The 44,893-nt window shown below is 64.5% G+C and carries 35 protein-coding genes and 23 pseudogenes (1 of these 58 cut by a window edge); 29 read left to right on the top strand and 29 right to left on the bottom strand.

The features are described 5' to 3' along the window. Positions 1-267, bottom strand: a 267-nt coding sequence (locus tag FQ389_RS21995; RefSeq protein ID WP_407662742.1) for a hypothetical protein, incomplete at its 3' end; no start/stop codon positions are given. Between FQ389_RS21995 and FQ389_RS18945 the strand changes: the two are divergent. The 4 pseudogenes from FQ389_RS18945 to FQ389_RS03700 form a co-directional block, all read left to right on the top strand. Continuing rightward, positions 173-548: pseudogene (locus FQ389_RS18945) on the top strand (LLM class flavin-dependent oxidoreductase); the annotation flags it as partial. The gene FQ389_RS21995 and the pseudogene FQ389_RS18945 overlap by 95 nt on opposite strands. A 2-nt stretch (positions 549-550) precedes the next feature. Then, a pseudogene (locus tag FQ389_RS21990) lies at positions 551-758 on the top strand (HNH endonuclease signature motif containing protein); the annotation flags it as partial. Between the two features lie 63 nt (positions 759-821). Then, a pseudogene (locus tag FQ389_RS03705) lies at positions 822-2,376 on the top strand (flavin-containing monooxygenase). A 25-nt stretch (positions 2,377-2,401) separates the two neighbouring features. Further along, positions 2,402-2,657, top strand: a pseudogene (locus FQ389_RS03700) (alcohol dehydrogenase catalytic domain-containing protein); the annotation flags it as partial. 263 nt (positions 2,658-2,920) lie between these two features. Here FQ389_RS03700 and FQ389_RS03690 read toward each other — a convergent pair. Continuing rightward, positions 2,921-3,830, bottom strand: a pseudogene (locus FQ389_RS03690) (SAM-dependent methyltransferase). A 53-nt stretch (positions 3,831-3,883) separates the two neighbouring features. Then, a complete protein-coding gene (dtd, locus tag FQ389_RS03685; RefSeq protein WP_144206087.1) occupies positions 3,884-4,315 on the bottom strand; it encodes a D-aminoacyl-tRNA deacylase in 432 nt (143 codons plus the stop codon). Between the two features lie 38 nt (positions 4,316-4,353). On the opposite strand from dtd, the gene FQ389_RS03680 reads away from it, so the two are divergent. Further along, positions 4,354-4,659 carry an MTH1187 family thiamine-binding protein gene (locus FQ389_RS03680; protein ID WP_144206086.1) on the top strand — a complete coding sequence of 102 codons (306 nt, stop codon included), beginning with the start codon at positions 4,354-4,356 and terminating at the stop codon, positions 4,657-4,659. A 35-nt stretch (positions 4,660-4,694) separates the two neighbouring features. Next, a pseudogene (locus tag FQ389_RS03675) lies at positions 4,695-4,953 on the top strand (molybdopterin-binding protein); the annotation flags it as partial. Positions 4,954-5,048: 95 nt separating this feature from the next. Here FQ389_RS03675 and FQ389_RS03670 read toward each other — a convergent pair. Then, a pseudogene (locus FQ389_RS03670) lies at positions 5,049-5,313 on the bottom strand (MFS transporter); the annotation flags it as partial. Between the two features lie 41 nt (positions 5,314-5,354). Between FQ389_RS03670 and FQ389_RS03665 the strand changes: the two are divergent. Together FQ389_RS03665 and FQ389_RS03660 are read left to right on the top strand one after the other, a co-directional pair. Beyond that, complete coding sequence (locus FQ389_RS03665) at positions 5,355-5,600, top strand: hypothetical protein (protein WP_144206085.1); 246 nt, start codon at positions 5,355-5,357, stop codon at positions 5,598-5,600. An 11-nt stretch (positions 5,601-5,611) separates the two neighbouring features. Further along, positions 5,612-5,749: pseudogene (locus tag FQ389_RS03660) on the top strand (phage holin family protein); the annotation flags it as partial. 3 nt (positions 5,750-5,752) lie between these two features. Here the strand turns inward: FQ389_RS03660 and FQ389_RS18930 are convergent. Beyond that, positions 5,753-5,974, bottom strand: coding sequence for an enoyl-CoA hydratase-related protein (locus FQ389_RS18930; RefSeq protein ID WP_260860461.1), 222 nt, complete (start codon positions 5,972-5,974; stop codon positions 5,753-5,755). Beyond that, positions 5,955-6,473, bottom strand: a complete 519-nt coding sequence (locus FQ389_RS03655; RefSeq protein ID WP_260860458.1) for an enoyl-CoA hydratase/isomerase family protein — start codon at positions 6,471-6,473, stop codon at positions 5,955-5,957. The genes FQ389_RS18930 and FQ389_RS03655 overlap by 20 nt, the downstream gene beginning before the upstream one ends. A gap of 253 nt (positions 6,474-6,726) precedes the next feature. Here FQ389_RS03655 and FQ389_RS03650 point away from each other — a divergent pair, with 253 nt between their 5' ends. Beyond that, positions 6,727-7,137 (top strand): anti-sigma factor antagonist, encoded by a 411-nt coding sequence (locus FQ389_RS03650; protein ID WP_144206084.1) that lies wholly within the window; start codon positions 6,727-6,729, stop codon positions 7,135-7,137. On the opposite strand, the gene FQ389_RS03645 is transcribed toward FQ389_RS03650, so the two are convergent. The 4 genes and pseudogenes from FQ389_RS03645 to FQ389_RS03630 all read right to left on the bottom strand — a co-directional run. Next, positions 7,121-8,092: an FAD-dependent oxidoreductase gene (locus FQ389_RS03645; RefSeq protein WP_407662738.1), complete on the bottom strand. Its 972-nt coding sequence runs from the start codon at positions 8,090-8,092 to the stop codon at positions 7,121-7,123. The genes FQ389_RS03650 and FQ389_RS03645 overlap by 17 nt on opposite strands. A gap of 2 nt (positions 8,093-8,094) precedes the next feature. Then, positions 8,095-8,643, bottom strand: a complete 549-nt coding sequence (locus FQ389_RS03640) for a hypothetical protein (RefSeq protein WP_144206083.1) — start codon at positions 8,641-8,643, stop codon at positions 8,095-8,097. Positions 8,644-8,706: 63 nt separating this feature from the next. Beyond that, positions 8,707-8,864: pseudogene (locus tag FQ389_RS21110) on the bottom strand (SRPBCC family protein); the annotation flags it as partial. Positions 8,865-9,353: 489 nt separating this feature from the next. After that, a pseudogene (locus tag FQ389_RS03630) lies at positions 9,354-9,921 on the bottom strand (alcohol dehydrogenase catalytic domain-containing protein); the annotation flags it as partial. A 127-nt stretch (positions 9,922-10,048) separates the two neighbouring features. Between FQ389_RS03630 and FQ389_RS03625 the strand changes: the two are divergent. Both FQ389_RS03625 and aceA read left to right on the top strand, forming a co-directional pair. Further along, positions 10,049-10,724: pseudogene (locus FQ389_RS03625) on the top strand (MBL fold metallo-hydrolase). Positions 10,725-11,018: 294 nt separating this feature from the next. After that, positions 11,019-13,316 carry an isocitrate lyase ICL2 gene (aceA, locus tag FQ389_RS03620; protein ID WP_144206082.1) on the top strand — a complete coding sequence of 766 codons (2,298 nt, stop codon included), beginning with the start codon at positions 11,019-11,021 and terminating at the stop codon, positions 13,314-13,316. A 239-nt stretch (positions 13,317-13,555) separates the two neighbouring features. On the opposite strand, the pseudogene FQ389_RS03615 reads toward aceA, so the two are convergent. From FQ389_RS03615 to FQ389_RS03565, 9 genes and pseudogenes are all read right to left on the bottom strand, one after another. Continuing rightward, positions 13,556-14,264 (bottom strand): annotated as a pseudogene (locus tag FQ389_RS03615) (acyl-CoA dehydrogenase family protein); the annotation flags it as partial. A gap of 365 nt (positions 14,265-14,629) precedes the next feature. Beyond that, entirely contained in the window at positions 14,630-16,078 is a 1,449-nt protein-coding gene (locus FQ389_RS03605) for an amino acid permease (RefSeq protein ID WP_144206081.1), read from the bottom strand. Positions 16,079-16,290: 212 nt separating this feature from the next. Further along, the gene (locus FQ389_RS18925) at positions 16,291-16,476 is read right to left on the bottom strand and encodes a hypothetical protein (RefSeq protein ID WP_260860456.1); all 186 of its coding nucleotides are present in this window, start codon (positions 16,474-16,476) and stop codon (positions 16,291-16,293) included. A 108-nt stretch (positions 16,477-16,584) separates the two neighbouring features. After that, on the bottom strand, positions 16,585-16,986 hold the full coding sequence (locus tag FQ389_RS18920) for a zinc-binding dehydrogenase (RefSeq protein ID WP_260860454.1): 402 nt from the start codon (positions 16,984-16,986) through the stop codon (positions 16,585-16,587). Then, positions 16,946-17,101, bottom strand: a complete 156-nt coding sequence (locus FQ389_RS21545; RefSeq protein WP_327021908.1) for a hypothetical protein — start codon at positions 17,099-17,101, stop codon at positions 16,946-16,948. Before FQ389_RS21545 ends, FQ389_RS18920 begins: the two co-directional genes overlap by 41 nt. Positions 17,102-17,566: 465 nt before the next feature. Further along, positions 17,567-18,394, bottom strand: a complete 828-nt coding sequence (locus FQ389_RS03585) for a glycoside hydrolase family 16 protein (protein WP_144206079.1) — start codon at positions 18,392-18,394, stop codon at positions 17,567-17,569. A gap of 684 nt (positions 18,395-19,078) precedes the next feature. Next, positions 19,079-20,039: pseudogene (locus FQ389_RS03575) on the bottom strand (peroxidase family protein); the annotation flags it as partial. Positions 20,040-20,093: 54 nt separating this feature from the next. Next, a pseudogene (locus FQ389_RS03570) lies at positions 20,094-20,519 on the bottom strand (Fur family transcriptional regulator); the annotation flags it as partial. Positions 20,520-20,592: 73 nt separating this feature from the next. Next, positions 20,593-21,748: pseudogene (locus FQ389_RS03565) on the bottom strand (Ig-like domain-containing protein). A 237-nt stretch (positions 21,749-21,985) separates the two neighbouring features. Here FQ389_RS03565 and dosR point away from each other — a divergent pair. From dosR to FQ389_RS03525, 9 genes and pseudogenes are all read left to right on the top strand, one after another. After that, complete coding sequence (dosR, locus tag FQ389_RS03560; protein WP_144206077.1) at positions 21,986-22,636, top strand: hypoxia response regulator transcription factor DosR/DevR; 651 nt, start codon at positions 21,986-21,988, stop codon at positions 22,634-22,636. Between the two features lie 165 nt (positions 22,637-22,801). Beyond that, positions 22,802-24,448: a GAF domain-containing sensor histidine kinase gene (locus FQ389_RS03555; protein ID WP_260860475.1), complete on the top strand. Its 1,647-nt coding sequence runs from the start codon at positions 22,802-22,804 to the stop codon at positions 24,446-24,448. Positions 24,449-24,604: 156 nt separating this feature from the next. After that, a complete protein-coding gene (locus FQ389_RS03550; protein WP_144206075.1) occupies positions 24,605-24,862 on the top strand; it encodes a hypothetical protein in 258 nt (85 codons plus the stop codon). Between the two features lie 213 nt (positions 24,863-25,075). Then, positions 25,076-25,730, top strand: a pseudogene (locus FQ389_RS03545) (universal stress protein); the annotation flags it as partial. Positions 25,731-25,758: 28 nt separating this feature from the next. Continuing rightward, positions 25,759-26,650, top strand: a pseudogene (locus tag FQ389_RS03540) (universal stress protein); the annotation flags it as partial. Between the two features lie 33 nt (positions 26,651-26,683). After that, positions 26,684-27,599, top strand: a pseudogene (locus tag FQ389_RS03535) (hypothetical protein); the annotation flags it as partial. 102 nt (positions 27,600-27,701) lie between these two features. Further along, positions 27,702-27,851 (top strand): hypothetical protein, encoded by a 150-nt coding sequence (locus tag FQ389_RS21985; RefSeq protein ID WP_260860452.1) that lies wholly within the window; start codon positions 27,702-27,704, stop codon positions 27,849-27,851. 46 nt (positions 27,852-27,897) lie between these two features. Then, positions 27,898-28,146: a PEP/pyruvate-binding domain-containing protein gene (locus FQ389_RS21100; protein WP_313901948.1), complete on the top strand. Its 249-nt coding sequence runs from the start codon at positions 27,898-27,900 to the stop codon at positions 28,144-28,146. 531 nt (positions 28,147-28,677) lie between these two features. After that, the gene (locus FQ389_RS03525) at positions 28,678-29,502 is read left to right on the top strand and encodes a DUF1906 domain-containing protein (protein WP_144206074.1); all 825 of its coding nucleotides are present in this window, start codon (positions 28,678-28,680) and stop codon (positions 29,500-29,502) included. 28 nt (positions 29,503-29,530) lie between these two features. On the opposite strand, the gene FQ389_RS21095 is transcribed toward FQ389_RS03525, so the two are convergent. The 3 genes and pseudogenes from FQ389_RS21095 to FQ389_RS21090 form a co-directional block, all read right to left on the bottom strand. Beyond that, entirely contained in the window at positions 29,531-29,665 is a 135-nt protein-coding gene (locus FQ389_RS21095) for a helix-turn-helix domain-containing protein (RefSeq protein ID WP_313901947.1), read from the bottom strand. A 21-nt stretch (positions 29,666-29,686) separates the two neighbouring features. Further along, positions 29,687-29,899 carry an AAA-type ATPase lid domain-containing protein gene (locus FQ389_RS23040; RefSeq protein WP_456085313.1) on the bottom strand — a complete coding sequence of 71 codons (213 nt, stop codon included), beginning with the start codon at positions 29,897-29,899 and terminating at the stop codon, positions 29,687-29,689. Position 29,900: 1 nt separating this feature from the next. Continuing rightward, positions 29,901-30,233: pseudogene (locus tag FQ389_RS21090) on the bottom strand (rhomboid-like protein); the annotation flags it as partial. Between the two features lie 287 nt (positions 30,234-30,520). Here FQ389_RS21090 and FQ389_RS03515 point away from each other — a divergent pair. Then, positions 30,521-30,910 (top strand): hypothetical protein, encoded by a 390-nt coding sequence (locus tag FQ389_RS03515; RefSeq protein WP_144206073.1) that lies wholly within the window; start codon positions 30,521-30,523, stop codon positions 30,908-30,910. A gap of 526 nt (positions 30,911-31,436) precedes the next feature. Here the strand turns inward: FQ389_RS03515 and FQ389_RS03510 are convergent. Then, positions 31,437-31,700 (bottom strand): annotated as a pseudogene (locus FQ389_RS03510) (class I SAM-dependent methyltransferase); the annotation flags it as partial. Positions 31,701-31,923: 223 nt separating this feature from the next. On the opposite strand from FQ389_RS03510, the gene FQ389_RS18910 reads away from it, so the two are divergent. Further along, positions 31,924-32,577, top strand: a complete 654-nt coding sequence (locus tag FQ389_RS18910; protein WP_260860472.1) for a DUF899 domain-containing protein — start codon at positions 31,924-31,926, stop codon at positions 32,575-32,577. Positions 32,578-32,582: 5 nt separating this feature from the next. Here FQ389_RS18910 and FQ389_RS18905 read toward each other — a convergent pair whose 3' ends face one another. From FQ389_RS18905 to FQ389_RS03485, 4 genes and pseudogenes are all read right to left on the bottom strand, one after another. After that, positions 32,583-32,717: a hypothetical protein gene (locus FQ389_RS18905; protein WP_260860450.1), complete on the bottom strand. Its 135-nt coding sequence runs from the start codon at positions 32,715-32,717 to the stop codon at positions 32,583-32,585. After that, positions 32,714-34,206, bottom strand: a pseudogene (locus FQ389_RS03495) (hypothetical protein). The gene FQ389_RS18905 and the pseudogene FQ389_RS03495 overlap by 4 nt, the downstream one beginning before the upstream one ends. 111 nt (positions 34,207-34,317) lie before the next feature. Then, positions 34,318-35,781: an MFS transporter gene (locus FQ389_RS03490; RefSeq protein WP_144206071.1), complete on the bottom strand. Its 1,464-nt coding sequence runs from the start codon at positions 35,779-35,781 to the stop codon at positions 34,318-34,320. 134 nt (positions 35,782-35,915) lie between these two features. Then, a pseudogene (locus FQ389_RS03485) lies at positions 35,916-36,669 on the bottom strand (SDR family NAD(P)-dependent oxidoreductase). Positions 36,670-37,787: 1,118 nt separating this feature from the next. On the opposite strand from FQ389_RS03485, the gene FQ389_RS17685 reads away from it, so the two are divergent. Further along, positions 37,788-37,925, top strand: a complete 138-nt coding sequence (locus FQ389_RS17685) for a hypothetical protein (RefSeq protein WP_186296252.1) — start codon at positions 37,788-37,790, stop codon at positions 37,923-37,925. A 117-nt stretch (positions 37,926-38,042) separates the two neighbouring features. Here FQ389_RS17685 and FQ389_RS03480 read toward each other — a convergent pair whose 3' ends face one another. Next, positions 38,043-39,119 carry a cytochrome P450 gene (locus FQ389_RS03480; RefSeq protein ID WP_144206070.1) on the bottom strand — a complete coding sequence of 359 codons (1,077 nt, stop codon included), beginning with the start codon at positions 39,117-39,119 and terminating at the stop codon, positions 38,043-38,045. Positions 39,120-39,743: 624 nt separating this feature from the next. Between FQ389_RS03480 and FQ389_RS03475 the strand changes: the two genes are divergently transcribed. Both FQ389_RS03475 and FQ389_RS03470 read left to right on the top strand, forming a co-directional pair. Then, positions 39,744-39,950: a hypothetical protein gene (locus FQ389_RS03475; protein WP_144206069.1), complete on the top strand. Its 207-nt coding sequence runs from the start codon at positions 39,744-39,746 to the stop codon at positions 39,948-39,950. Between the two features lie 285 nt (positions 39,951-40,235). Further along, positions 40,236-41,471, top strand: a complete 1,236-nt coding sequence (locus FQ389_RS03470; RefSeq protein ID WP_144206068.1) for a sodium-dependent bicarbonate transport family permease — start codon at positions 40,236-40,238, stop codon at positions 41,469-41,471. Positions 41,472-41,505: 34 nt separating this feature from the next. Here FQ389_RS03470 and FQ389_RS03465 read toward each other — a convergent pair. Then, positions 41,506-41,940 (bottom strand): annotated as a pseudogene (locus FQ389_RS03465) (radical SAM family heme chaperone HemW); the annotation flags it as partial. Between the two features lie 217 nt (positions 41,941-42,157). Between FQ389_RS03465 and FQ389_RS21980 the strand changes: the two are divergent. The 4 genes from FQ389_RS21980 to FQ389_RS03445 all read left to right on the top strand — a co-directional run. Then, positions 42,158-42,250, top strand: a complete 93-nt coding sequence (locus FQ389_RS21980) for an Ms4527A family Cys-rich leader peptide (protein WP_407662737.1) — start codon at positions 42,158-42,160, stop codon at positions 42,248-42,250. A gap of 111 nt (positions 42,251-42,361) precedes the next feature. Further along, positions 42,362-44,041, top strand: coding sequence for a nitrite/sulfite reductase (locus FQ389_RS03455; protein ID WP_186296250.1), 1,680 nt, complete (start codon positions 42,362-42,364; stop codon positions 44,039-44,041). After that, positions 44,038-44,784 carry a phosphoadenylyl-sulfate reductase gene (locus FQ389_RS03450; protein ID WP_144206065.1) on the top strand — a complete coding sequence of 249 codons (747 nt, stop codon included), beginning with the start codon at positions 44,038-44,040 and terminating at the stop codon, positions 44,782-44,784. Before FQ389_RS03455 ends, FQ389_RS03450 begins: the two co-directional genes overlap by 4 nt. Next, on the top strand, positions 44,763-44,893 hold the 5' portion of the coding sequence (locus FQ389_RS03445) for a sirohydrochlorin chelatase (RefSeq protein WP_144206064.1). The gene runs 610 nt beyond the window's last position; 131 of the gene's 741 nt are visible here — the first part of the coding sequence; it begins with the start codon at positions 44,763-44,765; its stop codon lies beyond the right edge, outside the window. Before FQ389_RS03450 ends, FQ389_RS03445 begins: the two co-directional genes overlap by 22 nt.

Here is a 44,893-nt window from a genome sequence, read left to right as displayed (position 1 = left end):
GGCCGGGGTCGATCGGTTAACCTGCCGAATGGCCTCGATACAGCTGTCGATGAGCATCCCGTCGTATTCGGCCGACCCGAGGACCGACTGGGGTACCTCACCCAGTGGGCGCAGCTGCTGGAGCGCTGCGGAGTTCGACCGCCTGCTGGTCTCCGACCACGTCGCGTTCGGCATGAACATGGACGTATACGCCGACCCGCGCATCGGAGGCATCGCCGGCGGCCACCAGCCGACCGACCCGGACGGGCCCTGGCTGGAGCCACTCATGGTGCTGACCTACCTCGCGGCACGCACCGAACGCATCCTGCTTGCCACCAACATCTTGCTCGCGGCGTTACGCCCGGCCGCGGTTCTTGCGAAAACCATTGCCACACTCCGGCGGGCGGGTCGATCTCGGCGTGGGTGCGGGATGGCAGCGCGAAGAATACGACGCGACCGGAGTGGACTTCGACCGGCGCGGTGCCATTCTGGATCAGACGCTGCAGGTGTGCACCCGGCTGTGGCTCGAGAACGAGGTCAGCTACTCCTCGCCGTCGTTGACCTTGACGACTACGCCGTCTGCCGGACCACCGGCATGGACAACCTCATGTTCGCGTACGGGTCGCACCATCGACTGGTCAAACCCGGCCGGCTGGACGACCCGCAAGCGCGCCAACGGCGACACCGAATGGATCCCTCCGCCGCGCCGAGATCGAGGTCAACCGCGCATCAACACCTTTCATCACCCCGAGACTGTGCTCTGCGACGACGACCCTTGATCGGCTCCGTCGGCGACGGATAGCGTAATGCTGCCAATTACGAAGCCGTTGGTAGCGTAATCGGTGGTCACCCGTCGAAAGGATCGGCTCGATGCGCAGCCCTACTCCGGCCGTCCTTTCACCACGCCGACCCCGGAGATAGCCAAAGCGTTGGAGGACGTCAGCATCCCCACGCTGCTGCTGTCGCTCGTGCACATCACCGGCGACTCCCGCTTTATCCGCGAGTTCAAGCAGATGGGCATCTTCCTCAACGAGGTGCAGGGGTTCATGTCCGAAGAGGACAAAGCCCGCGCCGAGGCGCTGGCGGTGCTCACCGACTATCGGGACCGCGGCTGTCCGGAGCTGGCGCCGCTGAGCCCGGCGCTGGTCCGGGAGATGCTGGACTGGGTGGCCTGCGAACATGTTCCCGACGACTACCGGCGCTGGTCTCGGAGGAACTCGACCTGGACGGGGTCGATCCGCGCCGGCCGGCGGCGCTACCGGCCGAGCGGACGGCCGGACTGCCGGTGCTCGTCGTCGGATGCGGCGAATCCGGCCTGCTGGCCGGCATTCGGCTCAAACAGGCCAACATCCCGTTCATCATCGTCGAAAAGAACGCCGGCCCCGGCGGGACCTGGTGGGAGAACACATATCCCGGCGACCGCGTCGATGTGGCGAACCACTTCTATTGCTACAGCTTCGAACCCAACAACGACTGGACTCATATCTTCGCCGAGCAGGACGAACTGCAACACTACTTCACCGAGGTGATGAAAAAGCACGAGTTGGCCGACCACATCAAATGGAACACCGAGGTTTTGGCCGCCGTCTGGGACGACGACGGCACCTGGGCCGTGTCGCTGTGCGGCGCCGACGGAAAGACCAGCGAGCTGCGGGCTCGCACCGTGATCACCGCGGTCGGCTAGCTCAATCGACCGCAGATTCCCGAGTTCGACGGCGCCGCAAGCTTCGCGGGCCCGTCATTTCACTCGCGGCCTGGGATCATTCCGTCGACATCACCGGCAAAAGGGTGGCACTGATCGGTGCCGGCGCCAGCGGCTTTCAGATCGCGCCTGCGATCGCCGAGGACGTCGCGCATCTCACCGTGTTCCAGCGCACCGCACAGTGGATGTTCCCGAACGTGATGTACCACGATGAAGTCAGCGACGGTGTGCGCTGGGCCATGCGCCCGCCTGCGGCAAGCGGACCCTGCAGGACAACGGTAGCTGCTGCAAACACTGCAGCGTGACAACGTCGAACTCGTGCGCACACCCTACTTGGGCATCACGGTTCCGGACTTCCCGAATTTTTTTCATCATCTACGGACCCGGCACCCACCTCGCCCATGGCGACAGCTTGATCTTCCAGTCCGAGCTGCAGATGCACTGTGCCTTAAACGGCTTACCAAGCCCGACGTGCACTCGATGGAACCCACGGCCGAGGCGGCCATGGATTGGCATCGGCGCACCCAGCAGCAGATCAAGAAAATGGTGTGTCGCATCCCGCGGTCAAGCACTCCTACTTCAAGAACGCCGACGAGGGGATCCACACCGTCAGTCCGTGGCGCCTCAACCAGTACTGGGCCGCGGCCCGTGCGCCAGACTGGCCGCAATTCATTGTGCGACAACGCAGTTCGTAGCCCGACCAGAAAGTGAGCACCCCGCATGCGCACGGTAGTTATCGACGGTCCCCGCAACATTCGGGTTGAAACCCACCCCGATCCTGCCCTGCCCGGGCCCCGACGGCGCGATCGTCAAAGTCACCGCTGCCGGCATCTGCGGATCCGATCTGCACTTCTACGAATCCAACTTTCCGATGCCCGACCCGATCGCGTTGGGGCACGAAGCGATCGGCACGGTCGTAGAGGTCGGACCCGACGTGCGCACCGTCCAGGCCGGGGATCGAGTGATGGTGTCGTCGGGACCGGATGGGTTGCCTGATTCGCAGCATCACGCTGCGGCCGAACCGGTAGCGCAGCGCGGCGTCGAAGGCGCCGAGTACCTCCGCCGACCCTGCTTGCCTGCGCCTGATTCGCTCACCGAGGTGAACGGCCGCCGTGAACCCGTCGACCAATGTGCCGTCGAGGTCGAAGAACGCCGACGCGGGGCCCCGCCGAGCTGGCCACAATCTCGGGAATCTCCTCGGCGGGCGAGAGTCTCGTCATCGTGACCATGGCGGCCCCGCTACCGGATAGCCGTGATGTATTGGGAACGCATAAAGCTGTCGATCCTCACGTCGACCTCTGGAGGCGTCAGACCGTAGCCCCGCTGCAAATCCAGCGTGGTACGCACCGGATCGACATTCCAGCCATGTCCGGACAGCCATTCGGCGGGATCGCCCTTGGGTTCGAAGGTGAGGGTGGAGAAATCCACACCGCCGGACATGTTGACGCCGGGATGGTCGGTTTCCAGCGCTTCGAGCTGAACATGGTCGTCGCGATCCCAGTGCGCCGATGGCGATTCGGCTGCCGGGGGCGCTGAGCCCACTGATCCGGGTGAAAAGTGTGTTCTGAGCCGCGTCGTTTAGATATGGCACTATTCCCTCGACCGACCACGCGCTCGTTAGTTCGGTGTCAATACCGGCCGCCTACAACGGCCTGGACCAGTCGGTGCGCAGGTCGGTGGCGACCTCGACGCGGTTGGCCCGGGGCGCCGCGCCGTGTTCGCCCAATACCCGCGCCTTGAAGTCCAGGACTTTTGGCAGGTCGATCTCGAAGACGCTTGTTCGGGGCGGCCATTGGAGGCGATACGCTCGGGAGTCCAGGCCCGCCGCGACAATCACCGCCTGACGGATGCCGGCTGCGCCCGAGGACGCGAAGAAGTCGTCGAAGAATTTCGTCTGCACGCCGTACAACCGGGGAAAGCCGTCTTGTCGTCGGTGCTTCCCGGATTGGCAAGCGCATCCGATAAAAACGAATCTTGCGCGGCCGCGATGAAAACCTTTGCTTACTTAGTCTCGGACCAACTCCCGTGGACTCAAAGCGTGCACCGCGCGCCAATCGGCCACCAGCAGCGCGGTATATCCGACGCTGCTGACGATGTCCCATTGGTCGTCATCGGAACGGAGCGAGCCGAATTCGGGCCCGGTGCTCATGATCGCCCCTCCCTGTGCACGTCGACATCACCACGGTACCCGCGACCTCGTTCTCAGAGTTCCAAAAGCACGGTTACCGGTCCGTCGTTGACCAATTCGACCTGCATGTGCGCGCCGAACACGCCGGTTTCGGCCACCGCGCCCAACCCGCGCAACGCCTCGGCGAACGCCGCGACCAGCGGCTCGGCCACCACGCCGGGAGCTGCGGCATTCCAGGACGGCCTGCGGCCCTTCGCGGTATCGGCGTAAAGGGTGAATTGGCTCACCACCAAGATCGGTGCGCCGACATCCGCCGCGGACCGCTCGTCCGCGAGAATACGTAGCGTCCAGAGCTTTTCGGCAAGGCGTTGGGCCTTGGCCTGGTCATCGTCGTGAGCCACCCCGACGAACGCCAGCAACCCCTGGCCCTCGGGCCGCACGGCGCCGACCACCCGGCCGTCGACCGTCACCGCCGCCGACGACACCCGTTGCACCAGAACCCGCATGGGTCGATGCTGCCAGGCTGGGTGGGTAGGCTTGTCGGGTGTCTGTTTTAGTCGCGTTTTCTGTCACTCCGCTGGGCGTGAGCGACGGCGTCAGTGAGCTCGTTGCCGACGCGGTTCGCGTGGTGCGGGAGTCCGGTTTGCCCAACGAAACGAATTCGATGTTCACCGTCTTCGAAGGCGATACCTGGGACGAGGTCATGACCGTCGTCCAGCGCGCCGTCGACGTGGTGGCGGCCCGAGCGCCCCGGGTCAGCACTGTGATCAAGGTGGACTCGCGTGCCGGTGTAAAAGACGCGATGACACAGAAAGTGGCGACAGTCGAGTGCCACCTCGCGGAAGGTTAGCACCGCCCGCCCAGCGCGTCAGTAGGCTCATGCCGGTGAGCGCACGTGTAGGAAATCGTTGTCACCGGAACCGAAGTCCTCACCGGTCGAGTCCAGGACCGGAACGGACCGTGGATTGCCGATCAACTGCTGGAGCTGGGCGTGGAACTCGCCCACATCACGATCTGTGGTGACCGGCCCGCCGACATCGAGGCGCAGCTGCGCTTCCTGGCCGATCAGGGCGTCGACCTGATCGTAACCAGCGGCGGCCTGGGACCCACGGCCGACGACATGACCGTTGAGGTCGTGGCCCGCGGCTTCCCGGCAATCGCTCCGACATCCGGGAACGCTCGACCACGATCGCGATGCACATGCTGCGCCTGGCGCTCAGCTGCGAACCTACGGTGTGATTACCGCACTTCTGTTGGCAGGAAAACGGTTTCCTTGGTGCCGAACTGGATTCCGGTCGCGTGCTTGCCGATCAAGGGTCAGGAACGCCACCGCCAGGAATACCAGCACGATCGTGGCGGCCAACGCGAACGGATAGCCGTGCGACTCCGCCAAGCGTTCCTGGGTCGGAAGGTTGAACGCGGCCAGCAAGTTGCCGAGCTGGTAGGTCACGCCGGGATCGAGGCCGCGGAAGGCGTCCGGCGACATCTCGGTGAGGTGTGCGGGGAATTATGGTTCTGGGGACTCTGCGGAAGGCGACAAGCCACATGACTGACAAATGGTTCTCCGACATCAGCGCGCCGGGGCAATTGACCCTCGCGGACCTGCGCGATCAGATCGAGGAGAAAATCCACCTCATCGCGGACAATCAGAAGTCCCCGGCGCGGTTCGCCGACTGGCAATCGTGTGTGGCAGATCGGGACGCGACGATCGCCAAGTTAAGCGCTGCTGTGGTCAACCTTTGCCAGATGGTGAAGCACTTGGCGGCGGAGGAGCAGCGCGGCAACGCTTAGCTCCGAAGCAGATCACCGAGCACACCACGCACTGGGGATTGACCATCGACCACTTCTGGTGGACGGCCATCTGGGCCGCGATCCTGTTGTCGATCGTCAGCTGGTTGTTGTCGCTTCTGGCACACGACGTCAACCGCCGCACCCGCTGACCCTCACCGCGCCTGCCACCGCGGTGGTCGTTTCTCGGCGAAGGCACGCGGGCCTTCTTTCGCATACTCGGTCGCGAAAACCCGGTCGCTGTGCCGTGTTTCGTTCTCGTAGGCGGCGTCGAGGTTCAGCGCCAGGCCCTCGACGGCCGACTGTTTGGTCGCAAAGACCGCGAGCGGCGCGTTGGCCGCGATGCGCTCGGCGTAGTCATAAGCGATATCTATCAACCGCCGCGCCGGAACCACCTGGTTGAGCAACCCCATCGCGAGGGCGTAGGGAATCTGGCGCGGCAGCCGCACCGTACTTCCGTCGCCGGCGAACAGACCGCGCTTCGGCGAACCGCGCCTCGGGCACGGTGACGCGAATGTCCGTGCAACCCAACTGCTCAAAGCTACCCGCGGCGCAGGTTCCGTTCACCGCGGCGATGATCGGTTTGTATACCGGAAAACGGTGCAACACGGCGTGAATGGCGTCGAGTGCGCCCCACCCCTCGGACTTGGGTAGCTCGCCGGTGAGTTCCGGAATGAACTTCTTCAAATCGGCGCTGGTGCCGAAATCCCGCCCGACGCCGGTGACAACGGCAACCCAGGCGCCGTCGTCGTCGCAGAGCTCGGCCCACGCGTGCGCCAAATCGCGGAAATACTCCATATCCAGCGAGTTGCGGGTCTCGGGGCGGTTGATGGTAATGGTGGCGATGTGAGCGTTAAGCGCGTAATCGATGCTCACGGATGTTCCATCGTCTCGGTTTGTCGCTGCTACCGTTACTGAAATAAAAAGGGTTTCAGTCTCCTTCGGCGGTGGACTGGTTGCACGTAATTCATCGATTTGCGCAATTCATACCCCGGAACGCCAATTCCACATATGCTTAGCAGCGACGTGAAAGCCGACCGGGGGAAGGTTTGACGACAGCCCTGCTGGCCTTCACCCGGGAGACGGACGACGTCGCCCGAACAGCCTACGACGACGGGATGTCGCGAAGATGGATAACTCCGCGATCGGGATTCCGCCGCCTAACAACGGGCGTGCCTACGTCGGTAACGCGCCGAGTGGTCTGCGCGCCGCCACCGAACGGGCAGGTTCCTCTGTGGTCATCGCCGTCGGTGCCAGTAATGAGTGCACCTGGCAAGACCTGCTGAGCAGAAGCTCCGCCGAGGCTGTCGCACCCGGTCCGTTTGTCATCGACGTTCGCGAACTCGACTTCATGGGTTCGTGCGGCTACGCTGCGCTGGCGAACGAGGCCGTGCGGTGCCGCAGCCGCGGCGTCGCGCTGCGGCTGGTCACCCACCAGCCCGTGATGGCCCGCACCATCGCCGCCTGTGGGCTGCGCCGGTTGTTGCCGACGTACACGACCGTCGAGACCGCCCTCGCGACGGTCAACGACCAGAGCTGACCAGACGCACCACCTCGTGCGCACACCCCCAGGACAGGGTGACGCCGTTGCCACCATGGCCGTAGTTGTGGATGCAGCGCGCCGACCCGAGTGCCTCCACTTCCAGCCGCACGGTGGGGCGGCCCGGCCGTAGGCCGGTGATCGTCTCGATGACCTCGGCGTCGCGCAGCTTCGGTTGGATCCGGCGGCAGCGCTTGAGGATCCGATCGGTGATGTCGGGCTCGGGGGAGGTGTTACAGCGATCGGCGATGCTGATGCCGCCGCAGACCACCCGGTGTGGGTGCGGAAAGTAGCAGACCCACTCCGGCTCGCTGTTGTTCTCTAAAAACAGTTGCTGCAGACCAGGATTCGCGAGCACCACGTGCTGGCCGAATAGCGGCCGCACGGTGTCGTCGCCGACCAGTGTGCGCGCACCGAGCCCCGTGCAGTTGATCACGATCGGCGCCTCGTCGGCTGCTTCGGACAACGACCGCACGGGACGTTGCTCGATCTCGCAGCCGGCCGCGGCGAGACGGCGCATGAGGTACTCGAGATAGTGCGGCATATCGATCATCGGCACGGTGGCGCGAAAACCGACCTGGTAGCCGCCCGGCAGTTCGGTGGGCTCGGCGGGCCGCAGCTCGGGGACCAACCGTGCGGCCGACGACATCGCCTCGGTCGCGCTTAAGTCCCCCACGCTCAGCGCCGGGGTCAGGCGCACGCCCGTGTCGGGGTCGGTGGCGAGTTCGCGAAACACGCCGAGCGAGATCTCCGTCCAGCCCAGGGTTTCGACGGCGCGTTCGGCCGGCCTCGGCGGAAGCCATACCGCGCCCGCGACGACCGAGGTGGTCTGCACAGGCGGTACGGCAGCCCACACTCGAACCGGCCATCCCGCTTCGGCCAGGCACAGGGCCGACGTCAACCCACTGACCCCGGCCCCGACGACGATGATCTGCCCGGTGAGGCCGTCGGCCACGATCAGGTACCGGGTACGCGCTGTCCGTGCGGCGCGAGCAGCCCGTTGATATCCCCGATGATGCCCTGGACCTGCGCACCGGCGACCGGACCGGAGACGTCCGGGGGCGGTGTCGCGTCCGGGGTAAGTTGCCAGGGCTGGCAACCGTCGGTCTTGAACGCCTTGTCAGTCGGGTCGATCCGGACGACCTGCGGCTTCTTGGTCAGCGAGTTGTCGATGAGGGCGCCGTCGGGGTTGGCGGTCCGCTTCCAGTAGCAGGTGCCGTCGTCGACGGGACCGGCGCTGCTGTAAATGCCCGGCTCGATGTCGGTCCCGACGGCGTACAAACCGTCCTTGTCCATCACCGTCTTGGCCGGCGCGGGGGCGGGTGAGGGCGACGCGGACGGTGCGGCGGGTGCCGGTGATGCCGCGGGCGATAGTGACGGCGCCGGGACCGGTGCCGGTCCACGGGTCTCATCCGGGTCGGCACTGGCGACGACCGCGGAAGCGGCCCACCCCGCGACCATCAGACCCGCAACCGTCCAGCGTGCCACATTAGGTATCGCACCCATAGAAATTGAGGGTACCGGGGCCGGGGACCTAATTCATAGCGTTGTGAAATCAGCCCATCAGAGGCCGCCCTCGTTGCCCTCGTTTAGGATTTCCATGCTGCCGGTCGGCCAGGTGAGCACCCGTTGGCCGCGGGGCGTTCGGTGGCACCGGCGGGTGCAGCACCCTCCACACTTTGCGCGGGCGGCGCGTCGATGTGGAATCGCACGGTGTAGGACTGCATCAGCGTTCTCCAACAGGCTGTTTCCAGGCATCCCAGTACGTGATGGTCTCCGCGGGTGGCCGCTTGGTCGGCGGAAGTCGGTGCCGATCGTGTGGGAGACCGGGAACAGCGCCGCCTGTGTGACGGTCTCCGGAATGCCGAGCAGCTCGGCGACCTTCCCGCTCCTTGAACAGATACATCGTCGTCCACACCGACCCCAGCCCCCGCGAGCGCAGCGCCAGTAGGAAGCTTCAGCCCACCGGGATGATCGAGGCCCACGCGGCGGCGGCGATGCCCGGCTCGGCCGTGTCGATGCGTTGGTTGAGACACGGGATGACGTGCACCGGAACCTTGGGCCAGGGTGTCGGTCAGGGTCATCGCGCTGTGATACACCCGCCGCGTTTGCGGGTCCGTCGCCGTCTTGGCCGCGTATTCCAGGTACTTGGGCGCCGATGCCACAGTAGATCTCGCGGGGATCGCGGCGCGCTTGTTTGGATCGGTGATCACCAAGTAGTCGATCGCCCGGTCCACGCCGAACTCGACGAGCCTGGCATGTTTGGCCGGCGACGCGGTGCCGTGCACCTCGGCCCTGGCGGCCTTCGCGAACTGGATGGCCGCGATACCGACCCCGCCGGCGGCGTGAATCAGGACCCGTTCACCGCGGCGCAACGAGCCATAGCCGTGCAGCGCGGCCCACGCGGTCGCGTAGTTGACAGGCACCGCGGCACCCTGCTCAAAGCTCAGTGCGGTGGGTAACACGACCGATCGCTGACGGCGACGTTGACGATTTCGGCGTAGCCGCCGAATCGTGTTCCAGCCAAGACATTCACCCCACCCGGCTGGGATCGACGCCGTCGCCGACGACAGCGACGGTCCGGCGACTTCGTAGCCCACCACCGCCGGTAGTTTCGCGCATCGGAATACATCCCGATACCCGGGCGAGGTGATCGGTGAAGTTGACCCCGGCCGCGCGGACCGCGATCTGTAGCTGGCTCGCCCCGGGCGGGGGCGGATCGGGCCGGTGCTGTACCTGCAGGACCGACGGCCCCCCGTGCTTGGTGATGACGACTGCGCGCACCGTGTTCCCCTTCGAAGTCGGCTTCCACCCTTTATCGGGAATTCTCGACAGTCAACCCACTCCCGGGTACCCGCGGGGAAGCTACCGTCCTGTTATGTGATTCGCTTGGGAGCCGCTCAGCACCGGCGTGCATCGCTGCCGGCTCGAGTTCTGCGACGTCACGGTTGGCCTGGTGTGGGGCCGCAGCGGCGCGTTGCTCGTCGACAGCGGTACGCTGGCTGAAGCGGCCGCGATCGAACAGCATGTCCGAGAGCTTGCGGGAGTCGCCGTCACCCATATTGTGTTGACGCACAAACATTTCGACCATGTGTTGGGCGCCGGACAGTTCGCCGGTGCCGAGATCTGTTGCACCCCGGAGGTTGTCGATTATTTGTCGTCGGGTCAGCGATAAGCTTCGCGCCTATGCGTTGAGTCATGGCGCCGACGCCGACGAGATCGATCGGGCGATCGCGGCCTTGCGGCCGCCGCGGCACGGGAACTACGATGCCGTCCTTGATCTGGGCGGCCGGCAGATAAGGGTCGGCCACCTCGGCTGTGGTCACACCGCGTCGGATTTGGTCGTCGGTGTGCCCCCAATGGGTGAGAACGGCGATCGGACCGTGATTTTCACCGGCGATCTCGTCGAGGAGTCCGCCGACCCGGCGATCGACGCCGACTCCGATGTGCGGGCCTGGCCGCACACCCCCGATCGGCTCGTGGCGATGCGCGGTCCGGCCACGATCTACGTTCCGGGCCACGGGAAGGTCCTCGACGCCGATTTCATCCGCCGTCAGCGGGATTGGTTGCGTCGGCGCGCGGACTAACGAGCAGTGCGCGCCCGGCGAGAGGCGTACCGATTGTTTGCTAGCGGTGGCAGTTCATGGTGTTCTTACCGCAGATAACAATTTGCTGCGCGCGCTGGTGCGGCGGGCCGACACTGTGAAAATCACCGAAAATCATTGTAAAACAACGGTTTTACTGCGCGCAATCAACAGTGATTCGGGTATTCGGGCCGTCGAGAACCGACTTGGATTGGCCGAATTTCCATGATTGAAAGACCGGGTCCGGGGATAGACTCACGTTCAGCGGATTTCTCTAGGAAAGAGGAGCGTAAGGCCATGGCCATCATCGACGCGGACACCGAAGTCCCCGCACCCTTCGAGCAAGAGACCGCAGCCACCCAGCGATATTTCGATGATCCACGCTTTGCTGGGATCATTCGTCTCTACACGGCCCGCCAGGTCGTCGAGCAACGCGGCACCATCCCCACCGACTACACCGTGGCGCGGGAGGCGGCGACGGCGTTCTACCCCCGACTGCGCGAGCTCTTCGAGGCCAAAAAGTGCATCACCACCTTCGGGCCGTACTCGTCGGGGCAGGCGGTGAGCATGAAGCGGATGGGCATAGAGGGCATCTACCTTGGCGGTTGGGCAACCTCCGCGAAGGGGTCGACCACCGAAGACCCGGGCCCTGACCTCGCCTCCTACCCGCTCAGCCAGGTCCCCGACGATGCCGCGGTTCTGGTGCGCGCCCTGCTGACCGCCGACCGCAATCAGTACTTCCAGCGCCTGCACATGAGCGAGCAGCAGCGCGCCACCACCAAGGAGTACGACTTCCGACCGTTCATCATCGCCGATGCCGACACTGGTCACGGCGGTGACCCGCACGTGCGCAACCTGATTCGGCGCTTCGTCGAGGTCGGCGTGCCCGGCTACCACATCGAGGACCAGCGCCCGGGTACCAAGAAATGCGGGCACCAGGGCGGCAAGGTGCTGGTGCCGTCCGACGAGCAGATCAAGCGTCTCAATGCGGCTCGGTTCCAGCTCGATGTGATGCGCGTGCCGGGCATTATTGTGGCCCGCACCGACGCCGAGGCGGCCAACCTGATCGACAGTCGCGCCGACGAGCGCGACCAACCGTTCCTGCTCGGGGCGACCAACCTCAACATTCCGTCGTACAAGGCCTGCTTCCTGGCCATGGTGCGCCGCTTCTACGAACTGGGCGTCAAGGAACTCAACGGCCATCTCCTCTACGCCCTCGCCGAGGGTGAGTACGCGAGCGCCAACGCGTGGCTGGAGCGGCAGGGGATTCTGTCGCTGATCTCCGAGGCGGCCACGCAATGGCGACAGAACGGCCAGCACCCCATCGACGACCTGTTCGACCAAGTTGAGTCGCGGTTCGTCCCCGCCTGGGAGGACGACGCCGGCCTGATGACCTACGGCGAGGCCATTGCCGAGGTGCTCGAGTTCAGCGAGAAGGACGACGAGCCACCGAGCATGAGCTCCGCGGAATGGCGCCAATTCGCCTCGCGCGCATCGCTGTACGCCGCGCGGGAGAAGGCCCGGGAATTGGGTGTCGATTCACCGTGGGACTGCGAGCTGGCCAAGACCCCGGAAGGTTACTACCAGATCCGCGGCGGCATCCCGTATGCCATCGTCAAGTCGCTGGCCGTGGCGCCGTTCGCCGACATCCTCTGGATGGAGACGAAGACGGCGGACCTCGCCGACGCCAAGCAGTTCGCCGATGCGATTCACGCCGAGTTCCCAGACCAGATGCTGGCGTACAACCTCTCGCCGTCGTTCAACTGGGACACCACCGGAATGAGCGACAAGGAGATGAAGCGATTCCCCGAGGAGCTCGGCAAAATGGGCTTCGTCTTCAACTTCATCACCTACGGCGGACACCAGATCGACGGTGTGGCCGCCGAGGAGTTCGCCACCAACCTGCGCCAGGACGGCATGCTGGCGCTGGCCCGCCTGCAGCGCAAGATGCGCCTTGTCGAGTCGCCCTACAGGACGCCGCAAACCCTCGTCGGCGGCCCCCGCAGTGACGCCGCGCTGGCCGCGTCCTCGGGCCGTACCGCCACGACGAAGGCGATGGGCAAGGGGTCGACCCAGCACCAGCACCTAGCGCAGACCGAGGTGCCCAAGAAACTGCTCGAGGAATGGCTGGCGTTGTGGAGCGAGCATTACCGGCTGGGCGAGAAGCTGCGCGTGACGCTGCGGCCCCGTCGCGCTGGCTCCGACGTGCTCGAACTGGGTATCTACGGCGATAGCTCCGACGGCGACGAGCAGTTGGCCAACGTCGTGGTCGACCCGATCAAGGACCGGCACGGCCGTAGCATCCTGCAGGTGCGCGACCAGAACACCTTCGCCGAGAAGCTGCGCAAGAAGCGCCTGATGACGGTGATTCACCTGTGGCTGGTGCACCGCTTCAAGGCGGACGCGGTCTACTACGTGACACCCACCGAGGACAACCTGTACCAGACCGAGAAGATGAAGTCCCACGGCATCTTCAGCGAGGTCTACCAGGAGGTCGGCGAAATCATCGTCGCCGAGGTGAACAAGCCGCGCATCGCCGAGTTGCTGGCACCCGACCGGGTGGAGCTGCGGAAACTGATCACCAAGCAGAAGTAGCGGACCTCGGTCGGTCCGCTGGAGACCAGCCCTTTATCCCTTTGCTGCCCGAGGTGCGGACATGGTAGAAGGCGCGACAAACGCCGTCTCAACTGACAATGAATGTTTTACATACCCGCGATTGCCACTGCCCAGCGCGCAACTAACAACGGGCACGACCCTCGGGTACGATCGCAGCACTCTCAGATCGGCGCTTTATCGTCGCCGCGGCCCTGGGCCTCGTTGCGCTGCTAGGGCTGCATCTCGGCGGCCAGCAGCATCCGTGCCACATCCAGCACGCGTACGAGGTCGGCCGGACAATGCCTCCGCCGGAGTTCTCGCCAGCCGCAACATGGCAACGGGCCGGGTCGGATCGAACGACGGCAGCGGCACCACCGTCACCCCGGGAGCGGTGGCGGTGACGATTGTGCAGGGCAACGGTGCCGTCGACGATGGCCGGGACGACGAACAGGTCGGCGACTCTGTCATTCAAGACGGGGTGCATTCGCCGGTGAGCGTGGTCCGGCCGTCGCGCCGCTGTCTCCGTACCGTCGCCGCGCCGGCATCGGCCACCTCGTAGCCGGTGATCGCGAACGCGGCGATCCGTTCGCCGGACAACAGGCCGGGCAACAGATTCTTGCGCTGCTCGTCGTCGCCGAGCCGCAGAATCGCTTCGATCGCAAACGTGGTGGCCGCGAAAGGGACGGGGGCCAGCGCCCGGCCCAGCGCGCCGAACGCGATCGCGCTCTCCACCAGGGTGGCGCCGACGCCGCCGTACTCCGCCGGGGTGTGCAGGGCGGGGAGCTCGAGGTCGGTGCACAGCCACCGGACCGGCGCTTCGCGCCTTCTCGCGGCGAAGGGTTACGAGCACACTGTGGCGCGTGGTTCGCGGAGAAAGCCGCGCAGCGAGGCGCGGAATCGTCTTGTTCGGTTCTCCGCGCTTCTTCGCGAGCCGTCAGAGGCGTCAATATCCCTTGTTGTAGCGGGCAAGGAAGCCGATCGAGGCCACTGCGGCGGGCCGTGCCGATCACACCCCACAGCACAAGCTGGAACGCCATCGCGCCGAAATACCAGCCGAATGTCATTACGATGTTTAGAGTATCCAGATCAGCCGGGAGAAGCTCCAGATCGCGAACAGGACGGTGCTGATCCCGATGTATAGGCTGCGCTGGCGATCGCCCCGGTCGATCTGCTGTTGGAGCTGCTCGGCAAGATGTTTATTTGTGGTCTTCCTTTCCTGGGGCGCCACCTTTTGGCGGCGTCGTTGCGATCTAGTACAGACGCGCGGGCCGGCTACCGATCCCAACAACGTCCGCGCTCCAGGGGTGCGCCGGTCAGCTCGCGCTGTCGCCGACCGGTTGATTCATCTCGGCCTGAAAAATGAGATACCGGTCAGTGTGGCTGGGACGGCTACGCACCACCAGCCAGCCGATCGCGAGCACCACGAACCACACCGGGAACCATGCCAACGCCGTCGCCGTGTCCGGCTCGGTGCAAAGGGTCCAGAGCACGAACGCGAAGAACGCAAGAACGGTCCAGCACATCACCACGCCGCCGGGCATTTTGAACGTTGAGTCCGCGTGGCGCGCCGCGTGGCGGCGCCGGTAGACCAGGTAGCTGAGCAGGATCATCGTCCAGACGAACATAAACAGCAGCGACGCGACGGTCGTCACGAGTGTGAAAGCACCCATGACCGAGCCGCCGACGTGCAACAGCGGGATGACGATCAAAAAGAGTGCGGCGGTCACGAACAGCGCGGGCGCCGGCACGCCGCCGCCGTTGAGCCGGCGGAACAACGTCGGCGCGCTGCCCTCATCGGCCAGGCCGTAGAGCATGCGGCCCGTGGAGTACATGCCGGAATTGGCCGACGACGCGGCGGCGGTGGTCACGACAAAGTTCACGATCGACGCGGCGCCGGCGATGCCGGCCAGGGAGAACATCATCACGAACGGGGACTCGTCGCCGGCGAACCTTCGCCAGGGCACGACCATCAGGATCATCAGCAGCGCGCCGATGTAGAAGATCACGACCCGCAGCGGCACGGCATTGATCGCGCGCGGCAGGGTGCGGCGCGGGTGTGCCGTCTCGGCCGCGGCGGCGCCGACGAGTTCCACCCCGACGAAGGCGAAGAACGCGATTTGGAATCCGCTGACCATGCCCATGAACCCGGTGGCGAAGAAGCCGCCGTCCTGCCACAGATTCCCGAGCGCCGCGCGATCTCCTTGCGGCGAAACAAAATTCGTCGCCACCAGAAACGCGCCGTCGGCGATCAGGCAGACGATCGCGATCACCTTGATCAAAGCGAACCAGAATTCGATCTCCCCGAAGTTGCGCACGCTGAACAAGTTGAACAGCAGGATCACGGAGCAGGCGGCCAGCGCCGGGATCCAGGCCGGCACGTCGGGCCACCAGAACCGCACGTAGCCCGAGATCGCCACCAGCTCGGCGATGCCGGTGGCGATCCAGGCGAACCAGTACGACCAGCCGACGAAAAAGCCGGCGGCGGGCCCCAAGAGGTCGGCCGCGAAGTCGACGAATGACTTGTAGTTGAGGTTCGACAGCAGCAGTTCGCCCATCGCGCGGAGCACGAAGAACAAGAAGAACCCGACGATGCCGTAGACCAGCACCACCGACGGGCCGGCGCGGGCGATGGTTCGCCCCGCACCCATGAACAGGCCGGTCCCGATCGTGCCGCCGATCGCAATCAGCTGGATGTGACGGTTGGCCAGACCTCGGTGCAGCTGCGGGGCAGCCGAACGGATATCGGCGTCAACCTGGCTCATGCGTCACGTCCTCGCGGGTTTCGAATCGCTGGCAATCCAGCTAACTATGGCCAAAGTCCAACACGATGATCCTCATCCTTGCACAGCGGCAGTGACCATCGCGATTGTAAAACGACGTTACGTCAGCCGTGGCGCCTCGCGGTGGGCGAGCAAAGCAGGGTAGGCAAACGGCGCGGCGGCCCGACCGGCCGCCGCTGTCGCGGAACGGGTGCTTAGCCGGACGTCTTTACGACGAGCTTGTCGACGTTCTTGCCGTCGAACAGCATGTTGATCGCGGTGGGCAGTTGTTGTTCGAAGCCCTCGACGACGGTTTCCAGCGGCGTGAGCTTGCCGGCGGTGATCAGGCCGGCAAGCTCGGCGGCGCGGCTGAAATGATCCAGCACGATGAAGCCCTGCACCGTGGCCCGCTGGATCAGCAGATTCTCCGAAGGCGCGCGTGCCGGGCGGCGGGTCGGCCTCGTTGTAGCCGGAAATCAGGCCGCACAGCGCGATGCGGGCCCGGATGTTCAGCCGCGCGAAGACCGCGTCCATGATGGCGCTGCCGACGTTCTCGAAGTCGACGTCGATGCCGTCGGATGTGGCCGCCCTGAGTTGCTCTTGGCCCAGTCGTCGGCCCGGTAGTCGACCGCGGCGTCGAAGCCGAGTTCCTCGGTCAGTAACCGGCACTTCTCGGCGCCGCCAGCGATGCCGACGACACGGGCGCCGTCGGCCTTGGCGAGCTGTCCTGCGACCAAACCGACCGCGCTCGGCGGGGCCGAGACGACCACGGTCTCGGCCGGCTGCGGCTTGCCGATGTCACGGATTCCGATCCAGGAGGTCAGACCGGTCATCCCGAGCGCGCCGAGATACGCGCTGGGGGAGGCAACCTCACCGACGTTGACGGCAAACAACGGCGCCACGTCCGACACGACCATATAGTTTTACCAGCCCACCAGGCCGCTCACGGTCTGACCGACCGGGTAACTTGGGGTTCTTCGAGGCGACGACTTCACCGAGTCCGACGGCGCGCATGACCTCGCCGATCCCGACCGGCGGCAGGTAGGTCGGGGTGTCGTTGATCTGGCGACGGCGATCAAACGTCCCGAAGTCGCTTGGTGGATGCTCGATTTCGCGTTTCCCGGGCTGCGGGAGCGGATCAACAAAACCACGGCCGGGATCGCCGAGAGCCCGCCGTTCAAGTTCGCACCCGAGAACGGGCTGGCCTCCTTCGACAGATCACGACGATCGCCGTCGGCTAGCAGGGGCAAGCTACGGCTATCACGAAACACCCGCCGATGGGGAACATTCCCGTTGTCGACGACTGCAGCGCACCATCGCCCTCGGCGGTGGCGGCCGACGTCTACGCGTGCTCGCCCAGCGCGGCCGGCGCCGCCGGTGTGGACGGTCAAGGTGGGGCCACTGGGTGCGCCCGGCCTACTTCCCACCGCCCCAGGTGCACGCCGTCGCGAGCGCCTGGTTCGCCGGCGACCGGAATCCCGGGCTTACCGACTACCAGACCCGGATCCAGTCGACCAGCATGTCCGCGGGATAGCTACCCGGTCCGGGATCGCCCCCGCCCGAGCCGGCGACCGCGAGGTTGAACACCGGATAGACCGTGTAGCCCGGGCCGTTGAACGGCCAATCCGGCAGTGAACTGGCCGGCACGTCGAAATAGGGCTGGGCGCCCTCGGAGTAGTCCTTCCAGAACCGGATGCCAGCCTGGTCCCACTGGGTGCGCCAGGTGTGCCAGCCGCTGTCGACCGCGATGTTGTGGGTCTTCCACTCGCCGCCGTTGGCCTTGGCGTGCACGGTGGTCGCAGACGGCCAGTTGCCGTTGCCGTACCACTCCATGACGTCGATTTCACCCTGGTCGTCGTTGCCGAGCCAATAGGCGGGCCAGGCGCCGGCGGTTAGGCAGTTCAGCTTGATCCGCGCCTCCCAGGTGTGGCCGACGCCGCCCCGCCACAGGCTTTGGACCTTGCCGCTGAAGTAGGTCGGGCCATCCTTGGCGGCCCGCAGCACCAGGTTGGAGTTACCGTCGACGAACACGTTGCGGCGGTCGTCACGGTACTGCCCGATGCGCTCGGGCAGCTCCCAATACGTCGGGTCCTTGATCGTTTCGCGTGCCTTGGCCACCGCCCACTTCGACGGGTCGGGCGCCGAACCGGCCGGGCCGTCGAACTCGTCGACGAAGATGTAGCTTCCGGCCTGCCCGCTGGGTGCGTTCGGGGGCGTCACCCTCCCTGGATACGCCCGGGCCTCAGGGATGGGCAGCGCGGTCGCCAGCACGCCGATCCCTGTCGTAAGCAGCATGCGGCGACGGTCCATGTTTGGCATAAGCAAGCGACGATAGCAGCCCCGGTCGTACCGGGTCGAAACGAAATTCTGTCGGTGGTCGTGGTTAGCATTTGATCCGCAGCACACCGAAACACCAGGCGGCACAGCCCAAGCGCAAGAATCGGTATAAAATTCACGGCCAATTTTCATGTTGACGCTTGGTTTCGTCTCAGGATTGGCTGGGCATCCTGGACACGAACAGATAACGCGCTTGTAGCTTTGCGGCTGAGTTGGGCTCTGAGAGGAGTTAACAGTCATGGCGAACACGTCAGGGGCGACGGTGATTTTCCTCCAATCCCATCCAGCGTGGATTGCCGCCCAACGCCGTGAACGCGAGCGCAATGAATCGATGCGCCGGCACCCGTCGTCCCGCACGAGCCGATCCGCCGTTATCACCGACCGCGCCATCGTCGCTGGCAGCCGCCATTTCAAAATCTATTCCTCCGGCGACACACCCGCCTAGCCTTCGACGCACGGCCATCAGCCCGGCCGCGCGGGCGCTTATCACCGGCGAATAACTGACGTTAAAGATGATTGTTTGGCCCTCGAAGCCGATGCCGGAAATTGGTGCGCCCGGTTACGCCCGCCCAACCGCCACCGACCGGGTTTGCTGTTGAGCGTTTACATTCCCCCGCGTGGTGATGGCGCACCAGGGCTTCACCTCGTTCAGATTTCCGATGAACAGCGCCGCGCGATGTCGCGATAGATCGGCGACTCGCGCAACGCGATGTCGGTGACCAGCATCGTCGAGGCGCGGCCCAGGCCGCCGAACGGATCACAGATGGTGCCCGCACCGGCGCCATCCTTGGCGAAGAACTGCCAGGCATCACCGGGGGCTCTTGGTCAGCTCCCACTCGTAGCCGTACAGCGTCTCCAGGAAGGTGTTGTCCCACTTGGTCGGCGTGGGCGGCGTCCAGAGCACCTCCAGACCGCTGGTGATGGCGTCCTTGCCAACGCCGGTGCCATACGAGCCCATGGTGGTCGCCCCGTAGGGTTGAGCGAGGTCACGGTTCCCAAGTAGCGCTTGTCGGTGCCCAGCCAGGTATCCTCTTCACCCCACAGGATCTCTTCGGGCGCCCAGACGTCTTCGCGGCCGAAGCCGAATGTCTTGAACCCCATGGACTCTAGGGCGCAGTTGTCGGCGAAGATCAGCAGGTCGGCCCAGTAAATCTTGTTGCCGTATCTCTTCTTGGTCGGCCACAGCAGCCGGCGGGCCTTGTCCAGGCTCGCGTCGTCCGGCCAGCTGTTGAGCGGAGCGAAGCCCTGCCCGCCGCCGCGGCCGTCGAAGATACGATAGTATCGGCGGCGTGCCAGCTCATCCGGATGAACAGGCCGCCGTAGTGGCCGTAGTCGGCCGACCACCAGTCCTGTGAGGTGGTCATCAACGAGATCAGGCCACTCTTGAGCGCCTCGACGTCAAGCTTGGCGAATTTCTAGGCGTAGTTGAAGTCCTCGCCATACGGGCTCGCCGCGGGGTGGTTCGGGTGCAATGTCGAGACGTCGATCTGCTCGGGCCACCAGTCCCGGTTGGTTAGCGGCGCATGCGATTTCGGCTTGGGTGAGGGGGTCGCCGGGTTTCGCTTTCGCTGGTGCTAGCCGTCTTGCCTTCGTGGGGCGGGCGGCTTTGGGAGATATCGGATGACACGGCATTCCTTTCCGATGGATGGGGTGGTTGGGCTGCGATTAAGGAACCTGCAGTCGAACAGTCAGGGCACAGGCCCCAATAGATGACCTCGGCCTCGTCGAGAACGAAACCATCTAGAACGTTGTCGTCGTCCAAAGGCGTGAGGCACGGCGCTTCGCCCACGGCACAGTCGACGTCGGCGATGATGCCGCAGGACCTGCACACGACGTGGTGGTGGTTGTCGCCAACCCGGGATTCGTAGCGTGCGACCAGGCCCGACGGTTGGATGCGCCGAACCAGGCCGGCCGAGGTGAGCGCGTTGAGCACGTCGTAGACCGCCTGTCGAGAGACATCGGGCAGAGCCACCCGCACGGAGGAAAAGATGGTCTCGGTGTCGGCGTGCGGATGAGCGTGGACTGCCTCCAGAACGGCAATCCTGGGCCGGGTCACACGCAGATCGGCCAAACGCAACCGCTCCGCGTAGTCAGACGATGACGACACAAGGCCAATATGGCACTTATTTGGAATCAGTTAAGACTTTCCCGGTCCAACACCCCGTAAAAATTTGGCATCGCTAGGCTGGCTTCAAGGCGCTGCCGTCGCGCCATTGATCCCAGCTGATCATCCAGTCGCCGTTCTGCGCAAGCTGCAAGAGTGGCCCGCCGCTGTTGCGGATCTCCACCACATCGCCCGGCAGCGAAAGTCGTAAAACCATTTGGCGTTGTCCCCGTTGATGTTCAAGCATCCGTGCGAGGTATCGGTATGCCCCTGGGCCCATATCGTGGCGTCCAGCTGATGCAGGTGATGCCGTCGACGCTGATGCGGGTCGCGTATAGCTGATGGTTTCCCGATAACCCAGGCGAGAGTTCTTCGGCAGCCCGAAGGTCGACGAGTCCATCACAACGGGATTGGCCTTGCCGAGCACGGTGTAGATACCCGACGGCGTACACAATGAGATGGTCTGCGCACCAACGGTCTCGGTGCCGCCCATCCCCATCGAGGTGGGCATGGTCGGACTAGGGCTCCGTTGTTGAAAACGTTCACCATCTTGGTGGCGTCATCGGCGACGGAGATGTGCGCGTTGTCGATGCGAAACGACACCCGGGCGTCGTCCTGTCCGAATAAGCCGTCGCCCAGAGCAATTCCGTAAATTTTGGCCTCGGCCGTGACGGTGGTGCCGGGCGCGTAGTAGTATTGCGGGCGCGAGTGCGCATTTTGCGCAGCGACCCAAACCAGGAGCCGTCGACCGCGGGGCTGGTGGCCACCCGCAGCCGTCGTTCCGCGGCGGCGCGGTCGGAGATCGGCTCGTCGAAATGCGCGACGACCACGGTCCCGACACCGTAAGTCCCGCCGTCGCGCAGCGCGGCTTGCGACGTGTTGGTGAACGACACCTTGGTCTGGTTCGGCGGCTGCAGCGTGGAAAACGACGACACCTGATCGAGCGTGACGCCGTCCGCGCCGCGGCCGCTGGCGTTGAGGGTGTAGGTGCGCCCGTAGCCCAGCGGCGTGGTGGGCTTCTACACCGTGTTGTCCGGTTTCAGCACACCCTCGATGACTTTGCCGGTCTCATTGACCATGCGAACGTCGGTGAGTGTTGCACCGTCGGCCTTCACTTCGACCGGCGCGACGGGGTCGACGCCGCGGGCGTTCACCCCGGGTGTGAACGAGATACTGGGTTCCGCAGTGCCTTTCGGTGAAATCGAACAGTACCGGCATCGCGTCGATGCCAGCTGGATGGCGGCACACAGCGCGACGGTACCATCTGGCTCAGCATGGCCGGTCGGTGCAGTTGGTAATCGTCGATTCCCGCAAGCGTTAGCAGCTCAAGGCACTTGTCGGGCCCGTCGGCAGTGCGATACTGCAGGATGCCAAATGCTCGCTGCTCGTCATCAACCACCCGCATCATTTGTGAATCTGGGAGATCATGAACGATCGGCGCTGTCGCGACGGGGTAGGAAAGGCTCGGAATGGTTAGGGTTCTCCTGGTCGATGACCATGAAGTCGTTCGTCGCGGGCTGGCGGATCTACTCGCATCGGACCCCGAGCTGGAGGTCATCGGCGATGCGGGTTCGGTGTCCGAAGCGATGGTCAGGATCCCCGCGTTGCAGCCCGACGTCGCCGTGCTCGATGTGCGCCTCCCCGACGGCAACGGCATTGAATTGTGTCGCGATCTGTTGTCGGAACTGCCCGAGCTGCGCTGCCTGATGTTGACATCGTTCACTTCCGACGAGGCAATGCTCGAAGCAATTTTGGCCGGTGCCAGCGGTTACGTCGTCAAAGACATCAGAGGAATGGAATTGGCCCAAGCCATCAAGGACGTCGGTGCCGGTAAATCGCTGCTCGACAACCGCGCGGCCGCCGCGTTGATGGCAAAACTGCGTGGCAACGCGAAGGAGAAGGATCCGCTGTCCAGATTGACCGAGCGGGAGCGAACGTTGCTGGGGCTGTTGAGCGAGGGACTGACCAACCGACAGATCGCCGCGCGAATGTTCCTCGCCGAGAAAACGGTAAAAAATTACGTGTCGCGGCTGTTGGCCAAGCTCGGCATGGAGCGGCGAACCCAAGCGGCGGTATTCGCCTCAAAGCTCGACCAACGCTTCAACCCACCGACCGCGTGATTTGTTGGGTTTGTTCATCCCGGTGCGACTAGGCTCAACGGCGGTGTCTACGGGCTAACTGTGTAGACACCGTGAGGGCTCGATCGCCGGAGGTGTCAGGCAATGGCCAGCGACTACAGCAACTTGGCCTTCGCGGGGCTGGGCCAGCGTGGGCTGGTCAGCAGGATGCACGAACAACTCGATGAGTTGCTCGCATCCCGTGACCAAATGGAACAGTTGCTTCAGGCGATCGTCGAGATCGGATCTGATCTCGACCTGGATGCCACCCTGCGCCGCATCATCGCCGCTGCCAGGAAGTTGACCTCGGCACCGTACGGTGCCTTGGCGGTTCGCGACCGCGACGGGATGTTGGTCTCGTTTGTTCACGAGGGGATAAATGTCGAGCATGTGCAGCGAATCGGGCATCTGCCGGTCGGCAAGGGACTCCTCAGCCTGTCACTGTTCAAGACACCGGCGCTGCGCCTGAACGATCTGACGAAACACCCGGCGGCCGTCGGGTTCCCAGAGCATCACCCGGCGATGCAAGCTTTCCTCGGGGTGCCGATCACGATCCGCGAGACGATATTCGGCAACCTGTATCTCACCCACGACGAGCCGGGCCGCGTCTTCTCCGAATCCGACGAGGTAGCCGCTCGCGCACTGGCATTCGCGGCGGCAGTCGCCATCGACAACGCCCAACTGTTCGAACGCGAGCGCGTGGCGGTCAAGTGGATGGAGGCAAGCCGCGAAATTACCACGGCGCTGTTGTCCAGCGTGGAGCCGAATCGGGCGCCGTTACAGCTGATCGCTAAACGCGCCTGCGCGCTAACCGAAGCCGAGCAGGCAATCGTGCTCGTTCCGGTCGATGACGAACTGCCGATGGACGAAATTGAGACGCTGCTCATATCCGCGGCGGTGGGGTTGAATTCCGCAGAGGTTATCGGCCAACGGATTCCGGTCGATGCGTCCACCAGCGGCGCGGTGTTGCGCTCTGGCGATCCCCTGATCACCGAGGCCCTGAGTTACCCGATCCCTGCTTTCACCGATGTGGGACAGCGAAGCGCGATTTTGATGCCGTTGCGCGCCGACGACGAAGTGGCCGGTGTCATCGTGGTCGCCCGCGGCGCTGAGCGCCCGCCATTCGACGAGAGTTACCTCGATCTGGTGAGCGATTTCGCGCGGCACGCCGCGATCGCGCTCATGCTCGCGTCGGGCCGCGAGAACACGCGCCAACTGACGCTGGTGGGTGAGCGAGAGCGCATCGCCCACGACTTGCACGATCATGTCATCCAACGGTTGTTCGCCGCGGGGATGGGCTTGCAGGGTACGGTCGCCCGCGTCCGTTCACCAGAGGTTGCCGACCGGCTGAACCGAACCCTCGACGACCTCCAAACAATCATCGAGGAGATCCGCACGACGATTTTCCAGCTGAAATCTCCCGCCGTCACCAGCGGCGGTTTCCGGAACCGGATACAACGAGTCATAGCCGATCTGACCGAAGGGCGCGACCTGAGCACTACCGTTCGCATGCGGGGGCCGATGACCGCCGTCGGCGACGAACTCACCGAGCAAGTCGAAGCGGTTACCGCCGAGGCCGTGAGCAACGCTGTTCGTCATTCCGGCGCGTCACGCCTGACCGTCGAGGTCACCGTCGGGGATATGTTGACCATCGATTTCATCGACAACGGATGCGGCATACCGGCCGACAATGCGCGCCGCAGCGGTCTGGCGAACATGTTGTATCGTGCCGAACAGTTCGGCGGCAGCTGCGAAATCGCCACACCACCCGAGGGGGGAACCCAGGTGCACTGGACCGCTCCGCTCACCGATTGAACCGCCGAACCCGGTGTCGCCCGGCGTGTGCGGGACCAACAGGGTCCTCGGCGAGAGTCCAACGGCCCTGCCGAATAGCCGGGAGCGAGCATAGCGTGTGGGCAAGCCGAGTGCACGGGGTTGTGGCGGCGTAGCGATCGGGTTTGAGGAGCGCCGATGAGTCATCAACCAACGGGGAATTCCGTCACGGCCGAACTTCTCGGCTGTCGGGTGGTATCGCTGCGTCGGCTCGGCGCCGCAGACAACGAGGCGATGTTGGCGCTACACCAGGACCTGACCGATTCGGATCGGTACTTCCGCTTCTTCACGCTCAACCACGTCGGCCTCGACGAGCTTGCCGAGAAGATCACCGAACATGTCCGTGATCGATATTCGTTGGGCACCTTCGACTCCGACCGGTTGATCAATGTGTAGCACTACATCGTCGTTCCCGGCGACGATCCCACGGTGGCCGAAGCCGCCGTCGGAATACCATTCGCAAGGCGTGGCAACGGCCTTGCTGAAACATTTGGACCGGACCCGCGCGGGCACACGGAATTGAGCGGTTCGTCGCCGATGTCCACAGCGAAAACCATCCCATGCCCACGGCGCTGTTCGATCTCGGCTGGCGTTGTCAGCCAACTACACACCGAGATGGTGTATTCCAACGTCGCGCTGGCACTGATCGAGCCCTCCAAAGATGCCTGGATGGTTGTCGCGGGCAGCGAGGATCTCGGCGCGGTAAGACGGCTGCTGTTGGGTTCGGTCATCGCGGCGCTGGTGCACCACGCGCACTGCCCAGTCGCGGTCATTCACTCCGACAAGGACGCGGCGCCGGCCGCGCACGCACCCGTGCTGCTGGGGGTGTGGACGGCTCGCCGGCCTCGGAGCTGGTGACCGCCATTGCGTTCGACGAAGCCTCCCGGCGCGGGGTTGACCTGGTTGCGCTGCACGCGTGGAGCGACATCGGGTCGTTCGAACTGCCGAAGCGGTTGTGGTCTGAGGTGCGGGCCCAAGCGGAGCGGTGTTTGGCGGGGCTGGCAGGAACGCTACCCCGACGTCACGGTGCAGCGCGTCGTCGTGTGCGACCAGGTGGCTCGACAGCTTTATCGAGCGGTCGGAGTCGGCGCAGCTGGTTGTGGTGGGCAGCCACGGCCGGGCCGGTCTGGTCGGTGCGCTGCTGCGTTCGGTCAGCAATGCGGTCGTCCAGGGAGTCCGCATGCCGGTGATCGTCGCGCGACCGTCGACTGACCACGCGGCTGGGGACTTAAAGCCTCATGACTCGGCGCGGCGCGGGGAATAGCATTTTCGATGACTCGAAGAGGGACGGCATGACGGGATCCGCCAAGTGCTACGGCATCGTCGTCGGCGTCAATGGATCGGCCGCATCAAACGCCGCCGTGGTTTGGGCGCACGGGATGCGGCGTTGCGCAACGTACCGCTGAACCTGGTGCACATGTTCGCCGCCTTCGTGCCGACCATGCCTCAGATACCGGTCGCCGGCGGGTGTCGGGCTGTGGCAGGCCGACGGCGGGCAGCAGGCCCTCGAGCAAGCGGTCAAGCTTGCCCACGACACCGTGCGGTCGGATCCGAAACTGGTGATCACCAGTGAGGTGAAGCGTTCAACGGCAATGCCAACACTGATCGAGATGTCCCGAGGACGCGGAGCTGGTCGTCGTCGGATCCACCCCGGGCGGCGGCGCTATCGAACGGGTCGTGCTCGGCTCGGTGAGTTCAGGGGTGCTGCGTGGTGCGAAGTGCCCGGTCGCGGTCATTCCCGCCGATGCTTCGATCGATGCTTCGGCTGTTGCGCATGCGACTGTCCTGGTGGGAATCGACGGGTCGCTGGCGTCGGCGCCGGCGGCCGCCATCGCGTTCGACGAAGCCTCCCGGCGCGGGGTTGACCTGGTTGCGCTGCACGCGTGGAGCGACATCGAATTCTTCGAGCTTCTCGGATACGACTGGGCAGAGGTCGAAGCAGAAACTGAGCGGAACTTGGCCGAATGCCTTGCGGGCTAGGAAGAAACCTTCCCCGACGTCATGGTGTGGCGGGTCATCGTTCGCGACCGGCTGGCTCGACAGCTGATAGAGCAATCGAAGTCGGCCCAGTTGGTGGTTGTGGGCCGCCACGGCTGTGGCCGCCTGTCGGGCACGATGCTGGGTTCGGTGAGCAACGCGGTGGTTCATTCAACCCACACGCCGGTCATTGTGGCGCGCCCTTCGTCGAGCGTCGACGAATCGACAGGATGTAACGCTATGCACGTCACGATTGCCGCCCAGCCGTCCTGCGCAGCATTGGAGTCAGTTGCAGTGCCTTACAGCTATATTCGTGAGACCCATACGGGCATAGTGGTGTTTGTCGGCGATCGCGCCTTCAAGGTAAAGAAGCCGATTAGAACTCACTTCCTCGACTTCCGCACTGCAGCCCAACGCGAATGCGCGTGCGTGCGCGAAGTCGAGCTGAACAGCAGGCTGTCCCCGGACAGCTATCTCGGGGTCGCGCACCTGAGCGACCCCACCGGGGGGCCGGCCGAGCCGATCGTCGTCATGCGCCGTTACCGCGACGACACCCGTTTGGCGTCGTTGATAGCCCGCGGCCTGGACGAGTCCGTTCAGGAAATCCTGGACTCGATCGCGCGTGAGCTGGCCGGCTTTCACGCACGCTCCGAGCACAACCCTGAGATCGATGCGGAGGGCAAGGTCTGTGCCGTCGACGGGCGGTGGCACGAGAACTTATCGGAGCTGAACAGCTATGTGGGTGAACCGTTCTCAGAGTTGTCGTTCCAGCTGCTTGCCCGCGTGCAGCGCCTTGCCGGCGAGTACGTTTTGGGCCGAGACTCATTGTTCGCCCGTCGGATCGAAGAGGGCTGCATTGTCAACGGACATGGGGATCTGCTCGCTAACGACATCTTCTCTGGGCCGACGGCCGGCCGGCGATGCTCGACTGCCTCGAGTTCGACGACAAACTACGCTACGTCGACCGTATCGACGACTCGACCTTCCTGGCAATGGATCTGGAGTTTCTGGGCCGGGAAGACCTCGCGGGCTAATTCGTCCAGCGTTACATCGTCCAATCGGGGGTACGGCACCGTCGTCGTTATGGGACTTCTACATCGCCTATAGCGCCGTCGTCAGGGCCAAGGTCGACTGTATCCGGCTGTCGCAAGGCAAGTCGCTTCCCGACACCTAGAGCTCGGCAGCTGAACGAGGGATTGTATAGCCCCAGGAAGTTCAGACGGGTCTACGAAGTGGCGTTGGGGAGGGTGCTTCCAAGGTGACACCGGAGATCGCTGCGGCATTGGCGCACCAGCAGAACGGCTGGGACACCGCCCACATTTTGGACACGTCGCTGCCGCTCGAAGAGACCGTCCAACAATCACACGCCGTGTGGCGCCGGGCGATTTACGCACCCGGCCTAGGGTAATCCGGGTCTTCCTGATGGTGAGGAGTAATCGTGGCTACCAATACCGTTGACAACACTTTATGTCTCAGACATAGCAGATCTGCGTCTGAGTGATGCGGAAGAGGCTGGTGGCAAAGGCGCGAACATGGGTGAACTCGTTGCCGTCGGTCTCCGGGTTCCACCCGGATTCGTCTTGATGCGCAGCACCTACCAGGCCTCGATGAAGGCTGACGGGGTCGACCTGGAACTGGCCGCGCTGCGTGCCGAGGCGCTGATCGAAGTGGGCAATACCTCTCGGCTGTCCGAACTTTGTTAGCGCATGCAGAACCTCGTCTTCAAGGCGGGGCTCAGCGAGGAGGTTCGTGTCCGGGTTACTCGAGTGTTACCGCGCGTTGGGGACCAATTGTGTTGTGGCGGTGCGGTAGTCGGCTACCGGAGAAGACGGCCACGACGCGTCGTTTGCCGGGATGAATGAGACGATGACCAATGTGAGGCCGCGCTGGTCGACGCCGCCAAGGCGTGCTGGGCATCGCTTTTCAGCCCCGCATGGCCCGCACCATGCTTGTGCCGATAAGCTACATTATGTCAAGTAAGTTATGCGCATTGCCCTAGGTGAAATGCCTGCTCGCCAATCGGCTCAGCGCCATTCCCGATTGCCGTGTGCCCCTGATCGAGGCCGGCGGCAGAGATGACTGGTTCTGGATCAAGGTTTCCCCTGCGTCGCGCCGCCGCCTGCGTCGAAGGTCATAGCCGAACGGTCACCGTTCGATATCCATTTGGGAATGCAACCGCGTTTCGGCTAGCGCAGGTCTATCGGTAACAACAGTCACATAGTTAACATCGCGCGATGCACAATGTACTCCTGCCGGCCAGCGATGCGCGACAGCGAACGGTCTCCCGTCGTGACGCGCTGCGCTACGCTACCGCGTTGGCCAGTCTGGGTGCCGCATCAGTAGCCTGCGGCATGCCCGCGGCGGCCGCCGCCCCTCCTCGACTGATCGATTTCGCCGCGCGCCAGATTCCGGCGCAACAGATCCGGGCCGCCGGCTATAGCGGTGTGGTCAACTACGTTTCGCAGTCGCGTCCTGGCACATCGTTTGGCGCCAAGCCGATCACTCGGTCCTACGCCGACTCATTGAAAGCCGCGGGCCTGGTGATCGTCAGTAACTACCAATACGGAAAACCGGGTGGGTCAGCGCCGTCGGACTTCACGCGGGGCTACGCCGGCGGCATCGCGGACGCGCGCACCGCCTGGCAGCTGCACACCGCCGCGGGCGGCGGTCACGGTGCCCCTATTTTCTTCACCATCGACGAGGACATCAATCACGACACCTGGAATCGCACTGCGCTGCAGTGGTTTCGCGGAATCAACTCGGTGCTTGGGGTTCAGCGCACTGGGGTCTACGGAGGCATCAGGGTGTGTCAGTGGGCCGCGGCCGATGGCGTTGTCGGATCTTCGAGCACACCCGGCCGCCGCTGGCTCTGGCAAACTCGAGCCTGGTCCGGCAATCAAATCCACCCCGCCGCTGTTCTCTACCAGCGGGTCGTGAGCACCGCGTCCAATCCGGGGCCGAAGGTCGGCGGACTCGAAGTCGACGTCAACGACGTCTTGGCTCCCGATTGTGGCCAGTGGAACCTCCATGCGAGCCATCCAAGTGGCGACGTGCGGTAGTTCACCCGGGGAGCGCCGGCCTGCAGCATCACGCGATTCCGAATTCTTTGATCTTGCGGTAGATGGTGGCGTGCGACATCCCTAGCGACTGCGCGGCATCAGCCTTGCTTCCGTTGTTGTCCAACAGGCTGCGCACGATGGCGTCGCGCTCCAACAATTCCAAGTGGGTGAGCTTGCGAGCGAATTAATGAAGGGCACTCCGCGGGCAATTTGTCCACCCCGATGACGCCAAATCGCTGCACGGCCAGTGTGCAGCCAGCACCTTGCGTAACTGCGCGACGTTACCCGGCCACGGCAGCTTGGCGAGCTGGCGCATGGCCTCGGAAGCGAGGCTCACGTTGGCGCCTCGAGTAAACTCCCGCAGCAGTTGCGGCACAAGGTCTTCGAGATCCTCAATTGCGCCGTCGGGTCATCGGGTAACCGAGCCCGACGAGGATCGCTGTGAAGTGACCGATCGCCGTGAAATTCAGGAGGCTGAAGTCCATCGTGAGCAGTGGGAACCCGAACGACAGGTAGGGCACCAGATTCTTGCCGTCGATGAACAACAGGCTGGATGCCAGGACGCTGATCGGATCCGTGCTGAGGTGGTAGATGTCGGTGGAGTGCCGTAAAAGTAGCCAGTGCCAGTGTCGGCCGGTGAGTTTGTCCTGGACCATCATCGTGATCAGCAACACGACCATCCAGCTGTAGGTGAGCGGCGCCGTTTTGATGAAACGCCATACCATTGCCATGGTATCGATGGTCCGACGACTTTCATTGCGGATGAGGACAATTCAATTTTCAGCAATTGCCCCCGGCGCATCTCGATGACCGCCGCCACATGCTGCGAACCACCGGACGCGCGACGGGGGCGCAAACAGCCGTGGCCGGCGGCCAAGCACGTCGGTCTCAGGACTGCAACATTTGCGCGTGTTCCGCGCCGTTGCGCACGTCCTTCGACGTTTAATGCTTACAGGAGGGCGGTGTTCGACTCTTTTCTCAATACAGCGGCGTGCCGCCACCGCGGCTCGAGAAACGGATGCCGATGGAGCGCACTCGGACCGTCAAGGTCGCGACGGCCCTGCGGGGTGCCGTCGTGGTTATCACGACCGCCGCGGCGACGTCGCTCGTCCCGGTTCTCGTGGGCCACGCCTCCCTCGGCCCTCCGGTCCCGGACGCGGACCATGAGGCGGGCATGTACAGCGCGACCCCGCGGTCGCCGCGCCCTTCTGGCGCCCAGCAATATGCGTCGAATTGCGCAGAGATGGCGGTGGCCGATGTCGTCAGCGAAATCACCGGGCGCCAGCCGACCGAACAGCAGATCACGCTGGTGGCCGGAAAATTGCCGAGCGAAACGGGTTCCGGACCGATTTGGCGCCCGCCGGATAATACCGGCATCAGGGATCTGCCGCTGCTGCTCTGGCACTAATGGATCAGGGCCGACAATATCCAGATTAACATCGCTGCGGTGCAACAGGATCTGACGCAACAGTGCAAGGTGATCGCCCTGGTGAATGCCTAGTCGATCTGGAACCGGCCGGGCGACAGCGACGTCGGGCACCACTTTGTGGTCGTCACCGGCATCGACACCCGGGCGAAAGTGGTGCATCTCAACGACAGCGGCATCTCGGCCGCGACGAGCAGGTTCCCCTCGCAGTGTTCGAGCGGGCCTGGGCATCGAACTACCGGTCTGCAGTGGTGACGAGGTGACCTGAGCGATTCAGGTCAGGGGGTTTCGTCGTGGCCAGCTCCACGAGCGCAGATCCGCGCAAGGCGGCGATACTGCACGATTCGGTCAGCGGCGGGCCGTAGGTGGCTGCGCCGCACTCACATTCTCAGCAGATGTGCCTGCCACACGAACACAGAATCGTTGCGACGATCATGTGTCCCGGCAGGAGCCAGTGACCACGTGCACACCGTTGTGGTGGTCTGTCCATCCATTGCGTGCGCGGGCTGCCCACCGGCTTGACGTCGTATTTTTCGATCGCGCACCGCATCGTGTTCCCCCAGCCGCGGGTGACGTCGAGCAGGGTCATGCCCGGCTGCAGATCCAGCGACGCCAGCGCCACATCGATTTTGGCTTGTTGGGCTTCTTCCAGCGATATGTCCTCGCGCTCGAAATACGCGCAACTGTAGCTCTGGGTGCGATCCAGCAACAGCCGGAAGAGTTCGTCGGACCGGTCGTGACGTGCTTGCGCATAGTTGACGTTCGGAATCATCTCTGAGTCATGAATTTCGTGCCTTTCTGGACACAGGGTCTCCCCGCATGAGATCTCAAGTCTGCACATAGGCACCCGAGGCCGCACCCGACCAACCCGATTCGAAGGAAGTTGCCAGCTTTAGGCGAGCCGCCCGACGATGAGTTTCGGGCCATCCACAAGTCAGTCCGTCAGGTCGATAAGGAGCAGATCTCATGTCGCGAACAACACGGTCCTGCCGCCGATCGTCGATCACCGGACCTGGCGCGCCGAACTCGACGAGCTGTGCCAGCGGGAGAAGGCCGCGACGCGCGAACTCGACGCGACCGCCGACCAACGGCGCCAACTGCCCATGGTGGAGTTGCCCGACTACACGCTCGTCGGGGCCGACGGGCCGATCCGGCTGGCCGACGTGTTCGACGGGCAATCCCAGCTCATCACCTACCACCGCATGTGGTCGGACGGCGCTGAGTGGCAGTGCGGCGGGTGCACGGGCTTCACGTCGCAGTCCACCCGGCTGGAGTTCCTGCAGAACTACGACGCCCGTTTTGCCATCGTGACCAACGGCCCGATCGACGAGGAGCTCGCGTACCGGAGGAAGGTGGGCACGCCGCGTTCGCCCCGCGGGTGGCCGAGGTACTGCCCGACCTGCCCCGGCTCGGCAGCACGTAGAGCGTTTGCACTCCAAGCACGGGCTGTAGTCCAGCGGCTCGCCGTGGCGGCTGATCGGCGCGTCGACCAGGATGGTGCCGAGCAGGATGAAATTACCGAACTTGGGGTGAATCACGTTGCGGTGGATGCCGATTACGCCAAGGCCGGCTGCCACCGCCACCGGTTTGTGCGCCACCACCCAGATGCGGACCGGGTAGTTGTCCATCTCCATCGGGAAGGTGGCTGACGGGTTCAGCGCGCGATAACCGGGGCATCCTGCAGCCGGCGGACGATGCGGTAAGCGGTCCCGTTGAGCAGCTCACCGCTGCGGTGGAACTCCTGGTTGGCGACACTGCGCGCGGTGGACCGGATGTTGTCGCAGTTCACTTGACCACCAGCGAGATGTAGCTCTTCGTTCCGGGCAGCGCCGCCTCGACGTGTTCGACCTCCGAGACCAGTTCGGGGTCGTCGACCCGGGTGAACGCCACGTCATCGGCGCCGGCGGCCAGACAGATCTCGCGCAGCCAGTCGGCGTCGAGGATGCCGGGCTGTTGTCGTTGCCGTCGCCGTCCGCGCACCGTGCGCATGGTCGGATGCTGCGCCAGACGGCCCGAAAGTTTTCGGGCCGCGTAGACCTCGGCCACTTCGGTCACCCTGTCCTGCTCCAGCAGCAACGCACCGTAGGCGTGGCGGGTCGGCTGCATCCAGCCTCACGGCTCGTAGTAGGGCAGCGCGTCGTCGAGTTGCACCGCGCGAGCCAGGTAGTCGTACGCGACGTCGAACTGTACTCGGCGGTAAGCGATTTCGCCGTCATCATCGCGACGGCTACCGCGAGGATATCGCGACTGGTGTTGTTGAACAGATACCGTGAGGCCGGGATGCGTTCGTAAGCCTCGGCGAAGGCCTGCCGCTCGGCATCGGCCGCGGCCAATTGACCCGTTGCCGCATAGGCCACCGCGCGGCCGTAGTGCACGGTGGTCGCGGTGGTGCAGTACAGGTTCGGGTCCGCGGGCAGCGGCTCGGCGATCAAATCGGACCACCGCCCGAAGCGAATCATGATGTGCACCCGCAGCGGCACGAAGGCCTCCTGCCAGTCGGCCATCGGCGGCGATTCGATGGAGAGCACCGCCGGCGTGAGCTGCGCGGCCAGCTCGTCGGCGGCCGCCAGCGCAACCCGCGGCTGGCCCGAGAACATCGCCGCGTAGACCACGAAATGCAAGTCGTGCGCCCGGTAGGCGGAGTAGAAGTTCAGTGCGCCTTCGCGTTCCAGATATTTGCGATCCGCCCGCACCGCCGCCAGGCTCGAGACCACCGCGCTGCAGTAATGGCCGCACAGTATGTCGATGTAAGTGGGCATGTGCTCCAGGTGGCCGGCGTCTGGCACCAGCCTGCGCAGCAGATCGGCGGCGGGCAACGCCTCCTCGGGATGTGCGGACAACTCCATCGTGTGCAGGTAAAATATATAAGATGCGCGTCCGCCGCCAAGGCCGCGACATCCATGTCGTCCGGGTACCTCGGGGCCAGCGCTGGCATCGCATCCGCGTATGCGGCTTGCCCGTCGGCCAGCGCGGCGGTGTCCGCGATGTCGGACGTGGGAAAGCGGGTAGCGAGTGCGTCGATGAGATCGCGTTCGACGGCCGTGGCACGGCCCCGCCCGGCGAGTTGCAGTTCGGCTAGGGCCCGGACCCAGGGATGCCCCGAGATCGACCGGATCAAAGGCGTCCCAGGCCTTGTTGTAGTTCGGGCCCACCGAGTACGCGATGCCCCACCGCGCGATCGCAAGATCGGGGTCCAGCTGGAGCGCCTTGTCGAAGCAGCGCACCGTCTCTTCATGGTTGAACGCGTAGGCCCACACCATGCCGCGGTCGAACCACAACTGCCCGTGCGCCGAAGGCGAATTGACGGCCCGATGGTAGGACCCGAGGTTGTATTAAGAGGCGACGTAGCCAAGCGGTACCGTCACCTCGCCGACGACAGCCGCTGCGGACTAGCCGTCGTTCTCGGCGTCGGCCGCCGTCAACGGCAACGCCAGCTCCTCCAGCGCGCGTTGCTCGGCGGCGATCCCGAGCCACAGTTCGACCAGGCCCGCGACCGCCATCACGATCGCCCCGATCAAGAACGACCACAACACCTGACCACGCTCGCCGGAATTGATCAGCTCGCCGAACAGGATGGGTCCACTGATGCCGCCGATCGCGGTACCCACCGCGTAGAAGAACGCGATCGCCAGGGCCCGCGTCTCCATCGGAAAGATTTCGCTCACGGTCAGATAGGCCGCGCTCGCACCCGCCGAGGCCAGGAAGAACGCGGCGGCCAACACGATGATGAAAGCCCATGCGCCGCCTGTCTGAGTCACGAACAGCACGCCGAGCGCGACCGCGACGGCCGCGGAGACAAGGTAGGTCATCGTGATCATCGGTTTGCGGCCGACGGTGTCGAAGAGCCGCCCGAGGACCATCGGGCCAAAGAAATTGCTTAACGCCCACAGAATGAAAAAGACCGGCACCGTGGCCGAGGCGACGCCGTAAAACCCGCTCAACAGGGTGCCCAGATTGAACGTCACGCCGTTGTAGAGAAACGCCTGCCCGATGAACAAGGCAAGGCCCAGGATTGCCCGCTTGGGATAGAGCTTGAACGCTACCCGCGCGATTTCCACGAACGAAATCGATTCTCGCTGATGGATTTTCAATGGCTGTCCGTCCGGCTGGGGCAGCGGGCGACCGGTTGCTCGCTCGACATCGGCTTCGATGTCCCCGACGATCTGCTCGGCTTCCTCGTCACGACCGTGAATGAACAGCCACCGTGGGCTTTCCGGGACGTTGCGCCGGACCAGCAGGACGAAGACGCCGAAGATGGCACCGATACCGAACGCCAGGCGCCACCCGATGTTCGGTGGGAAGTTCGAGGTGTCCAGCAGCACCAGCGCGCCAGCGGCTCCGGCGGCCGAACCGAGCCAGTAGGTGCCGTTGATGATCAGATCCACCCGACCGCGCACCCGCGCCGGAATCAACTCGTCGATCGCGGAATTGATGGCGGCGTATTCGCCCCCGATGCCCGCGCCGGTGAAGAAGCGGGTGATGAAGAAATACCAAGGCGCGAAGGCGAATGCGGTCGCCACGGTGGACACCAGGTAGACCGCGAGGGTCAGGATAAACAGGTTGCGCCGCCCGAACCGGTCGGTGAGATGCCCGAAGAACAGTGCACCCAGACAGGCGCCTGTTATGTAGATCGCCGCGGCGTAGCCGATCTGGGCGGGATCGAGCTCGATGCCGCTGCCCTTTTCGGTGAACCGCGCCGAGATGTTGCCGACCATCGTGACCTCGAGCCCGTCTAGGATCCACACGCCACCGAGACCGATCACCACGCGCCAGTGGAACCGCGACCACGGCAGCCGGTCCAGGCGTGCCGGTACGTGCGTCGTGATGATCTTCGTGTGTGCGCCTGAGCTCATGCCGCCTCCGTTCTCGGTGCTACAGAGTTACCCGCCGACCGGTCCCAGCAAGCCTCGAAAACCTCCGGCGGCGAGCACGCGGACCCTACCCCACCGACGGCCACGCGTGAGCCGCGCACCTACCTGGCCCGCGACTAGCCCGTACCCTTACCGTTGTCGACCCGGTAGACGGTGCCGTGGATCGCTGCTGCCGCATCGCTGGCAAGGAATGCCACCACGTTCGCGACCTCAAGGGACTGCATCATGCCGCGTGGCACGGCGGTACGCATGATCAGGTCATAGTTCGGGTTGTCGGGTGCGGCGAAGTGTTCGAGTTGTGGCGTGAGCATGCCTCCGGGACATACGGCGTTGACCCGCAAGCGATCCGCGGAGTACTCCACCGCCAGCGCGCGGGTCAACCCGATGTCCGTGCATGGCGGCGCAAGTATCCGGCCAAGTACGCCTGGCCCTCGACACCGGCGATAGAGCTGACGTTGACGATGTTGCCCCGCGCTTCAGCAGGTGCGGCAGCGCGGCCCGGCACAGATAGAACGTTTCTTTGAGGTTGACCGCGAGATCCTGTGTCCAGTCGTCGTCGGTTATCGACTCGGTGTGGCGCATCTGGTGTTTCCCGGCGATGTTCACCAGCACGTCTAGGCCGCCGAACTCTTCGACGCACCGCTGCACCGCATCCTGGCAGGCCTGCGCCGAGGCGATGTCCACCGATGCGTGGGCACCTTGCTGCACGTCGGCGAATACCTCGGTCAGTCGTGCAGCATCACGGGCGATAGCGAAAACCGTTGCACCGTACCGGGAGAACAGCTTGACCGTTTCGGCGCCCAGACCCGAAGACGCCCCGTCACAAACACGACTTTGCTTTGTCGTGCTACTATGCCAGACTTCGCTTATCTCGTCAAGACCGCATCCGCCCGCTGCTCATTGACAAAGTTCTAGTGGTACAACAACTCTCGGCGCTGCCGGATGTGTCACGCGGTCAGCAACTCGAGCAAGCTAATCACACACCTGCCCACTCGGGACACGATTTGTGCGCTTTCGCCGTAGCGCGGGCACGGTCCCAGATCAGTCCTGCGTGGGGGACGCAGCGGGTTCGACGGTGACCAATTCGGCGAGCCCTTGCCCCCGGCTTGAGCGGTCGCGGTGCCGAGAGCCTGATCGAACGCGTCGATGTTGCTAGGTCGATTTCGCCCGCCGCGACCAGCGCGAGGTTCCCGTCGTTGGACCGCGCGATGTCCAGGATGAGCGATGTCGCCATCATGCGATCCTGACCGATAGCGTGCCGCTGAAACGTGGTCGGTAGGACGTCGTATCGAGCCGCACCGCCCTGACTGGCCGACGGGGACGATGCCCCGGCGGCGGGACCCTGCGAGCCCGGGTCGGCGCCCTGGTCTCCGGCCACAGCGTGGCGGCAACTACGTGCGTCGATCTCGACGCCGTCGTGTTCGCGGCGTCTGCGGAGGGCGAACTGCACTGGCAGCCGGGGTCGGTCACGGATGGCGTTGGTGGTCGTCCGTGATCTGGCCAGCACACCGGAACGTGGAAGCGGCTCAAGCAGTGCCGCCACAACAACGCCTGCCGGGTGGTCTTCTACGACCGCTCGTGGAACAACGCAGCCGCACTGGCATGCGGGACGTTTCGAGCTGGCCGACTTCCCGAACAACCTGGGTCCGCACGCGACCGGCTGATCGCGACACGCCCACGGGGGTGGTCTCGGGCTTACGGTGACAGCTGGACGTGGCCTCTCGGGGGCGCGGCGGTGGCGCGACGGGTAGTTCGAGCGGCTTCGCGGTGGGCGCCAGGATCGCTGGCGGATCGGGTGTGATGTCGCCCAGCGGTGCCGGCCTGGTCAGGGCGACGACGAACACGCCGCGTTCGCTGGCCGACGGCCGGGCTTGCTCGTAGTGCCTGGCCTCGAATGCACACCAGCAGGTGCCGATTACCGCGATGACCACTGCGCACTGAATACGCATGGACAGCCGACGCACCGCCGCCCGAATCTGCACGCTTGCGTGCCGGGGCTGGTCTATCGAGCCCAAGAGATCTGCGTCGAGTTGTATCAAGGTGCGCCGTTCCAGTCGGTGGTGGACGAGGAAACGAATACGACGTACGCGGGCAGTCCGTCGCTACACCTGGTGCCCGACCTGTGACGCGGACAGCGGTCAAATTCATCACCGCATCGGTGACCGTGTATTGCCCGCGCCATCAGAGCCTACTGCCGTAGCGTTTCAATCATGTTGCGGGCGCAATGGTGATGCGCTCCCCTGTCACCATTTCAGCGGCACACAATTTGGCACCCATCCGTCGAATATCCCGTCCGAGAACATGCCATAGGGTTTCGGTTGCCAGGCCGCCGGGACGTTGCCGGCTTGCCAGTCGAATTCGAACGGCGGGATCTGGGCGAGCCACACCTCGAAAAAGACGCTCAGCAGATCGCGAGTCAGGTGCGAGGCCGGGCACCGGTGCGGGCCGCCACCGAAACTCCAATGACGATGCGCGCCATCAAGTTTCAGGTCGTGTCCCGACATGCTGTCGGACTCGTCGCGGTGCACCAGGCCGACACACAACTCGACCGGCGACCCGGCCGGTATGGTCGTTTCGCCGATCGTCACGTCACGAGTCGCGACGCGTGAAACCGTTTTCGCCCCGCCATCGAGCCGCAACAACTCTTCGAGGAAACCTTCTTGGCAGCCAGGGTTTTCGCGTAGCTCCTGCTGAAGGTCCGGCTTGCGGGCCAACAACGCCAGGCCGGCCTTGATGGGGAACGAGGCGAACATGAAACCGCGGATCACCGTCGCCATCAACCCCATGACCTCTTCATTGCTGAGCGGCGCCTCGGCCAGGCCGGTGATCACGTCGGGACCGCCGAGGGATGCACGGCGGATCTGTCCGACGATCTCGGCGGTCACGGCATTGATCGGGACGTGCGCTGGTAGCCCGCAGGCCAGCCCGGAAGCCGTGAAGCACAAGATGTCGGCGACTTGCGCGGCGTCGCAGCGGTGGAGCTGTACCACGGTGTCGACGGTTAATTCGATTAGCCTCCGGATCGGCTTGAGCATCTCCCGTGAACTGCCCGGCGTGAACAGCTCGACCAGGACAGCGTGGTATGGGTCGAATGACTTATTGCCGGGCATCAGTTCGCCCTGGCGGCTGCCGAACACCTCGCCGTTGCGCATCGCGGTGAGCACATCGTCGCGCTGCCAGATCAGATAGGACCCCTGCGGTCTCCGGAGCACCCGCCGCCCCGCGCGTCGCGCGGCCGCGTGCCACCCCCGAAAGGCCGCGGCCACCGTCTCGTCGGACCGCATTATTTCCTGCACGCCCTCGCCTCCGGACCGAGTCACCTGCAACTTCGCTGCCGCAACTCTAGCGTCAACATTTGCTGCTCGCCTGACTCAACGAGGCGTCCCGCGGATCTGACGTTCGATTGACCGTTTCGACGGGAACGATGCCCTGCACATAGTCGCGGAGGTGAGGAGCCATAAGGTGGGGATGAGCGTCCGGACCCGCATCGCCCCGAGGGTACGAATTCACCCCGGACTACCAGATCGACTCCGCCGGAAGCGCCGTCGAGTACCCGAAACCTATGAAACTCCAACTACCAGGTGCGCGTGCTGGCCTCTTGGCTGGTCCCGGGCATTTTCGCGGTGATCGGGAGCACCGGGCGTTGTCACCGCCCCGTCGCGCCGGTGAATCCGGCACACGGCACCGGAGTGTCGCGCCGAGCCAACATTCGGGTGCTTCCTGCACCTGGTCCTCGCGAGCGCGACGGGCTAACATGACTTGAGCTCTTCAGGCGGTGCTGTTGCGCGGTGCTAGCAACATCCAGTGCGGGGGTGTACGCCAACGCGCGCGGGCCATGCGAGTGCAGGACCCCATGACGGCCACGGCGGAAGGGCGCGACCAAGCTTCATCCGACCGGGTTAGGAACCAAGCAGCTAACTCCTCCATCGATCGAGAGGAACCTCATGTTCGTGATCAGGCTCGCGAATGGCGAAGAAGTCCAGGCATCCGAGGGTGACGAACTCGAAATCAATCAGGAAACCGGCGTCCTCACGGTTTCCCGGGTCGATGGGTTCGAAGAAATTACCACCCATTATTCGCCTACCGCATGGTTATCTGTGACACGTCGCAACCGGGGCACCGGCGTCCGGCCCTCGCTGATTTCCGGATGAATCACGACACTCCCAGCTCCCAGCACACGCACAGGGAATTCACACCCGACTCACGCTAATCGCGGCTTACCCACTTCTACCTGCATCGCTGTGACCACACGTTTTATCGCTACCGCTCAATCGGGACCCGGCCTTGAAATCCGGCCATTCTGCGGCCTCAGACGAGTGGCGGAGCGACACCGGCGGAGCTAAATTTTCCACGGCCTTCGGAATTTTCGTACTCGCCCCCACCGCTCGCGGACGGCGCATTCCCCGGAGCGGCGGTTGAATGAAGAGAGGCACCAAATGCTGCAAGAGTTCTGGCAGAACTTCACGCATAACCTGTTCAAACCACTGTTGCTTTTCTTTTACTTCGGATTTCTGATTCCGATCTTGCGTGTGCGCTTAGAGTTCCCCTACGTCATCTACCAGGGCCTCACCATGTATCTGTTGCTGGCGATCGGCTGGCACGGCGGTGAGGAACTCGCCCAGGTCAACGCCGCCAGCATCGCGACGATCGTGGGATTCATGGTGTTGGGCTTCGTGCTCAACTGCGTGATCGGCGGAATCGCTTACCTGCTACTCGGCGTGATGACCAACCTGCGCCGAATCGACCGCGCGACGATCGGCGGCTTTTACGGGTCGGACTCCGCCGGAACGTTCGCAACCTGCGTGGCCGTCCTGGCCGCCGTCAACATTGCCTTCAACGCCTACATGCCGGTGATGCTGGCCGTGATGGAGATTCCCGGCTGTCTGGTCGCGTTGTACCTGGTCGCCCGGCTGCGGCACCGGGGCTTGGGTGCGGCGGGCAACATGGCCGACGAGCCGGGTTACGCGGCCGTCAAGGTCGGCGTCGGACCCGGCACCGCGGCGCGGCCCGCGCACGGCCAGAGCCTGGAGGCCGAGCACGCTCGAGGCGTCGAGGACGAGCTCGAGCTCTCGCTCGAAAGGTCCGAGCACCCAGAGGATTTCGACGGCAGTCCCGTGCCAGCGGCCGGTAAGAAGCCGTCTATCTTCTCTCGTGAGCTGTTCCGGGAGGTCTTCCTCAACCCGGGCTTGGTGCTGCTGATCGGCGGCATCGCGATCGGGCTCATCAGCGGGTTGCAGGGCCAGAAGGTCGTCCAGGACGACGACAAGTTCTTCGTCCTGGCCTTCCAAGGCGTGCTGTGCCTGTTCCTGCTCGAGATGGGTATGACGGCATCCCGCAAGTTGAAGGACCTGCGGACGGCGGGCCCCGGCTTCATCGTCTTCGCGCTGCTGGCTCCGAATGTCTTTGCGACACTGGGCATCTTCGTCGCCTGCGGGTATGCCAGCCTGACCCACGCCGACTTCAAGCCGGGCACCTATGTGTTGTTTGCGGTGTTGTGCGGAGCGGCGTCCTACATTGCGGTTCCGGCGGTGCAGCGCCTAGCGATCCCCGAAGCGAGTCCGACGCTGCCGCTGGCGGCGTCACTGGGCCTGACGTTCTCCTACAACGTCACCATCGGCATCCCACTCTATATCGAGATCGCCCACGTCGTCCAACATCTGTTCGGCGTCTGACGCGCTCAGGCCAACAGGGTTCGCACCACTGTTGAAACCCCGCGGCCTTCGACTCCGCCACTGCGGCGGCGGCTCGCCCCGGGGAATGCATGCGGTCCAGGGTGACCAGCACGCGCGGCGACACCAACTGCATGCCCAGCGCGACCTGCATGCCCAGCGCGACACCCGGGTGTAGCCGGCCGCCCGGATCGCGTCGAAGAACTCCGGCCACGTCGACTCCGGGTTTCGCCTCGGTGGTGATCTCCGCATCCGGCGCCAGCGGGAAGTGCTCGCGCACCGAATCCAGCAGGGCGGCCAGGCGCGCACCGCCCAGCAGTGACGGCGTCCCGCCGCCGACGAACACCGTGTGTACCGTCGGTGCGTGCAACCGCGCGGCGGCCAGTGCCAACTCGGCCCCCAGCGCCTGCAGCCAGGCGTCCGGACTGACGCCGCCCAGCTCGGCCGGTGTGTAGGTGTTGAAATCGCAGTATCATCCAGGCCGGCTCGAGCCCCGACCCGAATACCGCCCAGATCAGCGCAGCCGCGACGGCCGAGCGACCACTACGTCAAACCCGGCAGCGTCGCACTCTCAGCTAATTTTAGTTTTGATTGCCGAATTACCCAGGTTTGCTGGGTAGTTTTCCTCGCCATGAGGAGAAATTTGGGCTGGTGGCGTTGCCCGGCCGCATCCATGGCACAATGGGCGAGTGACCGCCGCCCAGTCCAACTCGCGCATTGCGCTCGTGGCGCGTCGGCACATCGATCTCAAGCGTGTTTGCAGCTGTAGCTGTCCGGCTTGATCTCGTAGACCGCCCACCTGTTCATCCAGCTGGCGCCGGATCTGCGCCAGCCAAAGCTAAACCGGTGAGTCGCGCGTCCACACCTGCATAGCCCGCGAAGGAGACCTTAGAATGACTACAGCCCGGCCGGCTGCCCCAGATAGGAAGACTCGCAGTGAGGGCCAGTGGGCGCTGGGAGACCGTGCGCCGCTGAACCCGAACGAAGAGATGAAGCAGGCCGGCGCACCGCTGGACGTGCGTCAGCGCATCCTGGACAGCTACGCTAACGACGGCTTCGACAGCATCGACAAGAGCGATCTGCGTGGCCGTTTCCGCTGGTGGGGCCTGTACACGCAGCGGGAGCAGGGCTACGACGGCTCATTCACCGGCGACGACAACGCCGACCTGCTGGAAGCGAAGTACTTCATGATGCGGGTGCGCTGCGACGGCGGCGCGCTGTCAGCAGCTGCACTGCGCACCGTCGGCCAGATCTCCACCGAATTCGCTCGCGACACCGCCGACATCTCAGACCGGGAAAACATCCAGTACCACTGGATCGAGGTGGAAAACGTCCCCGAAATCTGGCGACGGCTGGCCGAGGTCGGTTTGCAGACCGCCGAGGCGTGCGGCGACTGCCCCCGCGTGATCCTGGGCTCCCCGCTAGCCGGCGAATCGCTCGACGAGGTGCTCGACCCGACGTGGGCGATCGACGAGATCGTGCGCCGCTACATCGGCCAGCCGGAGTTCGCCGACCTGCCGCGCAAGTACAAGACCGCGATCTCGGGTCTGCAGGACGTAGTGCACGAGGTCAACGACATCGCGTTCATCGGCGTCAACCACCCCGAACACGGCTCCGGCCTGGACCTGTGGGTCGGCGGCGGGCTGTCGACCAACCCGATGCTGGGCCAGCGGGTCGGCGCCTGGGTGCCGCTGGACGAGGTGCCGGAGGTTTGGCACGCCGTCACCTCGATCTTCCGTGACTACGGCTACCGCAGGCTGCGTTCCAAGGCGCGCCTGAAGTTCCTGATCAAGGACTGGGGCATCGCGAAGTTCCGTGAAGTCCTAGAGACCGAATACCTCAAGCGGCCGTTGATCGACGGCCCGGCCCCCGACCCGGTCACCCACCCGATCGACCATGTCGGTGTGCAGCGACTCAAGAACGGGCTCAACGCCGTCGGCGTCGCCCCGATCGCCGGCCGGGTGTCGGGCACCATCCTCACCGCCGTCGCCGATTTCGCCGAACGCGCCGGGTCGGACCGGATCCGGTTGACGCCTTACCAGAAGCTGGTCATCCTCGACGTCCCCGACGACCGGGTCGACGAGCTGACCACCGGTCTGAACGCACTCGGCCTGCAAACTCGGCCGTCGCATTGGCGCCGGAATCTGATGGCGTGCACCGGTATCGAGTTCTGCAAGTTGTCGTTCGCCGAAACCCGGGTCAAGGCACAGTCTTTGGTGCCCGATCTGGAGAGTCGGCTGGAGGACATAAACGCGGCACTCGACGTGCCGATCACCGTCAACATCAACGGCTGCCCCAACTCCTGTGCGCGAATTCAGGTCGCCGACATCGGGTTCAAGGGCCAGATGGTCGATGCCGGCGACGGCACCCTGGTTGAGGGCTTCCAGGTACACCTGGGCGGCAGCCTCGGGCTGGACAGCGGATTCGGCCGAAAACTACGCCAGCACAAGGTCATCAGCGACGAGTTGGGTGACTACATCGAACGGGTGGTGCGCAACTTCGTCAAGCATCGCAACGAGGGCGAGCGGTTCGCCCAGTGGGCGCTTCGCGCCGATGAAGGTGATCTGCGATGAGCGCCGGATCAACGACCCGGCCGACCGAAGACCAACTGCGCGAGATAGCGGCCCGCGGCGCGGCCGAGCTCGACGGCGCCAGAGCCGAGGAGCTGTTGCGCTGGACCGACGAGAACTTCGGCGGGGTCAACGGCCCGCGCGGCTGGGCGACATGCAACTACGTGGTGGCCTCCAACATGCAGGACGCGGTGCTGGTGGACCTGGCTTCCCGGGTACGCCCGGGCGTACCGGTGCTCTTCCTGGACACCGGCTACCACTTTGTGGAGACCATCGGCACCCGTGACGCCGTCGAATCCGTTTACGACGTACGGGTTCTCAACGTCACACCCGAACACACCGTGGCCGAGCAGGACAAGCTGATGGGCAAGGACCTGTTCGCGCGGGACCCCGGCGAGTGCTGCCGGATGCGTAAGGTCCTCCCCCTGAGCAAATCACTGACCGGTTACTCGGCCTGGGTGACCGGGCTGCGCCGAGTCGAGGCGCCGACGCGCGCCAACGCCCCGCTGATCAGTTTCGACGAGGCGTTCAAGCTGGTGAAGATCAACCCGCTGGCGGCATGGACCGACGAGGACATCCAGAACTACATCGCCGAGCACGATGTACTGGTCAATCCCCTTGTCTACGAAGGTTATCCGTCGATCGGTTGCGCGCCGTGCACGGCCAAGCCCGCCGAGGGCGCCGATCCACGCAGCGGGCGCTGGCAGGGCCTGGCCAAGACCGAATGCGGGTTGCACGCGTCGTGAGGCACCGGCCGGCCCTCCTGCTGGCTGCACACGGAAGCAAGGATCCGCGGTCGGCGGCCAACGCGCGCGCCGTGGCCGAGGCGGTGTCGCGCCGGCGCCCGGATCTTCA

Origin of the sequence: Mycobacterium tilburgii (assembly GCF_902168065.1) — a bacterium.
Taxonomy (GTDB): Bacteria; Actinomycetota; Actinomycetes; order Mycobacteriales; family Mycobacteriaceae; genus Mycobacterium; species Mycobacterium tilburgii.
This window is presented reverse-complemented; position numbering and strand designations above follow the sequence as displayed.

Bases quoted from the DNA above. Each gene is read 5' to 3' on its own strand.
- FQ389_RS03585 (WP_144206079.1), bottom strand. From the start codon at position 18,394: ATGCCAAACATGGACCGTCGCCGCATGCTGCTTACGACAGGGATCGGC.
- aceA (WP_144206082.1), top strand. From the start codon at position 11,019: ATGGCCATCATCGACGCGGACACCGAAGTCCCCGCACCCTTCGAGCAA.
- FQ389_RS03665 (WP_144206085.1), top strand. From the start codon at position 5,355: ATGACTGACAAATGGTTCTCCGACATCAGCGCGCCGGGGCAATTGACC.
- FQ389_RS03455 (WP_186296250.1), top strand. From the start codon at position 42,362: ATGACTACAGCCCGGCCGGCTGCCCCAGATAGGAAGACTCGCAGTGAG.
- FQ389_RS03605 (WP_144206081.1), bottom strand. From the start codon at position 16,078: ATGAGCCAGGTTGACGCCGATATCCGTTCGGCTGCCCCGCAGCTGCAC.
- dtd (WP_144206087.1), bottom strand. From the start codon at position 4,315: ATGCGGGTTCTGGTGCAACGGGTGTCGTCGGCGGCGGTGACGGTCGAC.
- FQ389_RS03640 (WP_144206083.1), bottom strand. From the start codon at position 8,643: ATGGGTGCGATACCTAATGTGGCACGCTGGACGGTTGCGGGTCTGATG.
- FQ389_RS03470 (WP_144206068.1), top strand. From the start codon at position 40,236: ATGCTGCAAGAGTTCTGGCAGAACTTCACGCATAACCTGTTCAAACCA.
- FQ389_RS03525 (WP_144206074.1), top strand. From the start codon at position 28,678: ATGCACAATGTACTCCTGCCGGCCAGCGATGCGCGACAGCGAACGGTC.
- FQ389_RS03515 (WP_144206073.1), top strand. From the start codon at position 30,521: ATGCCGATGGAGCGCACTCGGACCGTCAAGGTCGCGACGGCCCTGCGG.
- dosR (WP_144206077.1), top strand. From the start codon at position 21,986: ATGGTTAGGGTTCTCCTGGTCGATGACCATGAAGTCGTTCGTCGCGGG.
- FQ389_RS03450 (WP_144206065.1), top strand. From the start codon at position 44,038: ATGAGCGCCGGATCAACGACCCGGCCGACCGAAGACCAACTGCGCGAG.
- FQ389_RS03490 (WP_144206071.1), bottom strand. From the start codon at position 35,781: ATGAGCTCAGGCGCACACACGAAGATCATCACGACGCACGTACCGGCA.
- FQ389_RS03550 (WP_144206075.1), top strand. From the start codon at position 24,605: ATGAGTCATCAACCAACGGGGAATTCCGTCACGGCCGAACTTCTCGGC.
- FQ389_RS03475 (WP_144206069.1), top strand. From the start codon at position 39,744: ATGTTCGTGATCAGGCTCGCGAATGGCGAAGAAGTCCAGGCATCCGAG.
- FQ389_RS03650 (WP_144206084.1), top strand. From the start codon at position 6,727: ATGGATAACTCCGCGATCGGGATTCCGCCGCCTAACAACGGGCGTGCC.
- FQ389_RS03555 (WP_260860475.1), top strand. From the start codon at position 22,802: ATGCACGAACAACTCGATGAGTTGCTCGCATCCCGTGACCAAATGGAA.